The sequence below is a fragment of the Aestuariivirga sp. genome (assembly GCF_037139295.1).
Lineage (GTDB): Bacteria > Pseudomonadota > Alphaproteobacteria > Rhizobiales > Aestuariivirgaceae > Aestuariivirga.
Map to the genome: position 1 here is coordinate 1 of NZ_JBAXGR010000020.1, position 49,656 is coordinate 49,656.

The 49,656-nt window shown below is 62.8% G+C and carries 45 protein-coding genes, 1 tRNA gene and 2 pseudogenes; 24 read left to right on the plus strand and 24 right to left on the minus strand.

The window, feature by feature from the left end; all coding sequences use genetic code 11:
• Positions 1 to 76, minus strand: a tRNA-Thr gene (locus tag WCJ41_RS07720).
• Between the two features lie 155 nt (positions 77 to 231).
• Between WCJ41_RS07720 and WCJ41_RS07725 the strand changes: the two genes are divergently transcribed.
• Positions 232 to 705, plus strand: coding sequence for a cache domain-containing protein (locus WCJ41_RS07725; protein ID WP_336905269.1), 474 nt, complete (start codon positions 232 to 234; stop codon positions 703 to 705).
• 108 nt (positions 706 to 813) lie between these two features.
• Here the strand turns inward: WCJ41_RS07725 and rlmB are convergent, their stop codons facing one another.
• Positions 814 to 1,518 carry a 23S rRNA (guanosine(2251)-2'-O)-methyltransferase RlmB gene (gene rlmB / locus WCJ41_RS07730; RefSeq protein WP_336905270.1) on the minus strand — a complete coding sequence of 235 codons (705 nt, stop codon included), beginning with the start codon at positions 1,516 to 1,518 and terminating at the stop codon, positions 814 to 816.
• A 129-nt stretch (positions 1,519 to 1,647) separates the two neighbouring features.
• On the opposite strand from rlmB, the gene WCJ41_RS07735 reads away from it, so the two are divergent.
• Both WCJ41_RS07735 and WCJ41_RS07740 read left to right on the plus strand, forming a co-directional pair.
• Positions 1,648 to 3,618, plus strand: coding sequence for an acetyl/propionyl/methylcrotonyl-CoA carboxylase subunit alpha (locus tag WCJ41_RS07735; RefSeq protein WP_336905271.1), 1,971 nt, complete (start codon positions 1,648 to 1,650; stop codon positions 3,616 to 3,618).
• Positions 3,615 to 3,895: pseudogene (locus tag WCJ41_RS07740) on the plus strand (acylphosphatase). Before WCJ41_RS07735 ends, WCJ41_RS07740 begins: the two are co-directional and overlap by 4 nt.
• A 126-nt stretch (positions 3,896 to 4,021) precedes the next feature.
• Here WCJ41_RS07740 and gstA read toward each other — a convergent pair.
• Positions 4,022 to 4,627, minus strand: a complete 606-nt coding sequence (gene gstA, locus WCJ41_RS07745) for a glutathione transferase GstA (protein ID WP_336905272.1) — start codon at positions 4,625 to 4,627, stop codon at positions 4,022 to 4,024.
• 142 nt (positions 4,628 to 4,769) lie between these two features.
• Here gstA and WCJ41_RS07750 point away from each other — a divergent pair, with 142 nt between their 5' ends.
• On the plus strand, positions 4,770 to 5,234 hold the full coding sequence (locus WCJ41_RS07750; RefSeq protein ID WP_336905273.1) for a hypothetical protein: 465 nt from the start codon (positions 4,770 to 4,772) through the stop codon (positions 5,232 to 5,234).
• Positions 5,235 to 5,243: 9 nt separating this feature from the next.
• Here WCJ41_RS07750 and lipB read toward each other — a convergent pair whose 3' ends face one another.
• Positions 5,244 to 5,909: a lipoyl(octanoyl) transferase LipB gene (gene lipB, locus WCJ41_RS07755; protein ID WP_336905274.1), complete on the minus strand. Its 666-nt coding sequence runs from the start codon at positions 5,907 to 5,909 to the stop codon at positions 5,244 to 5,246.
• Positions 5,910 to 5,984: 75 nt separating this feature from the next.
• On the opposite strand from lipB, the gene WCJ41_RS07760 reads away from it, so the two are divergent.
• The 11 genes and pseudogenes from WCJ41_RS07760 to fabZ all read left to right on the plus strand — a co-directional run bounded on the left by WCJ41_RS07760 (position 5,985) and on the right by fabZ (position 17,212).
• Positions 5,985 to 6,641: a class I SAM-dependent methyltransferase gene (locus WCJ41_RS07760; protein WP_336905275.1), complete on the plus strand. Its 657-nt coding sequence runs from the start codon at positions 5,985 to 5,987 to the stop codon at positions 6,639 to 6,641.
• A gap of 183 nt (positions 6,642 to 6,824) precedes the next feature.
• Positions 6,825 to 7,574 (plus strand): annotated as a pseudogene (gene rpsB / locus WCJ41_RS07765) (30S ribosomal protein S2); the annotation flags it as partial.
• 98 nt (positions 7,575 to 7,672) lie between these two features.
• A complete protein-coding gene (gene tsf, locus WCJ41_RS07770) occupies positions 7,673 to 8,593 on the plus strand; it encodes a translation elongation factor Ts (RefSeq protein ID WP_336905276.1) in 921 nt (306 codons plus the stop codon).
• Positions 8,594 to 8,899: 306 nt separating this feature from the next.
• Positions 8,900 to 9,946 (plus strand): linear amide C-N hydrolase, encoded by a 1,047-nt coding sequence (locus tag WCJ41_RS07775; RefSeq protein ID WP_336905277.1) that lies wholly within the window; start codon positions 8,900 to 8,902, stop codon positions 9,944 to 9,946.
• An 86-nt stretch (positions 9,947 to 10,032) separates the two neighbouring features.
• Positions 10,033 to 10,752, plus strand: a complete 720-nt coding sequence (pyrH, locus tag WCJ41_RS07780; RefSeq protein WP_336905278.1) for a UMP kinase — start codon at positions 10,033 to 10,035, stop codon at positions 10,750 to 10,752.
• A gap of 4 nt (positions 10,753 to 10,756) precedes the next feature.
• The gene (gene frr / locus WCJ41_RS07785) at positions 10,757 to 11,323 is read left to right on the plus strand and encodes a ribosome recycling factor (RefSeq protein ID WP_336905279.1); all 567 of its coding nucleotides are present in this window, start codon (positions 10,757 to 10,759) and stop codon (positions 11,321 to 11,323) included.
• 15 nt (positions 11,324 to 11,338) lie between these two features.
• A complete protein-coding gene (locus WCJ41_RS07790) occupies positions 11,339 to 12,073 on the plus strand; it encodes an isoprenyl transferase (protein WP_336905280.1) in 735 nt (244 codons plus the stop codon).
• Positions 12,073 to 12,918, plus strand: a complete 846-nt coding sequence (locus tag WCJ41_RS07795; RefSeq protein WP_336905281.1) for a phosphatidate cytidylyltransferase — start codon at positions 12,073 to 12,075, stop codon at positions 12,916 to 12,918. The genes WCJ41_RS07790 and WCJ41_RS07795 overlap by 1 nt, the downstream gene beginning before the upstream one ends.
• 109 nt (positions 12,919 to 13,027) lie before the next feature.
• A complete protein-coding gene (rseP, locus tag WCJ41_RS07800) occupies positions 13,028 to 14,176 on the plus strand; it encodes an RIP metalloprotease RseP (protein WP_336905282.1) in 1,149 nt (382 codons plus the stop codon).
• 103 nt (positions 14,177 to 14,279) lie between these two features.
• Positions 14,280 to 16,655 carry an outer membrane protein assembly factor BamA gene (bamA, locus tag WCJ41_RS07805; RefSeq protein ID WP_336905283.1) on the plus strand — a complete coding sequence of 792 codons (2,376 nt, stop codon included), beginning with the start codon at positions 14,280 to 14,282 and terminating at the stop codon, positions 16,653 to 16,655.
• A gap of 80 nt (positions 16,656 to 16,735) precedes the next feature.
• Complete coding sequence (gene fabZ / locus WCJ41_RS07810) at positions 16,736 to 17,212, plus strand: 3-hydroxyacyl-ACP dehydratase FabZ (protein ID WP_336905284.1); 477 nt, start codon at positions 16,736 to 16,738, stop codon at positions 17,210 to 17,212.
• A 77-nt stretch (positions 17,213 to 17,289) separates the two neighbouring features.
• Here the strand turns inward: fabZ and WCJ41_RS07815 are convergent, their stop codons facing one another.
• Positions 17,290 to 17,565 (minus strand): DUF4242 domain-containing protein, encoded by a 276-nt coding sequence (locus tag WCJ41_RS07815; protein ID WP_336905285.1) that lies wholly within the window; start codon positions 17,563 to 17,565, stop codon positions 17,290 to 17,292.
• A gap of 151 nt (positions 17,566 to 17,716) precedes the next feature.
• On the opposite strand from WCJ41_RS07815, the gene WCJ41_RS07820 reads away from it, so the two are divergent.
• A complete protein-coding gene (locus WCJ41_RS07820; RefSeq protein WP_336905286.1) occupies positions 17,717 to 19,429 on the plus strand; it encodes a BTAD domain-containing putative transcriptional regulator in 1,713 nt (570 codons plus the stop codon).
• Between the two features lie 141 nt (positions 19,430 to 19,570).
• Here the strand turns inward: WCJ41_RS07820 and WCJ41_RS07825 are convergent, their stop codons facing one another.
• From WCJ41_RS07825 to gltX, 4 genes are all read right to left on the minus strand, one after another.
• Positions 19,571 to 20,290, minus strand: coding sequence for a hypothetical protein (locus WCJ41_RS07825; protein WP_336905287.1), 720 nt, complete (start codon positions 20,288 to 20,290; stop codon positions 19,571 to 19,573).
• Positions 20,291 to 20,539: 249 nt separating this feature from the next.
• Positions 20,540 to 21,841, minus strand: coding sequence for a lipase family protein (locus WCJ41_RS07830; RefSeq protein WP_336905288.1), 1,302 nt, complete (start codon positions 21,839 to 21,841; stop codon positions 20,540 to 20,542).
• 374 nt (positions 21,842 to 22,215) lie between these two features.
• Positions 22,216 to 23,517 carry a citrate synthase gene (gene gltA / locus WCJ41_RS07835; protein WP_336905289.1) on the minus strand — a complete coding sequence of 434 codons (1,302 nt, stop codon included), beginning with the start codon at positions 23,515 to 23,517 and terminating at the stop codon, positions 22,216 to 22,218.
• Between the two features lie 245 nt (positions 23,518 to 23,762).
• On the minus strand, positions 23,763 to 25,187 hold the full coding sequence (gltX, locus tag WCJ41_RS07840) for a glutamate--tRNA ligase (protein WP_336905290.1): 1,425 nt from the start codon (positions 25,185 to 25,187) through the stop codon (positions 23,763 to 23,765).
• A 97-nt stretch (positions 25,188 to 25,284) separates the two neighbouring features.
• Between gltX and WCJ41_RS07845 the strand changes: the two genes are divergently transcribed.
• The 4 genes from WCJ41_RS07845 to WCJ41_RS07860 all read left to right on the plus strand — a co-directional run bounded on the left by WCJ41_RS07845 (position 25,285) and on the right by WCJ41_RS07860 (position 30,992).
• Positions 25,285 to 27,435: a ComEC/Rec2 family competence protein gene (locus WCJ41_RS07845; RefSeq protein WP_336905291.1), complete on the plus strand. Its 2,151-nt coding sequence runs from the start codon at positions 25,285 to 25,287 to the stop codon at positions 27,433 to 27,435.
• Between the two features lie 32 nt (positions 27,436 to 27,467).
• Positions 27,468 to 27,752 carry a chorismate mutase gene (locus WCJ41_RS07850; RefSeq protein WP_336905292.1) on the plus strand — a complete coding sequence of 95 codons (285 nt, stop codon included), beginning with the start codon at positions 27,468 to 27,470 and terminating at the stop codon, positions 27,750 to 27,752.
• A gap of 39 nt (positions 27,753 to 27,791) precedes the next feature.
• Positions 27,792 to 29,738 carry an FAD-dependent oxidoreductase gene (locus WCJ41_RS07855; RefSeq protein WP_336905293.1) on the plus strand — a complete coding sequence of 649 codons (1,947 nt, stop codon included), beginning with the start codon at positions 27,792 to 27,794 and terminating at the stop codon, positions 29,736 to 29,738.
• A 336-nt stretch (positions 29,739 to 30,074) separates the two neighbouring features.
• The gene (locus WCJ41_RS07860) at positions 30,075 to 30,992 is read left to right on the plus strand and encodes a tetratricopeptide repeat protein (RefSeq protein ID WP_336905294.1); all 918 of its coding nucleotides are present in this window, start codon (positions 30,075 to 30,077) and stop codon (positions 30,990 to 30,992) included.
• Here WCJ41_RS07860 and WCJ41_RS07865 read toward each other — a convergent pair.
• Positions 30,989 to 31,552 carry a hypothetical protein gene (locus tag WCJ41_RS07865; RefSeq protein ID WP_336905295.1) on the minus strand — a complete coding sequence of 188 codons (564 nt, stop codon included), beginning with the start codon at positions 31,550 to 31,552 and terminating at the stop codon, positions 30,989 to 30,991. The two genes, WCJ41_RS07860 and WCJ41_RS07865, sit on opposite strands and share 4 nt — an antisense overlap.
• Positions 31,553 to 31,657: 105 nt before the next feature.
• Positions 31,658 to 32,014 (minus strand): YbaN family protein, encoded by a 357-nt coding sequence (locus WCJ41_RS07870; RefSeq protein WP_336905296.1) that lies wholly within the window; start codon positions 32,012 to 32,014, stop codon positions 31,658 to 31,660.
• Positions 32,015 to 32,125: 111 nt separating this feature from the next.
• Here WCJ41_RS07870 and WCJ41_RS07875 point away from each other — a divergent pair, with 111 nt between their 5' ends.
• Positions 32,126 to 32,821: a DUF502 domain-containing protein gene (locus WCJ41_RS07875; RefSeq protein ID WP_336905297.1), complete on the plus strand. Its 696-nt coding sequence runs from the start codon at positions 32,126 to 32,128 to the stop codon at positions 32,819 to 32,821.
• Here the strand turns inward: WCJ41_RS07875 and recG are convergent.
• On the minus strand, positions 32,799 to 34,916 hold the full coding sequence (gene recG, locus WCJ41_RS07880) for an ATP-dependent DNA helicase RecG (protein WP_336905298.1): 2,118 nt from the start codon (positions 34,914 to 34,916) through the stop codon (positions 32,799 to 32,801). The two genes, WCJ41_RS07875 and recG, sit on opposite strands and share 23 nt — an antisense overlap.
• A 61-nt stretch (positions 34,917 to 34,977) precedes the next feature.
• Here recG and WCJ41_RS07885 point away from each other — a divergent pair, with 61 nt between their 5' ends.
• Positions 34,978 to 35,241, plus strand: coding sequence for a succinate dehydrogenase assembly factor 2 (locus WCJ41_RS07885; RefSeq protein ID WP_336905299.1), 264 nt, complete (start codon positions 34,978 to 34,980; stop codon positions 35,239 to 35,241).
• The gene (gene mfd / locus WCJ41_RS07890) at positions 35,238 to 38,711 is read left to right on the plus strand and encodes a transcription-repair coupling factor (RefSeq protein ID WP_336905300.1); all 3,474 of its coding nucleotides are present in this window, start codon (positions 35,238 to 35,240) and stop codon (positions 38,709 to 38,711) included. Before WCJ41_RS07885 ends, mfd begins: the two co-directional genes overlap by 4 nt.
• A gap of 6 nt (positions 38,712 to 38,717) precedes the next feature.
• Here the strand turns inward: mfd and WCJ41_RS07895 are convergent, their stop codons facing one another.
• The 12 genes from WCJ41_RS07895 to WCJ41_RS07950 form a co-directional block, all read right to left on the minus strand.
• The gene (locus WCJ41_RS07895; protein WP_336905301.1) at positions 38,718 to 39,362 is read right to left on the minus strand and encodes a DsbA family oxidoreductase; all 645 of its coding nucleotides are present in this window, start codon (positions 39,360 to 39,362) and stop codon (positions 38,718 to 38,720) included.
• 3 nt (positions 39,363 to 39,365) lie between these two features.
• Entirely contained in the window at positions 39,366 to 40,184 is an 819-nt protein-coding gene (locus tag WCJ41_RS07900) for a fatty acid--CoA ligase family protein (RefSeq protein WP_336905312.1), read from the minus strand.
• Positions 40,076 to 40,807, minus strand: coding sequence for a class I adenylate-forming enzyme family protein (locus WCJ41_RS07905; protein ID WP_336905302.1), 732 nt, complete (start codon positions 40,805 to 40,807; stop codon positions 40,076 to 40,078). Before WCJ41_RS07905 ends, WCJ41_RS07900 begins: the two co-directional genes overlap by 109 nt.
• Positions 40,804 to 42,588 carry an extracellular solute-binding protein gene (locus tag WCJ41_RS07910; RefSeq protein WP_336905303.1) on the minus strand — a complete coding sequence of 595 codons (1,785 nt, stop codon included), beginning with the start codon at positions 42,586 to 42,588 and terminating at the stop codon, positions 40,804 to 40,806. Before WCJ41_RS07910 ends, WCJ41_RS07905 begins: the two co-directional genes overlap by 4 nt.
• Before the next feature lie 68 nt (positions 42,589 to 42,656).
• Complete coding sequence (locus WCJ41_RS07915) at positions 42,657 to 44,087, minus strand: saccharopine dehydrogenase C-terminal domain-containing protein (RefSeq protein ID WP_336905304.1); 1,431 nt, start codon at positions 44,085 to 44,087, stop codon at positions 42,657 to 42,659.
• A gap of 108 nt (positions 44,088 to 44,195) precedes the next feature.
• On the minus strand, positions 44,196 to 44,495 hold the full coding sequence (locus tag WCJ41_RS07920; protein ID WP_336905313.1) for a hypothetical protein: 300 nt from the start codon (positions 44,493 to 44,495) through the stop codon (positions 44,196 to 44,198).
• Complete coding sequence (locus WCJ41_RS07925; protein WP_336905305.1) at positions 44,495 to 45,166, minus strand: hypothetical protein; 672 nt, start codon at positions 45,164 to 45,166, stop codon at positions 44,495 to 44,497. Before WCJ41_RS07925 ends, WCJ41_RS07920 begins: the two co-directional genes overlap by 1 nt.
• A 68-nt stretch (positions 45,167 to 45,234) precedes the next feature.
• Positions 45,235 to 46,638 (minus strand): amino acid permease, encoded by a 1,404-nt coding sequence (locus tag WCJ41_RS07930; protein WP_336905306.1) that lies wholly within the window; start codon positions 46,636 to 46,638, stop codon positions 45,235 to 45,237.
• A 10-nt stretch (positions 46,639 to 46,648) separates the two neighbouring features.
• Positions 46,649 to 46,810, minus strand: a complete 162-nt coding sequence (locus tag WCJ41_RS07935) for a hypothetical protein (protein ID WP_336905307.1) — start codon at positions 46,808 to 46,810, stop codon at positions 46,649 to 46,651.
• Between the two features lie 10 nt (positions 46,811 to 46,820).
• Positions 46,821 to 47,207: a hypothetical protein gene (locus WCJ41_RS07940; RefSeq protein WP_336905308.1), complete on the minus strand. Its 387-nt coding sequence runs from the start codon at positions 47,205 to 47,207 to the stop codon at positions 46,821 to 46,823.
• A gap of 2 nt (positions 47,208 to 47,209) precedes the next feature.
• The gene (locus WCJ41_RS07945) at positions 47,210 to 47,494 is read right to left on the minus strand and encodes a hypothetical protein (protein WP_336905309.1); all 285 of its coding nucleotides are present in this window, start codon (positions 47,492 to 47,494) and stop codon (positions 47,210 to 47,212) included.
• A 160-nt stretch (positions 47,495 to 47,654) separates the two neighbouring features.
• Positions 47,655 to 48,176, minus strand: coding sequence for a hypothetical protein (locus tag WCJ41_RS07950; RefSeq protein WP_336905310.1), 522 nt, complete (start codon positions 48,174 to 48,176; stop codon positions 47,655 to 47,657).
• A gap of 95 nt (positions 48,177 to 48,271) precedes the next feature.
• Between WCJ41_RS07950 and WCJ41_RS07955 the strand changes: the two genes are divergently transcribed.
• Positions 48,272 to 49,656, plus strand: a 1,385-nt coding sequence (locus WCJ41_RS07955) for an ATP-binding protein (protein ID WP_336905311.1), incomplete at its 3' end; no start/stop codon positions are given.

Here is a 49,656-nt window from a genome sequence, read left to right on the forward strand (position 1 = left end):
TGGTGCCGGCTAAGGGACTCGAACCCCTGACCCCCTGATTACAAATCAGGTGCTCTACCAACTGAGCTAAGCCGGCAACGGTGTTGTGGTTAGAACGCTTCGGGGCCTCATGGCAACAGGGAACATGGCGGCAGGGAATACGGCCGTGCTGCGCGGGATTTACGGAGTGCGGCGCGGGCGCGGGCAGTGGTAAGCAACTGGCATGTTGCTGCAATTCTGGGGGAGATCAGGATGATGAAGTTGAACCGCAGGCAGGTGCTGGCGATTGGTGCCGCCTCCGCCTTGGGCCTGGGCTGGTGCGGTGGTCCGGCCATGGCCGATACCGCGGAGCAGGCCAAGGCGATGGTGGACAAGGCGATCGCGCTTTACGACGAGAAGGGCGAGGCCGCCTTCGCCACCTTCGATGCGGGCAAGGCCTCCGGCTTCCTGGACGGCGAGATCTACATTGTCGTGCAGTCGCGCGGTCCCGAGGGGAAGGTGCTGGCCCATGCCGCGAACCCAAAGCTTGATGGCGTGCTGCTCGACACGATCGCCGATCCCACGGGCAAGAAGTTCGGCGTCATCATGAGCGCCGAGGCGACGGAAGCCGGCGGCTGGTTCGACTATGAATGGCCCGACCCGAGCACCGGCAAGCTGGGCCAAAAGAAGTCCTGGGCCGTGTTGCACAAGGACCTCGTCTTCATCGCAGGCTACTACGTCCGCTAGCTGGTGGCGCGGCGGCCAGCAGCCCGCCGCCGCAGTGATGCCGAAGGTGGCGAAGACGCCGCAGCCGACGATGGCGCCTTACTTGTTCGCGATGGGCAACTCCGGGTCTCAACGCGTCAGGGCGTAGAGCGTGACCGCGCAGGCGTTGGAGACGTTGAGGCTGCGGATCGGGCCGTTCATGTCCAGCCTGACGAGGTGGTCGCAGCTGTCACGCGTCAGCTGGCGCAGACCCTTGCCCTCGGCACCGAGCACGATTGCGACGGGCGGCGCGCGGTCCACGGCCGAGATGTCTTCCGGGGCGTCGCTGTCGAGGCCGAGGATGCGGAAGCCATAATCCTTCAGCTCCGCCATGGCGCGTGAAAGGTTCGTCACCTTCACGAAGTGCACATGCTCGAAGGCGCCCGAGGCAGATTTGAAGAGCACGGCGGAAGCCTCCGGGCTGTGGCGCGAAGTGGCCACAAGTGCCGTCACGTTGAAAGCGGCACAGGTGCGCAGGATGGCGCCCACATTATGGGGGTCGGTCACCTGGTCGAGCAGTACCACGATCCCTGACTTTTCGATCTGGTCGAGGCGCGGCTGGTCGAGCGGCTTTGCCTCCATCAGCAGGCCCTGGTGCACGGCTTCGGCCCCCAGCTTCTTGTCAAGGTCGCGGGGGTGGACGATCTCGGGCACGATGCCGCGCTCGGCGATTTCGGCCGCCAGCCGGTCGGCGGCGTTCTTGGACGCCTTCAGGGAATAGATCTTGCGCCGCTTGTTCTTCAGTGCCTCGGCGACGGGATGGACGCCGTAAATGATGTCATTTGGATCGCTCATTCTGCCGCCTATAGCGCAGGAACCGGGAAAAGGCAGGGAAAGTTTGGGGGCAGGGCTCGCCTTTGGTGTGATTGCCGGGGTGGCCGGTCCGGTCTAGAACCTTGTCCTGAAAAGCCATTTCGGGGTGCCATGTTCAAGAAGATACTCATCGCCAATCGTGGCGAAATCGCCTGCCGCGTCATCAAGACCGCCCGCCGCATGGGCATCAAGACCGTGGCCGTCTATTCCGACGCTGACGCGCGCGCCCTCCATGTGGAAATGGCCGACGAGACGGTCCACATCGGCCCTCCCGCCGCCGCCCAGTCCTACCTGCTGATCGAAAAGATCGTGGAGGCCTGCCAGAAGACGGGCGCCGAGGCCGTCCACCCGGGCTACGGCTTCCTGTCTGAACGCTCCGCCTTCCCCAAGGCGCTGGCCGCTGCCGGCATCACCTTCATCGGCCCCAACCCGGGCGCCATCGACGCGATGGGCGACAAGATCGAGTCCAAGAAGGCCGCCGCCGCAGCCCATGTATCCACCGTGCCCGGCTACATGGGCATCATCGAGGATGCCGACGAAGCGGTGAAGATCGCCGGCGAGATCGGCTACCCCGTCATGATCAAGGCTTCCGCCGGGGGCGGCGGCAAGGGCATGCGCATCGCCTATTCGGAGTCGGAAGTGAAGGAAGGCTTCACCCGCGCCAAGTCCGAGGCCAAGTCATCCTTCGGCGACGACCGCGTGTTCATCGAAAAATTCATCGTCAACCCACGCCACATCGAAATCCAGGTGCTGGGCGACAAGCATGGCAACGTGATCTATCTGGGCGAGCGCGAATGCTCGATCCAGCGGCGGAACCAGAAGGTCATTGAGGAGGCGCCGTCGCCACTCCTTGACGAGAAGACTCGGAAAGCCATGGGCGAGCAGGCCGTGGCACTGGCCAAGGCCGTGAACTATGACTCGGCTGGTACGGTTGAATTCGTGGCAGGCCAGGACCGGTCGTTCTTCTTCCTCGAGATGAACACCCGCCTGCAGGTGGAGCACCCCGTCACCGAACTCATCACCGGCATCGACCTCGTGGAGCAGATGATCCGCGTGGCCGCTGGCGAAGAGCTGAAGATCAAGCAGGCGGACGTCAAGCTGAAGGGCTGGGCCGTCGAGAGCCGCATCTATGCGGAGGACCCGTATCGCAACTTCCTGCCGTCCACGGGCCGCCTCGTGAAATATCGTCCGCCGGCGGAGCACATGGCTGACGGCATCACCGTGCGCAACGACACGGGCGTCTTCGAAGGTGGCGAGATCTCGATCTACTATGATCCGATGATCGCCAAGCTCTGCACCCACGCGCCGACGCGCAGTGCCGCGATCTCGAAGATGGCGGAAGCGCTTGATGCCTTCCACATCGATGGCATCCAGCATAACATTCCCTTCCTCTCGGCCATCATGGAAAATCCGCGCTGGCAGTCGGGTGCACTCTCCACCGGCTTCATCGCCGAGGAATTCCCCGGCGGCTTCACCGGCCATGAGATCACGCCTGACATCAAGTCGACACTGGCCAAGGTTGCCACCGTTCTCGATCACGTCGAGAATCGCAGGAAGCGCCTGATCAACGGGCAAATGCTGAACCACGGCGTCAACCTCGCCACCGCGCGCATCGTGAAGCTGGGTAAGGAATTCATCCCGGTCACCATCTCTGCGGATACTGACAAGCTCGCCGACAGATGCGGCTGGGTGCCCGGCCAACCGGTGTTCTCGGCTGACCTGGGCGACGGCAACGTCACCGTGCAGGTGAAGCGCATCCTCAACGGCTACAAGCTGTCCTATCGCGGCGTTGTGCTCGAAGCCCACGTCTATACCGAGCGCGAGGCGGAGCTTGCAAAGCTCATGCCGGAGAAGGTTGCCGCCGATACTTCGAAGAAGCTTCTCTGCCCGATGCCGGGCCTCGTCATCGCCATTCAGGCGGTGGTGGGCCAGGAGGTGAAGGCGGGTGAGCCTCTGGCCATCGTCGAGGCGATGAAGATGGAAAACATCCTGCGCGCCGAGCGCGACGTCACCATCAAGGCCGTCAACGCCAAGAAGGGCGACAGCCTGCAGGTCGACGCGGTGATCATGGAGTTTGCATGAGCGTCACGGCCCTTCACGTGATCGTTGAGGGCCGGGTGCAGGGCGTGGGCTTCCGTGCCTATCTCGAGCGTGAGGCAAGGAGCGTGGCCTCAGGGGCTGGGTCAGGAACCGCAGCGACGGCTCTGTCGAGGCGGTATTCTGCGGCGAGGAAGAAGACGCCCAGAGCATGATCGTCGCCTGCCACCGCGGCCCCCGCATGTCATTGGTGCGCAATGTGAAGAGTGAACCCTACCCGCCAGGTGACTGGCGCGGCTTTGATGTGTGGCCGACGGTATAGGACAGCCTTCACCGTTTCATCATGCCCGGGTTCGACCCGGGTATCTCATTCGCGGCCACAAAGAGCATCGCCGGGACCTAGCTTGGCGATGATGTGTGTCGTGGAGTGGTGAAGGAGAGAGGCTTCTTACGCCAGCCCTTCCTTCTTCAGTGCCGCCTGCACCGCCGGGCGCTGGCCCACGCGGTCCATGTAGGCCACGATATGCGCATAGGGTGACAGGTCGATGCCCACATGCTTGGTCCAGCCCAGCACCACGAAGGCATAGGCGTCGGCCACGGAATATGTGTCGCCCAGCAGGTAGGGCTTCTTTGCCAGCTGCGCGTCGAGCCAGGTGAAGCGGCGGGTCAGTCGGTCCTTGATGGCGGCCTTGCCGTCTTCCGGCATGGCCGGGTTGAACAACCCGCCAATGCCCTTGTGCAGTTCCGAGGCAACGAAGTTCAGCTGTTCCATGGCGCGGTAGCGGTCCATCGAGCCGAAGGCCGGCAGAAGGTCGGTGTTCTTGGCCTTATCGACCAGGTATTGGAGGATGGTGGACACTTCGGTCAGCACCTCATTGGCGCCGATCTCGAGGGTGGGCACGTAACCCTTGCTGTTGATTGCATTGAAGTCGGCTCCGGTCTCGGTCTTCTTGGCGCCGAGGTCGACCTTCACGATGTCATAGGGCTGGCCGAGCTCGTTCAGCACGATGTGCGGGGCGAGCGAGCAGGCGCCGGGGGCGTAATAAAGCTTCATGTGTCAGTCCTCCTGGGGGTGATGCCGGGGTCGAAGATCTTATGTAACAGACAAAGTTACATATTCAGGCATGGAGTTGGACTTGCAGTTGGACACGGGCCGGGTTTGGGACGTATGAGGCGTCCGACCCATGGAGTATCCGATGCGCCGTTTCGCCCTTGCCGCCCTTGCCGCCCTGTCGCTCACCGTTCCGGCGCGCGCTGATTTCATCAAGAACGCAGCTGAATGGCAGCGCCTCGGGCCGGATGGCCAGGCGGCCTATGCCATGGGCATCTATGATGTCATGACGGTGGTGACCGCCGACAACAAATACACCGCCGCCCGAGCCCTGGGCCTGCGCGCCTGCGGCGTGAGCCTGCAGCTCAAGGGCGCCATGGTGGCCCAGGCCATCAACATCTTCTACCGCGATCATCCGGAACAGCGTGTGGCCACGCCCTTCGTCGCCTTCAATGGCTATTTCGAGCGTGGCGCCTGCAGCCCCTTCATCAACGAGGCCCGCAAGGAAATGGGCCTGCCGCCGATGAAGTCGGCACCCGTGCCGGAGCTGGGCCAGCAGCCCGATGTCCAGCAGCCGGGTCAGAACGAGCAACAGCAGAACATGCAGTAGCCGTCAGGCTCACCCGAAGATCGGCGCGAAGGTCTTCCTCAGTGCCACGTCGAGGTCGGCCATGGTGACAGGCAACCCGAGGTCGACAAGGCTCGTCACCCCATGCTCGCGGATGCCGCAGGGCACGATGCCTTCGAAATGCGAGAGGTCAGGTTCGACGTTGATCGAGATGCCGTGGAACGTCACCCAGTGGCGCACCCGGATGCCGATGGCGGCGATCTTGTCTTCGTTGTCGCCGCGCCGCACCCACACGCCCACCCGGTCCTCGCGCCGCTCACCCTTGACGTTGAACTGCTCCAGCGTGTCGATCACCCACTGCTCGAGAGCCGCCACGAAGGCGCGCACGTCGCCGCCGCGGCGCCTGAGGTCCAGCATCACATAGGCCACGCGCTGGCCGGGGCCGTGGTAGGTATATTGTCCGCCGCGCCCTGTCTTGAACACGGGGAAGCGCTCGCGCTCGACGAGGTCCTCTTCATGCGCGGACGTGCCGGCGGTATAGAGCGGCGGGTGCTCGAGCAGCCAGACCCTTTCTGGCTCCGTGCCCTTTGCGATTGCGTCCACATGCGCATCCATGCGCGCCATGGCCTCCGGATAGGGCAAGAGACCGTCGGACACTTCCCATGTCACGGGGGCGGCCGAAGTCAGCGAAAGGTGGATGTTGTCGCGCAGCGCCATTCCTGCGCTTTACACAGTTTGGGAATTGGCGTGCAACAGCGTAGTTTGCATCTGGACCCTGCAGGAGGACGCTCAATGGGAAAGACCATCGGCCTTACCGGAGCGCTCGAGGCCTATTATGCGGCGCACGCCTGCCGCGAGGCGCCACTGCTTGCCGAACTCCGCGCCGAGACGGCAAAACTCGGCAGCAACGCTGCCATGCAGATCGGGCCGGAGCAGGGCGCCTTCATGGGCCTTCTCGTCAAGCTGATGGGTGCCCGGAGGGTGATCGAGTTCGGCACCTTCACCGGCTATTCCTCCCTCGCCATGGCGCTGGCGGGGGCCACCCGCATCACCTGCGCGGACGTTTCGAAGGACTTCACCGACATAGCCCGGCGTTACTGGGCGAAGGCCGGCGTGGCCGATCGCATCGATCTCCGCCTCGATGGCGGCAGGGCGGTGATCGCGCGCTGCCTCGCGGCGGGCGAGGCGGGGACGTTCGATCTCGCCTTCATCGATGCGGACAAGTCCGGCTATGACGCCTATTACGAGGGTTCGATACAACTTCTGCGGGCCGGGGGCCTCGTGCTGGTCGACAACACCCTGTGGGACGGCGACGTGGCCAACCCGGCGAAGCAGGATGACGATACCCGGGCCATCAGGGCCCTGAACGACAAGTTGGTAAAGGACCCCCGGGTCGAGATCTGCCTTGTGCCGATCTGCGACGGGCTCACCATGGCCCGGAAGCTCTGAGCCGGGGGCCTTGCTTTCCCCCGCCAGCGCGGCTATAGCCCGCCCCGTTAACGACCAACTCACACGCGGAGACAGGCTCCGGCACGCGAGGTTCGCCTCCACATAGTGCCAGATCCATCCGGTGCCGGGATGTCCCGGTCACTTTCCCCGCGGCGGATCAACCGGAAAAGGACACATAGGCTCATGGCCACTCCTGAATTTACCATGCGTCAGCTCCTGGAAGCTGGCGTTCACTTCGGCCACCAGACCCACCGCTGGAACCCGAAGATGCGCAACTACATCTATGGCAGCCGCAACGGCATCCATATCATCGACCTGTCGCAGACCGTTCCGCTGCTCCACACGGCCCTCGTCGCCGTGGCCGACACGGTCGCCAAGGGCGGCCGCGTGCTGTTCGTCGGCACCAAGCGCTCAGCCTCGGAGCTGGTCGCGGATGCGGCCAAGCGCTCGGCCCAGTATTACGTGAACTCCCGCTGGCTCGGCGGCACGCTCACCAACTGGAAGACGATCTCGCACTCGATCAAGACTCTGCGCACCACCGATGACGTTCTCGGCAAAGAGCAGTCGGGCCTCACCAAGCGCGAAATGCTTGAGCTCACCCGCACCAAGGAAAAGCTCGACAAGTCGCTCGGCGGCATCAAGGACATGGGCGGCGTTCCCGACCTGCTGTTCGTGATCGACACCAACAAGGAACAGATCGCCATCAAGGAAGCCAACCGTCTCGGCATCCCGGTGATCGCCGTTATCGATACCAACTCGGACCCGGCCGGCGTCACCTACCCGATCCCGGGCAATGACGACGCGGGCCGCGCGGTCGCCCTCTACTGCGACCTCATCAGCCGCGCCTGCATCGAAGGCATCTCGCTCGCCCAGTCGGGCTCGGGTGTCGACGTTGGCGCCGCCGAGGAGCCCATGGCCGAGGAACTGCCCGCCGCCGAATAAGCGGGCCCTCGACCGTCACGAAATCGACACGGGGCCTGCCGCATGAACGCGGCGGGCCCCACGCTCTTTCAAATCACATGAGGTAGATCATGGCCGATATCACGGCTGGAATGGTGAAGGACCTGCGCGAGAAGACCGGCGTGGGCATGATGGATTGCAAGGCGGCACTCGCCGCCACCAATGGCGACATGGAGGCCGCCATCGACTGGCTGCGCGCCAAGGGTCTCGCCAAGGCCGCCAAGAAATCGACGCGCGTCGCCGCCGAAGGCCTCGTGGCCGTCGCCGTCGAGGGCACCACGGGTGCCGTCGTCGAAGTGAACTCGGAAACCGACTTCGTGGCCCGCAACGAGAAATTCCAGGCCATGGTCGCCGAGATCTCGAAGCTCGCCCTCAAGGCCAATGGCGATAGCGAGAAACTGAAGACCATGCACATCCCCGGTTCGTCCCACGCGGTGGCCGCGTATGTGGCCGAGATGGTCGCCGCCATCGGCGAGAACATGACGGTGCGCCGCACCGCCGCGCTCTCGGTCAAGGATGGTGTCGTGGGCTCCTACGTCCACAACCAGATCGCTCCCGGCATGGGCAAGATCGGCGTCATCGTGGCGCTCGAGTCGACCGGCAACAAGGCCTCGCTCAACGAATTCGGCCGCATGCTCGCCATGCACGTTGCAGCCACCAACCCGGTGGCGCTGGCGCTCGACCAGGTTCCGGCTGATGTGCTGGCACGTGAGTCCGCGATCCTCGAAGAGAAGAACGCCGGCAAGCCCGCCAACGTGCTGGAGAAGATCGTGGCCTCGGGCCTCAAGACCTTCGCCAAGGAAAACTGCCTGCTCGAGCAAGCCTATGTGCATGACGGTGCGAAGACCGTGACGCAGGCCATCGCCGAAGCCGGCAAGGCCGCTGGCGCTGACGTGAAGCTCACCGGCTTCGTGCGCATGCAACTTGGTGAAGGCATCGAGAAGAAGGAAGACGACTTCGCCGCCGAAGTCGCCAAGATGTCGGGCAACTGAGCCCGGCCACATCCAACGCATTGCGAAAGGCCCCGGAAACGGGGCCTTTTTTTGCATTGACGGTCTGACGTCTTCTCCCGCTTCTTCAGCGGGAGAAGAAGGGACCCGTTGCGGCCCGCAACGGGGAGATGAGGGGAAGCGCGGGCACATATGCGTCGGAGCGCGCTTTCCCTCACCTTCCCCAACTGCGTTGGGTCCCCTTCCTCTCCCGCGCCGCGGGAGAGGACGATTGTCCGTATTGACCGTCGTCAAGGGATTGACGCACACTGCGCGTCAGCTTCTCCCACAACCCAAACGGAGCCCGCCATGCGCAAGACCCTCACCGCCATCCTCGCTCTCGCCACGGCCGCCATCATCGTCCCAGCGGCAGATGCCTGCACCCGCATCGTTTACCAGGGCGCTGGAAGCAGCCACTTCGTCGGCCGCACCATGGACTGGGCGACGGAAACCGGCACGGACCTGTGGGCCTTTCCGGCCGGCCTGAAGCGCGATGGCGGCGTGGGCGAGGCCTCCATCGGCTGGACCTCGAAATACGGCTCGGTCATCTCCGGCTTCTACAACATCGCGACGGTTGATGGCGTCAACGATGCCGGGCTTGCCGGCAACGTGCTCTACCTCGCCGAGAGCGACTATGGTGACTACAAGACAGCCGGCAAGCCGCTGCTCTCGGTCGGCGCCTGGCTGCAATATGTGCTCGACAATTATTCAACCGTCGCCGAAGCCGTCGATGCGCTTTCGCAGGAACCCTTCGCCCTGGTGGCACCGGTGCTGCCCGATGGCCATGCCGCGACGGGCCATCTGGCGCTCGCCGACAAGACGGGTGACTCGGCGATCTTCGAATACATCGGCGGCAAGCTCACCATCCATCACGGCAAGCAATACAACGTGATGACCAATTCGCCGCCCTTCGACCAGCAGCTGGCGATCTCCACCTACTGGGACAGCGTCGGCGGGGCCAACTTCCTGCCGGGAACCAGCCGCGCCGCAGACCGCTTCGCGCGCATGAGCTGGATGCTCAATGCCGTTCCTCCGGGCCAGGCGGAGGATGCCGCGGTCGCGGAAGTCATGTCGCTGATCCGCGCCATCTCCGTGCCGCTGGGCATCCAGGACCCGAAGGCCCCCAACATCGCGTCCACTCGCTGGCGTACTGCGGCAGATCTCGATGCCGGGCGCTATTTCTTCGAAAGCGTCCACACCCCTGCGGTGTTCTGGGTCGATCTCGGCAAGCTCGACCTGAAGCCCGGCGCGCCATCGCTGAAGCTGGACCTGCAGGCAAAGCCGATCCTCGCGGGTGAAGTCTCCAAGGAGTTCAAGCCCGCAGAGCCCTTCAAGTTCCTGGCTCCGGCGTCCTGATCAGGCTGGGGAGGAGGGCTGCTGCCTTGTGACGAATCGGTCCCGGTCTTCTAGACTGGGGTTCCACAAAAGCGGGCCGCAGCAGCATGTCCTCCCCCAAATACAAGCGCATCCTCCTCAAGCTCTCGGGCGAGGTCCTGATGGGCAACCAGCCCTATGGCATCGACCTTGATACGGTGAGCCGCCTCGCCGACGAGGTGCTGGGGGTTGCCGCCACCGGCGTGCAACTGGCGCTTGTGATCGGCGGGGGCAACATCTTCCGCGGCCTTGCCGGCGCGGCCAAGGGCATGGACCGGGTCTCGGCCGACCACATGGGCATCATGGCCACCGTCATGAATGCGCTGGCCATGCAGGGGGTTCTCACCCACAAGGGCATGGATGCCCGGGTGCTTTCGGCCATCGCCATGCCCACCGTCTGCGAGACCTATTCCCGCGCCAAGGGCATCCACCACCTCGAGGCGGGCCGCATCATCATCTGCGCCGCGGGCACCGGCCTGCCCTTTTTCACGACCGATACGGGGGCAGCCCTCCGGGCGGCGGAGCTCAGCTGCGACGCGCTGTTCAAGGGCACATCCGTCGACGGCGTCTATTCGGCCGATCCCAAGACCGATCCCAACGCCCGCCGCTACGACAGGATCACCTTCGGTGAGATGCTGTCGAAGGATCTCCGCATCATGGACCCGGCCGCCATTGCCCTTGCGCGGGACAATGGGATTCCGGTAGTTGTCTTCTCCATCAGAAAGCCCGGAGCCATCCTTGAAGTGGTCAATGGCGGCGGGCTGTTTACCACCGTGACGAAGGATTGATTTTATGGCCCAGCCCCAGAATTTCGACGCGCAGGACATCAAGCGCCGCATGACGGGCGCGATTGACGCGCTGAAGCATGATTTCGGCGGCCTGCGCACCGGCCGCGCCTCCTCGAGCCTGCTCGACCCGATCCAGGTCGATGCCTATGGCGCCAACATGCCGCTGGCCCAGGTTGCTTCCGTGTCGGTTCCCGAGCCCCGCCTGCTGCAGATCAGCGTGTGGGACCGTGGCCTCGTCATTGCGGTTGAAAAGGCCATCCGCGCCTCCAACCTCGGCCTCAACCCGCAGACCGAGGGCCAGGTCATCCGCCTGCGCATGCCGGACCTGACGCAGGACCGCCGCAAGGAACTCGTCAAGGTCGCCCACCAATATGCCGAGAAGGCCCGCATCGCCGTGCGCAACGTGCGCCGCGACGGCATGGACCTGCTGAAGCAGCTCGAGAAGGCTCACCTCATGAGCGAGGACGAGCAGAAGAAGAAGGCCGACGACGTTCAGAAGATGACCGATGACACCATCAAGGACATCGAGCAGGTTCTGAAGCACAAAGAACAAGAGATCATGCAGGTTTGAGGACCTGTTGCCTTCATGTCAGTGAGCGCAGCACCCGATTGCCCACCCAGCCACGTTGCCATCATCATGGATGGCAACGGTCGCTGGGCCACGCAGCGCGGGCTGCCGCGCTCGGCTGGCCACCGCCAGGGTGTCGAGGCGTTGCGCCGCACGGTGCGCGCCGCCGCCGACATGGGCATTTCGGTCCTCACGCTCTATTCATTCAGCACCGAGAACTGGGCCAGGCCGCAGGCCGAGGTGCGTTTTCTGCTCGAACTGCTGCGGCGCTTTATCCGCACCGATGTGGCCGATCTCCACAAGTCCAACGTGCGCATCATGATCATCGGTGACCGCGACGGGCTGGAGCCCTCCTTGCGCAAGATGTTCGAGGAAGCGGAAGCACTGACGCGTGAGAACACCGCACTCAGGCTGGTCATCGCCTTCAACTACGGCAGCCGCCAGGAAATCACCCGCGCCGTGCAGGTGCTGGCCCGGAAGGTGGCCGAAGGCAGGATCGCACCGGAGGACATCACCCCCGCCGTCATCGGCAACCATCTGGATACGGCGGGCCTGCCGGAGCCAGATCTGCTGATCCGCACTGGCGGCGAGCAACGCATCTCCAACTATCTCCTCTGGCAATGCGCCTATACCGAGTTCGTGTTCCTGCCCGAGTTCTGGCCGGAGTTCGATGCCGCAGCACTCGCCCGCGCCATCGACATCTTCCGCGCGCGTGACCGGCGGTTCGGCGGCCTCAAGGCGCAGACCGCCTGATGAGCGGAGAGCCAGCTTCCAGCGCAAAATGGGGTGATCTGGGCATCAGGGCGGCATCTGCTGCCGTGCTCATCCCCGCTGTTCTTGCCGATGTCTGGATGGGTGGTATCTGGTTTCACCTCTTCGTGGCGCTGATCGGCATCCTGATGGCGCAGGAATGGGTGAACATCGTCCACAAGGACAATCCCCTGCAGTTCGCGCTGCATGCCGCAGGCGCCATGTGTGGCGCGCTTCTGCCACTCGATATCGGGCTCGCCGGCGGCCTTGTGACCATCGGTGTGCTGACGGTCCTGTCTGCCGCAGCGGCGCTGCGTGAGGCGCCCGGTGGCCCGGCCTGGCGCTTTCTGGGCGTACCCTATGTTTCGCTGCCGCCCATCGCACTCATCGTGCTGCGCGACGATCCGGCCTACGGCATTGCTTCCATCGTGCTGGTGATGCTGATGGTCTGGGCGGCTGATACGCTGGCCTATTTCGCTGGTCGCATCATCGGCGGGCCGAAACTGGCGCCCCGCATCTCGCCGAAGAAGACCTGGGCCGGCATGGGCGGTGCCATGGCGGGCAGTGCCATCGCCGCCCTTGGCGTCGGGATGGCGCTCGGCGTGCCGTCGCTGTGGATGCTGCTTCTTGTCGCGGCCCTGCTGGCGGTGGTGGAGCAGGGGGGTGACCTGTTCAAGTCGGCCATGAAGCGCCACTACGGCGTCAAGGACTCCGGCCGCCTGATTCCGGGTCATGGCGGCATCATCGACCGGGTGGATGGCCTGGTCGCGGTGGCCACCGCCGCCGCCCTGATCGGCGCGTTCCGCGCCGGGATCGAGCATGCCGGGGCCGGAATCCTCATCTGGTGACCAGCTTTGGCCGAAATCTGGCCTCAATTTTCACGTCGTTTAGACGGCAGGGACGTGAAGGCGTGACCGTTGATAAAAACGGCCCCTTGGCGGGCCGGGGAAGTGTGGAATGAACCTAACTGACGCCTTGCACCTGCCGCTGAGCACGGGTGTGTTCTATGCGCTGCCTTTTTTGGTGGCGTTGACCGTCATCGTGTTCATTCACGAGCTCGGCCATTTCCTCGTGGCGCGCTGGTGCGGCGTTGATATCGAGGCCTTTTCCATCGGCTTCGGACGCGAAATCTTCGGCTGGAATGACAAGCACGGCACGCGCTGGAAGGTGGCGTGGCTGCCGCTGGGCGGCTATGTCCGCTTCCGCGGCGATGCCAACGCCGCCAGCATGCCCGATGCCGAGGCCTTGGCCCGGGCCAAGAATGACCAGGGCAATTTCCACGGCAAGCCGCTGTGGCAGCGCGCTGCGGTGGTTGCCGCTGGCCCCATTGCCAATTTCATCCTGGCCATCGCCATCTTTGCCGGCGCCTTCATGATCGTCGGCCGCCCCATGATCGAGCCCCGCGTCGACGAGGTCGTGGCCGGCAGTGCCGCCGAGGTCGCCGGCATTCGCAAGGGTGACCTGGTCGTCTCAGTCGACGGAGCCGAGATCAGTGATTTCGCCGGCCTCCAGCAAGCGGTGATGACCCGCGCCGGCGAACCGCTGGCGCTCGTCATTGACCGGAACGGCGAGAAGATCAACCTTACCGTTACTCCGGAGCTCCGCGAGGAGCCGGACAATTTCGGCGGCAAGATCAGGCTGGGCCTCCTCGGCGTGAAGCGCGACCCGATGGGTCCCGTCCGTTATGAGCGCATGGGCCCGGTGCAGGCGCTGGAAGCCGGCGTCGACCGCACATGGTTCATCGTCTCCTCGACCTTCCGCTATTTGGGCAAGATGGTCACCGGCCGCGAGAGCGCCGACCAGCTGGGCGGCCCGATCGCCATGGCCAAGGCCGCCGGCGATGCCGCCTCCATGGGTTTCTCGCAATTCGTTGCGGTGATTGCCTTTTTGTCAGTGAGTATCGGTCTCCTTAACCTTTTTCCAATCCCTATGCTCGATGGTGGACACTTGGTTTACTACGCCATCGAGGCGGTGCGTGGCAGGCCGCTCGGCGAAGGCGCCCAGGAGTGGGGATTCCGAATCGGGTTTTCGCTGGTGGTCATGCTGATGTTGGTCGGCACCTGGAACGACCTCGTTCGGGTGGCAACAGTGTTGTTTGGTGGGTGAGTTCGTGGGGAAGTTTCAATTGCAATGTGACGCAGGGCAGGTAAAACCCTTCCCGGCGACACAGATTCTGACGGGGCGGCTAGCGAGTAGAAATGGCCAATTGATGCGTTATAAGTTTGTTTTTGTTGCTTTTTTGGCCCTTGTTCTGAGTGTTCTCGCGCCGGTTGCCGCGCCGTGTCTCGCCGTCACATCCGCCTACGCCGCCACCGTGTCCTCGATCATCGTCGAGGGTAACCAGCGTATCGAGAACGAGTCCATCGTCACCTACGTCCAGGTGTCGCCCGGCCAGAACGCCACGCCCGAAAAGATCGACGCCTCGGTGAAGGCGCTGTTCCAGACCGGCCTCTTCTCTGACGTCCAGATCATCCAGCGTGGCAGCACGCTCGTGGTGAAGGTCGAAGAGAACCCGATGATCAATCAGGTGAACTTCGAAGGCAACACCAACGTCAAGGATACTGACCTCGCCAAGGAGACCGAGCTGAGGGAGCGCATGATGTTCACGCGCGCCAAGGTCCTGAGCGACGTCAACCGCATCATCGCCGTCTATCGCCGCGCCGGCTATTACTCGGTGCAGGTGTCGCCCAAGATCATCCGCCTGCCGGAGAACCGCATCGATCTCGTCTTCGAGATCAACGAAGGCGGCGAGACCAAGGTCAAGCAGATCAATTTCGTCGGCAACAACGCCTTCAGCGCCGGGCAGCTCAAGAGCGTCATCGGCACCCAGCAATACTCGTGGTGGCGGTTCTTCAACCGCAATGACAACTACGATGCCGACCGGCTCGAATACGACAAGGAGCTGCTGCGCCGCTATTACCTGCGCAACGGCTTCGCCGACATTCAGGTCATCTCCGCCGATGCCGTGATGAACGAGAAGGGCGACGGCTTCATCGTCACCTATACGCTCGACGAAGGCCCGCGCTACAAGATCGCCGACGTGGCGGTCAATGTCGGCGCCGCGCAACTCGACTCCGCGGACCTCATTCCCCAGGTCAGGACGGGTGTCGGCGACTACTACGACGCCACCAAGGTCGACAAGTCTGTCGAGCGGCTGACGCTCGAGGCCGCCCGCCAGGGCTTCGTCTTCGCGCGCGTCAACCCCGATGTGGTGCGCGATGCAGACAACAAGACGCTCAACATCACCTACAACATCGTCGAGGGTCCGCGCACCTACATCGAGCGCATCGACATCGTCGGCAACTTCCGCACCGAGGATGAGGTCATCCGCCGCGAACTCAATCTCTATGAGGGCGACGCCTTCAACCGCGTGGTGATCGAACGTGCCCGCCGCAGGCTGACCGCGCTCGACTTCTTCGAGAAGATTGACTTCCTCGAACAGGAGGGGTCTGCCCCCGATCGCGTCGTCCTTGTCGTGCAGGTGCAGGAAAAGTCGACAGGCTCGATCAATTTCTCGATCGGTTACTCCACCTCGGAAGTGATCGTTGGCTCGGTCTCGCTGCAGGAGCGCAACTTCCTCGGCAAGGGCTACAACGTGGCTGTTGACACCTCGGCGAGCTGGTATCGCCAGAACGTCAACTTCAGCTTCACCAACCCCTATTTCATGGGCATGCCTATCTCTGCCGGATTTGACGTGTTCGGCACGCTCACCAACAACCAGGAACAGTCGAACTACAGCAGCGAGGCCGCCGGCTTCGCCCTGCGCGCGGGCTTCCGCCTCGACGAGTACAGCGGCCTTATGTTCAAGTATGGCCTCACCTGGATGAATGTGAACAACATCGACAAGAACAGTGCTTCACCCGCCGTCATCGAGACCGAGGGTTCGACGCTCAAGTCCTTCGTCAACGCCTCCTATACCTGGGACAACCTCGACAACCCGATCCGTCCGACCAATGGTTTCCGCGGCCAGCTTGAGGGTCAGATTGCAGGTCTGGGTGGCGACGTGCACTACGCCAGGGTCGAAGCCCACGCCTGGTACTTCATGCCGGTCTATGAGGACGCCGTGGTGCTCAAGCTCGAAGGCAACGCCGGGCAGGAATTCTCGCTGGATGGCAGCGACGTTCCGTTGCAGGACCGCTTCTTCAGGGGTGCTGACTCCTTCCGTGGCTTTGCTACCGCAGGCGTCGGCCCGCGCCAGCGCGGCAACGACGGCGACACCGATGCCGTCGGCGGCAAGACCTATGCCATCGGCACGGTGGAGTTGACCTTCCCGATCGGTCTGCCGGAGCAGTGGGGCATCACCGGTGAAGTGTTCAGCGATTTCGGTACGGTGTTCGACTCGGGCGTCGACACGGTGCTGGCCGGCACGGGTAACTGTTCCTATGGACAGAACACCCCGCCGCTCGGTGAAAACGCGCAGAATTGCACCAGCTACGACACGGCTGCCTTCCGCATGTCGGTTGGCGCAGGCGTGGTCTGGTCTTCGCCCTTCGGCCCGCTCCGCTTCGAGGCAGCCTATCCGCTGCTGAAGGCCAGCTACGACAAGACCGAATGGTTCCGCTTCTCGGTCGGCACCGCCTTCTAGACGGACGCCGGACACAGGCTTAAGAAACAGGCGGACGGCCCTCGTGGCCGTCCGCCATTATTTTGGGAGGCATTTGAACAATGACCGAAGCCACGGCAGCGCCGGAACTGAAGACCGCAGACATCGCGCGGATCATGAAGCTGCTTCCGCATCGTTATCCGTTCCTGCTCATCGACCGCATGTATGACATCAACGGCGAGGAGAGCGGCGTTGCCCTCAAGAACGTCACCATCAACGAGCCGTTCTTCCAGGGCCACTTCCCCGGCCGCCCGGTGATGCCGGGCGTGCTGTTGGTCGAAGCCATGGCCCAGACCGCCGGTGCCCTTGTGCTCAATAGCCTCGGCGACGAGCACGCCGGCAAGCTGGTGTTCTTCATGTCGATCGACAAGGCCCGCTTCCGCAAGCCCGTGGTGCCGGGCGACACCGTGCACTTCCATGTAAAGCTGTCGAACAAGCGCCCGCCGGTTTGGAAGTATTGGGCCGAGGCCATGGTCGACGGCAAGAAGGTGGCCGAGGCCGAAATCGGCGCCATGCTGATGAACGAACGCGGCGTCTGATCCGTTCATCGAAGCTCCGAATGCAGAACGGCCCATGGCGTGATTCATGGGCCGTTCGCTTGGCGATTGCTCGTTCCTCAGCCCTGTCCGGTTGCGGGACTGATGACGGAGGCCACCTCCGTGATGCTGCTGAACGGAAAGCCGCCCAACTCGCCGTGGCGGCGCACGGTGTCGGGGCTGGTGGTCTCATGAACGCAGTAGATCTTGTCACCGGCCACATAGCTGGTGATCCAGCGATAGGGCACGCCGAGACCGGCGACGACTTCGTTGGATTTGGCGGAGATTTCGCGCAATTCGGCGGATGACAGCATGCTGGCGCCCGGCAGGTCGCGTTCAATCAGATAAATTGCCATTTTCAGTTCTCCTTTGTTAAGTGACCATCGCACCATGCAGCATGGCCGTTGGTGCGCGCGTGGGAGCGGTGTACGACGATGCTCACGTGCGTTACACGTTTCGTCCAACGGTCGAATGCCAGCCTTCTTCTCGGGAACATGGATCGGGGCGGTGGAGAAATCACGGCGGATAAGGCTTCTGGGCACGCCTGCGATCCTTGATGGAACGGGGCAGGTCTGCGAGTTGCGCGGGCACCAGGCCTGGGCGGTGCTGGCCCGGGTCCTGCTTGCGGGAAGGCCGCTTGACCGGCGCCATCTCGCTGGCGAACTCTTCGCCGAAACGGCAGACCCGCTCGGCACTCTGCGCTGGTGCCTTGCGGCCTTGCGAAGGGCGTTGGACGCGCCAACCGTGCTGAGGGGGGACCCGATCCTCGCCGATCTTCCCGGCCATTTTTGTATTGACGTTCGGGACCTCGAGAATGGCCGTTGCGACTGGAGCGATTGCGGTGAGCTGTTGGAGGGGGTCGACATCCGCGCCGGCCTCTCCTTTTCCACGTGGTTGCTGGTGGAGCGGCAGCGCCTTGCAGTGCTTCATGAGGAGCAGTTGCGGCGTGATTGCCTGAGTGCGCTGGCCAGGGGTGATATTGTGCTCGCCGCGGGTCTTGCGGAGCGCGGTGTTCGCCGCAGCGAGTACGATGAGGCAATGCATGTCCTTCTGGTGAAGAGCCTCGTGGCCGCGGGTCGCTTCGATGCAGCACTCGCCCATGTCGAGGCAACGGAGCGCAGTTTCCAGTCGGAGCTTGGCGTGTTGCCATCGCCCGCGCTGCGCAGCGCCGCCCGCCGCTCGGTGGTGGCGCCTGCTGCGGGCGTTTCTCCACGGGCGCATACCCGCTCGTTGCTGGAAGCCGGAAAAGCGGCACTCGGTGCAGGCGCAGCCGATGCCGGAATCGAAACGTTGCGACGTGCGGCGAGCGAAGCGTCGGAGCTGAACGAGGCAAGCCTCGAGGCTGAGGTTCTGCTGGAACTCGGCACGGCCCTCGTCCACGCCGTGCGTGGCTATGACGAGGAGGGCGCCATCCTGCTGCGCCAGTCTGCCCAGCTTGCCACTGACACAAACCTGCCTGAGATTGCCGCGGGCGCGCTGCGCGAGCTTGGCTATGTCGAGGCCATGGCCGGCCGCCGTCCATCTTCCGCCGCCTATCTGACGGAGGCCATCGCGCTGGCAGAGAGCCCCGAGAGGAGAGCCGGCATCCAGAGTGTCGTTGGCTTCAACCTCGTCGACTGGGGCAGGCTGGAGGAGGGTATCTCTGCATTTCGGAGTGCCATCGACCTTGCACGGTCGGCTGGAAATCGCCGGCGTTGGTGCCTAGGCATCGGCGCGCGCGGGCTCCTTGCAGCACAGTCTCCCGATGAGGCGCTCGCGTGGCTTGAAGAGTGTCGGCGCGTGGTGGACGAGCTGCGCTGGGTGTCGTTCCGTCCCTGGTGCATCGCGTTGCGGGCCGAGGCGCTGCTGGCGCTCGGAAGCGATCCGGCGTCGCTGCGGCCTGATCTTGATGAAGCCTTCGCCATGAGTTGCGAGTTGAAGGATCCCTGCTGGGAGGGCGCGACCGGTCGCGCCATTGCAAGCACCTACGAGGCGGAGGGCAATTTGCACGATGCAATGCGCTGGCTTGGCGAGGCTCTGGGCCGCATGCGGTGCGACGTGGACCGGTTCACGGCCCAGCAGGTTGATATCCTCGAGGATCAGTCCCGCGTCCGGCGAAAGATGGGGCACCATGCCGAGGCTTCGCACACCGCGCAGGAATGGATCGCCCTCGCCGCAAGAGCCCACATGGACGCCTCCATCAGGCGCGCGACCAGCTTCATAACGAGCGCCGAGAGGTGATCTGCCGGGACACCAGCTGCGCCTTTGTCAACGCGCCCCAGTGTGATCGCATGCCAGAGAGGGATGACTGGCTGTCGCTCGCAGGTCTGCGTCAATGGCAATGCGCACAGGTGCTGCACTGGGCGACCCGGGCACGGTGGTTCAAAGATATTTGAACCCTCGCCAGAGCGTGGTCGTCTGCGGAAAACGCCGTTCCGCGAAGCGATAGATTTGACGATAGTGGCGAGCGATCTTCTCGTAGACAGCGTCACTCAGCGGGGAGGCTATTTCGCTCACATTGAGCTTCTTCTGCGTATGGGAGGGTCGGAACGGAACACGACAGAATTCCGAAAGCTTGCCGAGGGGTTCCGGGTCAAACATGTCTTCGTAAATGCCGAAGTGAATGTGGCCTGGCTGGAAGACGGCCTCGGCTTCCTGAACCGTCACATCATAACGTGTGCGCAGTTCCGACATGCCCGAGAGCGCACGGGCGATGACTTCGTCCTCATCCACCCGCGTATGCCCGAGCTTGTTCCGACTATCCATGCGAGCGGCACTCCAGCACCTCTCGACTGGATCACGCATCAGAAATACCGCCTTGGTGAGGATGCTGCGCTGGGCGAAGCCCCGCTGGATTTGGTCTAGCACGCGGCGATCCAGTGCGGAATAAAGGGGGGTGATGTCGCAGGTAATGCTCTTCGCCTGCTTGTTCAGCATGTAGGCAAAATAGGTGAAGTAGTTCTCGGGTGACTGCTGCATGAAATACCGAACCCGGTTCTCGAAATCGAGTTCGCTGTCTTCCTGGCGCACAATCAGGCCATCCACACCCTGAACATGAAGGGCATCCCAGATGTGGTATTCCTTGATGATCTGCGTCGCCACCAGTCCTGATGCCGCGAGATAGTCATAGAGCCAGCTTGTGCCGGCCTTCTGCGCGCCAAGACCGAGGATGAATGTCTTCTGGCTTGTGGGAGGGGGAGGCATTGTCAAATTCCTCTCATGCGCCGGCGCATCTCAGAACATCAGGCAGCGGCTTGGTCTCCGATCCCTGCTCTTGGATGAGCACGGAGATCGGTTGCAGATGTGCTGCAGGCATCGTCCTGTCGGGGCACCGGGTGGAGGGCAAATCTCTCACGGTTTGGGGCAGCCGTTCTCCGCAGGCTTCCCCGCGAAGCGATCCGCGATCCATGGCACGTAAAGAGGCTGCGATACCGGCGGTGTGGTGAAATGGTTCTGGTCGCCCGGCAGCTGTACGCGCGCAACGTTGCCGCCGATGGCGCATTTCTGCGCCTGGTAGAGTTGGCCCATGACCGGTGGGTTGGTCACGTCCTTGTTGCCAAAGTAAATCACCACGGGCGCGATGGGTGGTTCCTTGCTGACACTCGCGTCGCCCAACCGCTTCACCCAGGCCTGGGCGTTGCTGGCCTGCGGTTTCGCCATGGTCTTGTATGTGTCGCCGAAGTTGAAGCTCAGCGTGTCGGCGCCGGCATGCATGCATTTCTTGCTGAAGATTTCGGTGAGGGTCTTGGCGCCATCCTCGGTGAAGAGGTCGGTGAGCTGGAGTTCAGGGTAGGCCGCCGGCATCGCCCACATGGCCATGACGTAATGCGCGAAGTTGAAGACGTTGTCAGAGAAGGTCTGCGCCAGTCCGGCAATCATTGTTTCGGCGGCGGCCTCGTCGCTGTCCGCTCCGGCGGGTATCAGCACCTCGATGTCCTGGGGGGCAAGCGCCACGAAGCCCACGAAATCGACGCCATCAAAGGCCGTGCCCTTGGCTGCGATGTAGTCCTTCAGGCTCGCAGCGGCGATCACCGCGCCGCCGCCCTGCGACCAGCCGTTGGCGACCACCTTCCTGTTGCTGCCCGACAGGCCCATGCTGCCCACGGCGCGTGCCGCGTTAATGAGGTCGCGGGCATTGGTGGCGGCGTTGGCGTACTGGTGGATGCCGCCGGCGCCGAGTCCCTGGTAGTCGGTGCCGATCAGAACATAGCCGTCCTGGATGAACTGGGTTGCCGCGGGAATGCCGAAGTCCGTCCACGAGGTGCCGCCGATCAGGTTGTACTCGTTCAGGTCCTGCGCCGGGTCGAAGACCTGCGAGGGGCCGCAGTTCTGAGCGATCCCGGTGGTGCCATGCGCCCAGGTGACGATGGGCCGCCCGCTAGCTGGCATGGCAGCCGTCGGAGCGATCACCAGCGCGGAGGACAGAGTCTTCCGCTCCATTGCGTCGGATGAGACATAGGCGATGCGCCAGGCTTGTGCCCCCGGGATCTGCGTGGCCACCGCTTCCTTCGCCACCACCGTGCCCAGCGGCTGCTCGGCTGAGATGGCTGCAAGCCCCTGATAGAAGGGCGGCAAAGCCACATCTGCCGCCTGTGCGGCGCATGTGCTCGCAAGCAGTGAAATTGCAGCGATCAGAACGCGCGAGGTTTTCATGGCGAACTCCTTGAAACAGGTTTCAATCTCGCGATCAGTATACAACTGGCTGCTTTGCCGGGCCAGACCGTGAAAAATCAGGTCTTGTGGGCGTCCTCTGCTGAACAAGCCCCCCAATCATTGCCGTCATCCCGGCGAAAACCGGAAGCCAGCTTTTTGTCATGATAAAATTCTCGAAAACTCACCTCCCCCGGGCCTGACCCGGGGGTCTTTTTGCGCGCCGGCAAAAGGGATGCGCGGATCAAGTCCGGGCAAGGTGTTGGAGAACAGGAATACGCCTCTCTCCAGACTGAACTCTGGCCATTGCGGCGCCCTGCCAAACAAAAATGCCCGGCCTCTCGGCCGGGCATTCTGAAGTCTTGGAACGCGAAGCGTTACTTGCCGCGCATCGTCGGCGGCACGTAATCGCGCTTCGGCGAGCCGGTGTAGAGCTGCCGCGGGCGGCCGATCTTCTGGCCCGGGTCCTCGATCATTTCCTTCCACTGCGAGATCCAGCCCACGGTGCGGGCGAGTGCGAACAGCACGGTGAACATCGATGTGGGGAAGCCAAGTGCCCGCAGGATGATGCCGGAATAGAAGTCGACGTTCGGGTAGAGCTTGCGCTCGATGAAGTAGGGGTCCGAAAGGGCGGCCTGCTCAAGCACGCGCGCCACTTCCAGCAGCGGGTCGTCCTTGATGCCGAGTTCGGTCAGCACCTCGTGCGCCGTCTTCTGCATGATCTTGGCGCGCGGGTCATAGTTCTTGTACACGCGGTGGCCGAAGCCCATGAGGCGGATGTGGGACGTCTTGTCCTTCACCTTGGCGATGAAGTCCGGAACCTTGGCCGGGTCGCCGATTTCCGTCAACATCTGCAGCGCCGCCTCATTGGCGCCACCATGCGCCGGGCCCCACAGGCAGGCGATGCCCGCCGCGATGCAGGCGAAAGGGTTGGCGCCCGAGGAGCCGGCAAGCCGCACCGTCGAGGTCGAGGCGTTCTGCTCATGGTCGGCGTGCAGGATGAAGATGCGGTCCATGGCGCGCGCCAGGATCGGGTTCACCACATATTCCTCGCACGGCACGGCAAAGCACATGCGCAAGAAGTTTGCCGCATAGGAGAGGCTGTTCTGCGGGTAAACGAAGGGCTGGCCGATGTGATACTTGTAGGCCATCGCCGCGATCGTCGGCAGCTTGGCGATCATCCGGTGCGAGGCGATCTCGCGCTGGCGCGGGTCGTTGATGTCGGTCGAGTCGTGGTAGAAGGCCGACATGGCGCCGACCACCGCCACCATCACCGCCATCGGGTGCGCGTCGCGGCGGAAGCCCTGGTAGAACCGGGTCATCTGCTCGTGCACCATGGTGTGGTAGGTGATGTTCTTGTCGAATTCCTTGCGCTGCGAGGGGGTGGGGAGTTCCCCATAATAGAGCAGGTAGCAGGTTTCCAGGAAGTCGCCGTGCTCGGCCAGCTGCTCGATCGGGTAGCCGCGATACAGCAGCACGCCTTCGTCGCCGTCGATGTAAGTGATCTTGGATTCGCACGCGGCGGTCGAGGTGAAGCCGGGGTCAAAGGTGAAGGCCCCGGTCTGGGCATAGAGCTTGGTGATGTCCACCACGTCGGGCCCGATGGTGCCGGATTTCACCGGCATCTCGACCTTGTTTCCAGCGAGTTCGAGCACTGCCTTCTTCGGATCGTCAGCCATTGTGGGCTCCCATCTCTGTCTTTTTCTCGTTACGAACTATTGCACCGCACCACAGAAAGGTCAACGACACTGACCTGATGCTTTGGTCGATCCGCCTGGCAGACAGGTGGAAGCTGCCATGCTCATCATGCACCAACCGTAGCTGACATGTTGGCATCCGGCGTGCAACGAAATGACAACATTCGGCGACCGGAACGCAACGATTTCGCGTCCGGCAGCAACCATTCTGCGCCCGTCAAGTTACGTCAGGAGTGCGACTGGTCGCGCAACCGTGCCAGCGACTCGTCACGACCCAGCACCGCGAGCACGTCAAAGATGCCGGGCGACGTCGAGGTGCCGGTCAGCGCGGCGCGCAGTGGCTGCGCCACCTTGCCGAGCTTCAGGCCCTGTGCTTCGGCATGCAATTTCACAGCACTTTCAATGTCCTGCGCCTGCCAGTTCGTAACCTGCTCAAGCACGGGAATGACGCCGGCCAGCACCGGTTTGCCGCCGTCGCGGATGATCTGCTGCGCCTTGTCGTCCATCGGCAGGGGCCGCTCAGCGAACAGAAACTGCGCGCCATTCTTCAATTCTACCAGTGTCTTAGCGCGCTCCTTTAATCCAGGAAGTGCACGCAGCAGCTTGGCCATCATGGCATCGTCGATCTTGTCCTTCATCGCTTTGCCGCCCTCGGCATGCGGAAGGAAATCAACGAATGCCATCAACAGCTTATCATCCGCCATGTGGCGGATGTAATGGCCGTTCAGGTTCTCCAGCTTGGCAAAGTCGAACCGCGCCGCCGACTTGCCGATGGCGTCGAGGTCGAACCACTCCACCATCTGCTCTGTCGAAAAGATCTCCTCGTCACCATGGCTCCAGCTCAGGCGGGCGAGGTAATTCCTCATCGCTTCAGGGAGATAGCCCATGGCGCGATAGGCTTCGACGCCGAGAGCCCCATGCCGCTTGGAAAGCTTTGCACCGTCCGGTCCGTGGATCAGCGGAATGTGTGACATGTGCGGCACCCGCCAGCCCATCGCCATGTAGATCTGCGACTGCCGGGCGGCGTTGGTCAGGTGGTCCACGCCGCGGATGATGTGGGTGACGCCCATGTCATGGTCGTCCACCACCACCGACAGATTGTAGGTCGGATTGCCATCCGAACGCAGGATGATCAGATCGTCCAAGTCCTTGTTCGGAATGACGACTCTGCCCTGGACCGCATCCTCGATCACGGTCTCGCCCTCCTGCGGGGCCTTGAAGCGGATGGCCGGCTTCACGCCCGCCGGGGCCTCCGAGGGGTCGCGGTCGCGCCACGTACCGTCATAGCGGATCGGCCGCTTCTCGGCCTCTGCCTTCGCCCGCATTTCCTCGAGGTCCTGCGGGGTGCAATAGCAGCGATAGGCCTTGCCCTGCGCCAGCAGCTCCTCCGCCACCTGCCGGTGCCGGTCGGCGCGGCCGAACTGCGACACGGGCTCTCCCGCCCAGTCGAGCCCGAGCCAGGTGAGGCCCTCGATAATCGCGTCAATGGCATCGGCCGTTGAGCGTTCGCGGTCGGTATCCTCAATGCGCAGCAGCATTTTTCCGCCGGTGTGCTTGGCATAGGCCCAGTTGAACAGCGCCGTGCGTCCACCGCCGATATGCAGGTAGCCGGTGGGCGAGGGGGCGAAGCGCGTGACGACTGGCGATGACATGGACGCCGTTCTCCGTATTGACTGACGTAGGGGAAGGTGATTGCGTTGTGCGAGCCGCCGCTTAGCACACTGCCGCGCGGCCCGTAAGGGGAGTGCCATGTCCATCGCCATGCTGGACCACGCGGAAGGGAGCGAAGCTCCCCGCGCGGCGTGGCTCGCAAGGGCTTTGCGGCAGGCTGTGGAGGCCCAGCAGGGCCGCAGCTTCCTGTGGTGCGCCCCGGCACTGGCCTCTGGAATCGGCACATATTTCGCGCTTCCCGCCGAACCTGGCATCCTCGTCCTGCTGACAATCGCCGCCGGCGGCACTCTGTCGATGTGGTTGGGCCGTTCGGCGCAGCTCATGCTGCTGGCTGGCGTTATCCTGTGGGGCTTTGCTCTGGCGGGCTTGCAGGCGTGGCAGGTATCGTCTCCGTTGCTGGCCGCGACAACCGGCGAAGTGAATGTCACCGGGCGCGTCATTTCCGTTGATCACAATTCGCGTAAGCGACTGGTGATGATCTTCGAACCGGAGCAGATCGAGGGCGTCGATCAGGCGCGGTTACCCAAGCGTCTCCGTCTGTCGCTACCTGACAAGGCAGGCGTCACGCCAACCGGCGCGCGCGTCACCTTCAAGGCCCGGCTTTCACCGCTGCCGTCGCCGGTGGCGCCGGGTGCCTTCGACTATGGGCGTAGCCTGTGGCTGGATGGCATCGGCGGCACCGGTCGGGTGACGTCCGAAGCCATCACCTTGCTTGACGGTCCAACACTGTCAGCGCCGCTCGAAACCTGGCTTGCCTCGCTCCGCGCCACGATGGGTGCGCGCATTCATGCGTCGCTTGCCGAGCCCTATGCCTCTTTCGCCGAAGCGTTGATCACCGGTGAGCGCAGCAGCATTCCGCCGGAGATCAACAGAAGCCTTTTGATATCGGGACTCTTTCACATCCTCTCGATCTCGGGCCTGCACATGTGGCTGGTGGCGGGTGGGGTGTTCTGGGCGGCGCGTGCGGCGCTGGCATTGGTGCCGGGCCTCGCCCTGCGCTTTCCCATCCGCAAGTGGGCCGCATGTGCCGCGCTGCTGATGGGGCTCTTCTACATGCTGCTGGCGGAGGGCGGCGTGGCCACGGCCCGCTCCTTCATCATGGTGGCCATCGTGTTCTTCGCCGTCATTGTCGACCGTCCGGCACTCTCCGCTCGCAACCTTGCGCTGGCCGCCGTGGTGATCCTCGTGCTCGATCCTGAGGCCGCCGTCGAGGCGGGTTTCCAGATGTCTTTCCTGGCGGTTCTGGGTCTCGTCGCCTTCTATGAGTTCTGGGCACGCTACAAGGCTGAACGTGGCAGGCCGGAGCCGCCGCACCGGCACTGGGCCATCCGGCTTGCTGCATGGGGCATCACGGCCTTCATCGCGAGCCTCGTCACGTCGCTGATCGCCGGATTTTCATCCTCGGTTCCGGCGGCCTTTCACTTCGGACGCATTTCGCCTTATGGCGTGGTGGCCAATGGCCTCGCCATTCCTGTTGTCGGTGTTCTTGTGATGCCGTTCGCATTGCTGGCGGCGCTGCTGATGCCATTTGGGCTGGAGCAGTTGCCGCTGATCGTGATGGGCAAGGGGCTTGAACTGGTGATCATGATTTCCAACGGCGTGGCCGGATTGCCCGGGGCGAACGAGGTCATCGCACGCCCGCCGCCGCTGGCGATGGTGTTGGTCGTTTCCGGCATGCTGGTCCTCTGCCTGCTGGCTGGGCCATTACGGCTTGCGGGCCTCGGCGTCATTGCGGCAGGTGGCCTCTTGATCCTTGCTGCGCCGCCGCCTGCGGACCTGTTGATCGAAGCCACAGGCCAGAACGTCGCGTTACGTGATGGGGCCGGCCACCTGGTGCCCGCTCAGGCCCGCCGTGCCCGCTTCGCAGTCGAGAAGTGGCTTCAGGCCAATGGCGAGGAAGCGACCCTGGGTGAAGCTGCCAGACGCCCGGGCTGGCATTGCGCTAATGGTCGCTGCACAGCCGAAGTGCAGGGCAGGGCGGTGGTCTATGTTACGGGCGGGGAGGGCAAGCCGCTGGACTGCAGGAGCGCCGATATCCTGATTGCCGATTTCCCGCTGCGGGGGGCTTGCCGCAACGTACCGTTGCGCATCGACCGCTTCGACCTGTGGCGCTCTGGGGCTCATGCGGTCTCGCTGTCCGGACCCGCGCCAGTGGTGAGCACGGCCCGCGGCGACCAGGGACGGCGGCCCTGGGTGGTGGTGCCTGAACCCCGGCGCGCCGCCGATTGACGGAACCGTCGGTTGGGAGCAAGACGCTGCGAATGAGCAAGTCCACACACCTGACCATGAGCGAGATCCGCAAGGAAATCGACCGGATCGACGAGACCCTCATCAAGACCCTCGCGGAGCGCCAGCGCTGGGTGGAGAAGGCGGTCGTGGTCAAGAAGCGTGTCGGGCTCCCCGCCCGAGACGATGCCCGCCTGCGCCAGGTGATTGACCATATCCGGGTTCTGGCGCGTGCCCACAATGTGGACCCGGCGCTGGTTGAAGCCATGTGGACCGAAATGCTCGAGTGGTTCATCGCATATGAGGAACGCTCCATCTGAGGGTCGACGGTGGCACATTGCTATGGCTAGACTGCCGCCATGCGCTTTCCCCTTCTCTTCTCACCCTTCACCCTGAAATCCACCGAGATCCGCAATCGCATCTTCTCGACGGGTCATGACACCTACCTGCCCCAAGGCGGACTTCCGTCGGATTCACTGATCGCCTATCAGCGCGCCCGGGCAAGGGGTGGGGCAGGCCTGATCGTGATCCAGGTGGTGGGTGTGCACGAGACATCGCGATACACCGAGGCTTTGTTGATGGGCACCTCGGACGATTGCATCAAACCGTTCACCCGGTTGGTGGATGCCATCCACAAGGAAGGCACCAAGGTCTTCATCCAGTTGTTTCACCCCGGCCGCGAGCTTCTCGGGCGGCCGTTCGGCGTCATCCAGCCGGCCTTCGCGCCATCGCATTCACCGTCTGAACGCTTCAAGGTCGTGCCCCGGGAGATGTCCCAGTCGATGATCGGCGAGATCGTCGATGGCTTCGCCCAGGCCGCCCGCCGCATGGCAGAGGCGGGGGCGGATGGCGTTGAGATCGTCGCAAGCCACGGCTACCTGCCGGCCCAGTTCATGAACCCCAGGGTCAACCGCCGCGAGGACCAGTATGGCGGCTCTTTCGAAAACCGCATGCGCTTCACCCGTGAGACGATTGCCTCTATCCGGTCTCAGGTGCCGGGCGAGTTCATCGTCGGCATGCGCATGTCCGGCGACGAGCACGACGAAGACGGCATGGTGGAGGACGACTCGGTCGCAGTCGCCCGCGCGCTCGCTCCGGATCTCGATTACCTGAATGTGATCGCCGGTACCTCAGCGACGGCTTCGGGGGCCACGCACATTGTACCTTCCATGGCAAATTCAACAGCTTATGTTGCGCCTTTCGCGCAAAAAGTGAAGCAGGCGACGGGCAAGGCGGTGTTCGTCGCGGGCCGTATCAACCAGCCCCAGATAGCCGAGCAGGTGCTGGCGACGGGCTCGGCCGACATGTGCGGCATGACCCGCGCCATGATCGCCGACCCGGAGATGGCCAACAAGGCGAAGGCGGGTAAGACCGATGATATCCGCGCCTGCATTGGCTGCAACCAGGCCTGCATCGGTCATTTCCAGCTGGGCCTTTCCATTTCCTGCATCCAGCACCCGGAAACAGGGCGCGAACTGGAATATGCCGAGAAGCCGCTTGCGGCAGTTCGCAAGAAAATCATCGTGGTGGGAGGCGGTCCGGCCGGGTTGAAAGCCGCCGCGGTGGCGGCCGAGCGGGGGCACGAGGTGCACCTGCATGAGCGCGAAGCCCAGACGGGCGGCCAGACGCGGCTCGCCCAGCTCCTGCCAAGGCGGGCGGAGTTCGGCGGTATCGCCACAAACCTGACCGCCGAGGCCGAGCGCCATGGCGCCATCATCCACCGCCGAAGCGAGATGACGCGTGAGATGCTGGTGGCCGAAAGACCGGACGTGGTCATCCTGGCCACCGGCTCCAGGCCGCATGCGCCGCCATTCGAGGGCGAGGCAGCGCAGATCGTACATGTGGCGGACATTCTGGCCGGTCGTGCCACAACCGGCCAGAAGGTGGTGGTCTATGACTGGATGGGCGACTGGGGCGGCTCCGGCATCGCCGAGAAGCTGGCAGCGGAGGGGGCCAACGTCCGCCTGGCCATCAACCATCACTGCGCCTCCGCCTCGATTCAGACCTATGTCCGCTTCGAGCAGGTGGCGCGGCTTCATAAGTTGGGTGTCGAGGTCCACCCATGGCTGAGGCTCTATGGCGGCGATGGGCGGACGGCCTATTTCATCCACACGCCGTCGCGAGAGGCGGTGGTGATGGAGGATGTCGACACGATCGTGCTCAACACCCCCAACATTCAGGATGACGGGCTGGTGCAGGTGCTGGAGGAACTCGGCATCCCGTATGAGCTTGCGGGCGATGCGCTCAGCCCGCGCACTGCGGAAGAGGCCGTATATGAAGGAATGCTCGCCGGACTGGCAGTTTAAGTCGTCCCCTGTGGCGCGGATGCAACAGCGGTCCGATTTGTGATCGCTGTCCAATTCCGCCAGAATCTCAACCTTTTATCCGCCCAAATTGGATCCTAGCGTGCGCGTTGCTCAGGGGAAGAGATTCCGCTGGGCAGCCGAGAGGGGCTCAGGGCAGGAGCGACGCATCACCATCGCGCGGGCATTGGCCGTGCGAGGAAGCGTTCTGCGTTCACGGGCTCCTCGGCGTGTCCGCGTAAAGTTGAAGAGAAAGTGGCGTCGTCGATCATGGGTCATCCCGTTCACACATTAAACTTCGCAACCGCGAAGCTTGGCTGGGAGGCCTAGGACATCGTGATGTGGCTGGTTGCTCTGTGCGGGAAGGGTGTGGTGCGGTTCGCCTTCCGCCTTGTCGCCATTGCCGCCTGTGCCATCGGCCTCATGCTCTCTCCCGCCGCCGCTGCTGACGATGACGAGAAGGGCCCGCTCTCCGAATTCTATTCCTACCTTCCCGCCGCGCCCGACATTCGCCTTCCCGAATTCTCAATCCCGTTCTGGACGGACGACCTGAAGAAGGCGAAGCGCGCCTACAAGAGCGGCGACTATGACCGTGCCCTGAAGCTGTTCCGCAAGGCGTCGGACGACGGCAACATCGTGGCCGACTGGTACCTCGCGCACATGTACAGCCAGGGTGTTGGCGTGGCCCGCGACGATGCGATGGCCTACAGCTACTACACGCGCGTCGCGGAGCATTATGATCCGGAGGAGACGGATGCGAACCGTCTCAAGATCACCGTCGATTCCATGGTGCGGCTTGCCGACTACCAGCGCAACGGCGCCGTCAATGCGGGCATCAAGCCGGACCCGAGGGCAGCCGCACAGAGCTATCTGAAGATTGCCACGACATATGGTCACCCCGCCGCGCAATATGCGTTGGGGGTGATGAGCATCAAGGGCGAGGGCGTGAAGAAGAATCCGAGCCAGGGCCTGAAATGGCTTATGGCCGCCGCCCGCAAGCGATATGCCCCAGCCGAAGCCTATCTCGGCGACCTCTACTGGTCCGGCCAGATCGTCAACGCCGACCGCACCCGTGCGGTCATGTGGTATATCCTCGCCCGTGAATCCGCGCGCCCCGAGGAAGACCCCGAGATCTTCGCGCGCGCCCGGCAGATCGAAGCAAGCGTCGGCGAGGACGAGCGCATCGAAGCCGAAGCACGCGCCCGCGTGTGGGAAGAGAGATATCCAGCCGAAAAGGTTCGGGCTGCGGGCGACTAACCGGCTGTGCTCGGCGCCGCATTCACGCACGGCGCCATAAAGTCCGGGACTGACATGTTCACCCCTGGCAGCGAATACCACGAGGCGGAGCCGGGGCGTGTCTGCAGCATGTAGGCCCAATGGCCGATCTGCAGGGATGATGAGCCTGTCGACATCTGGTTGGCCATTGTCCACTGGTTGCCCTTGCGCACCATGCCGCCGATACCGACCGTGGGCATCACACCCTCCGTGTAGGGAAAGTCTGTGAAGGTCAGGTAGATCTGGCCCTCAGGCGTGACGGAACCGACGAGTGACTTGCAGGTGACGGCGGCGTCACCGAGTTTCGTGGCCGTGCGCCCCCAGAAATAGCCGTTGCGATAGCCGGTGATGTTATAGACGGTTTGGTCCTGGAGTGCAGTCAACTGGTTTTGCGATGGCGTGTAGGCATAGGCCGGAAGGCCATTGGTCGGCACATACCAGGTCGTTCCATTCAGCCAGCTCCAGTCACGTACAGTGGCGGCGGATGCAGGAAGGGAAGCTGTTGCTGCAGCGAGCGCAGCCGCCAGGAAAATCGCTTTCATTGAACTGTCCTCCAATGGGCTGCTTCTGTTTGTCATAGCGGAAAGGCGCCTTCCGGCATACCAACCGCAAGACGGTATCTAGGACCTTGGTAAACGGACCAGTGATCAGGTAGATCGCCGGCCCGGGCGCGACAGCACGAAGGCGGCCACCCCCGCCATGATGAGTGCTGTGCCGATTTCCATCCAGGCTGGAGCATCGGCGCCGAAATGGAGATAGCCAAACATCGCCGTCATCATCACCACGGTGATGACCTTGGCGCCCGTCGGGATGACGCCTTGGTCTTCCCAGTCGCGGACATATTTGCCGGCGTGGCGGTGGGAGCGGATCTTCTCAGCCATTTCGGGCGAGGACCGCGAGAAGGCCCATACGGCGACCAGCAGGAAGGGGGTCGTCGGAAACAGCGGCAGGATGATCCCCACGATTCCGAGCGCCACGCATAGCCAACCGGTTCCGAGCAGCACGGGCCGCTTCAGGGCCTTCACACTGTACCGCCCGCCGGGCTTGTGATCCCGGTCCGATTCATGTCTATAAGGCCCATGCCTGATCCCATTGATCCCCGCCCTGAAGTGAAGATGGCTGACGTCGAAATCAAGGCGCACAGCTCCGTTTTCAGCAAGCTCCGCGCCTATTTCTTCACCGGATTGGTGATTACCGCGCCCATCGCCATTACGATTTGGGCCACCTACTGGTTCGTCACGCTGTTCGACTCCTGGATCAAGCCGTTCCTGCCGGCGTCCTACAACCCGGACACGTATCTGCCGATCAAGGTGCCGGGATTTGGATTGATCTTTGCGTTGCTCGCAATCACGCTCATTGGCTTCATGGCTGCGAATCTCGCCGGTCGCACGATGATCGCCATCTGGGACAAGATCCTCAATTCCACGCCGGTGGTGAGATCGATCTACAAGGGCTCGAAGCAGATCTTCGAGACGCTGTTCTCGCAGAAGGGGGCATCCTTTCGTTATGTCTGCCTGGTCGAGTGGCCGCGACGTGGCACCTGGTCCATCGCCTTCATCTCGCGCGAGGTGGATGGCGGGCAGATCGGGCTCGATCCGGGCCGCGCCATGTATGCGGTCTACATGTCCACGACGCCCAACCCGACGTCGGGCTATGTGTTCTTTGTTGACGTGGAAGACGTGAAGATCATCGACATGAGCGTCGAGGATGGCTTGAAGCTGGTCATCTCCATGGGCCTCGTCTTCCCCGACAAGCCGCTGCCGCCGGACAAGGAAACGGCCGCCGCCGTCAACCTGCCGACAGAAGCCTGATCGCCTCGTCCCGTTCGAAGAGGTAAAGCAGCACGCGCAGCACCTCGCCGCGTGGCCCGGTGAGCTTCGGATCCTTGTTCAGGATGAGCTGAGAGTCGTCCCGCGCCGCCTGCAGCAGGTCGCCGTCGGTGGAGAGGTCCGCCATGCGGAACAGCGGCAGGCCGGATTGGCGCGTGCCCAGCATTTCGCCCGCACCGCGCAAGCGCAGATCTTCCTCGGCGATGCGGAAGCCATCCTCCGTCTCGCGCATGATTGAGAGACGCGCCTTGGCCGTTTCCCCGAGAGGGTCCTGGTAGAGTAGCAGGCAGGAGGACTTGCCCGAGCCGCGCCCCACGCGACCGCGCAACTGGTGGAGTTGCGCTAGCCCGAAGCGCTCGGCGTTCTCGATGACGATGGCCGTAGCTTCGGGTACGTCGACGCCGACTTCGATGACGGTTGTGGAAACGAGAAGCGATAGCGTGCCGTCCTTGAACTCTTGCATCGCCCGGTCCTTGTCCGCTCCCTTCATGCGGCCATGGACGAGGCCAACCTTGCCCGAGAACCGGGCAGCGAGCTGCAGGAAGCGATCCTCGGCCGCGGCGAGGTCCAGCTGCTCGCTCTCTTCGACCAGCGGGCAGACCCAGTAGGCGCGGTTACCCCGTGCCACGGATCGCTCCAGGCCATTGATCACGTCGTCCATGCGTGCCAAGGGAATGACGCGGGTATCGATTGGCAAGCGGCCCGCCGGCTTTTCCATGAGCTTCGACACGTCCATGTCGCCATAAACGGTGAGTGCCAGGGTGCGCGGAATGGGCGTTGCCGTCATCACGAGGAGGTCGGTAGCCCCGCCGGCCTTGGCCTGCAGCGCAAGGCGCTGGTGAACACCGAAGCGGTGTTGCTCGTCGATGACCACCAGCCCCAGATCCTTGAACACCACATGCTCCTGAAACAGCGCATGGGTGCCGACGACAAGTGATGTTTCACCCGCCGCGATGCGTTCCAGGATTTCGTCTCGCGTCTTGCCCTTCTCGCGGCCTGTCAGGAGCGTTACCGAGATGCCCGCAGCCTTGCAGAGTTTCGAGAGAGTGGCGTAGTGCTGGCGAGCGAGGATTTCAGTGGGCACCATGAGTACGCCCTGTGCGCCGCTTTCGATGGCCGCCGCCAGTGCCAGCAACGCCACCACGGTCTTGCCGGAGCCCACGTCACCCTGAAGGAGCCGCAGCATGCGATCGCTTGAGGCCATGTCGCGCAGGATGTCCTGCACCGCTTCGACCTGTGCATTGGTCAGGCTGTAGGGCAGGGCCTTGATGAGCCTTGCCCGCAGCTCTCCTGTGCCGGGTTGCATGCGCCCCTGCGCCCGCTTCATGTTGACGCGGACAAGCGACAGTGCCAGCTGGTTGGCCAGAAGTTCGTCATAGGCCAACCTTCGCCGAGCGGGGCTCTCGAGGCCGATTGAGGAGGGTGCCTCCGGATGATGCAGCGTGCGGAGAGCATTGGCGAAGGAGGGCCAGCCATGGCGCTGCAGGAAGGGCAGATCCTGCCACTCGGCAAGCTCGGGCAGTTTTTCCAGCGCCTGTGCGATGGCCTTGGTCAGTACCTTGGGCGACAACCCCTCGGTCAGTGGGTAAACCGGCTCTATCAGCGTCATGCGATCGAATTCATCCGCCGAGACGACATGGTCCGGATGCGCCATCTGCGGCTCGTCATTGAACCAGTCGATCTTGCCGGAGATGAAACGCGTCTCGCCCTCGGGCAAGGCCCGGCGGATCGAGTCCGCGTAGGCGTGGAAAAACACCAGGGTCAGCGGGCCCGTGCCATCCGAGACATCCACCCGGTAGGGCACCCGCTTGTTGCCGGGGGGCGGCGGGCGGTGGCGCATGATGGTCGCCTCCACGGTCACCACGCCGTCGCGCGGCAGGCTGTTGATCCTGGGGCGGTAGCGACGGTCCACGATGCCGGATGGGAGGTGGAACAGCAGGTCAACGATACGGGTGGTTTCCCCCGGGTTGCCGTGCGCCGGCCGCAGGAAGGATGCCAGCAACTTGTCCAGCTTGGCGCCGATGCCCTTGAGGCCGGCGGCACCGGCGAACAGCGGATTGAGGAGCGGTGGGCGCATGGGTCTATTTCACCGGGAACCGGTTGCGGCGCAAGTGCGCTTGGGGCATGAGACCGGGGTGATGATCCTCCAGCCAGAGACCGAAATCCGCCGCAAGCGCCTCCTGTGGCGTGCCACCCACCGTGGCATCAAGGAAATGGACCTGATCCTCGGCGGATTCGTGGCCCGGAACCTGGACGCATTTTCGGAGGTTGAGATCATCGACCTAGAGCGGATCATGGATATTCCCGACCAGGAGATGCTGGCCTGGGCAACGAAGCAGGAAGAGGTGCCGCCGCAGCATGCCTCACCGCTGTTGGCCCGCATCCTCGCCTACACGCCATGATCGATCTTTCGAAGCTGTTGTCACGGCTTTCCCAGCCCGGCCGGACCGCCGTATCGGGCGTGCCGCAGGGGCTCGACGCCATGCTGCTTCCCGAGATTGCCAAGGCAGCGGGCAAGCGCGTTGTGGGCCACGTGGCGGTGGATGACCAGCGCGCTGCCGTACTGGCGGACCAACTCGCCTATTTCGCGCCGAAGCTCGAGGTGCTGCGCTTCCCCGCCTGGGATTGCCTGCCCTATGACCGCGTGTCGCCAGTGGCTGATATTGTGGCCCGTCGCCTCGCCACGCTTGCACGACTGCTGGAACCGATCACCAAGCCCACAGTGCTGCTCACCACAGTGCCCGCCATCCTGCAGCGGGTGGTACCACGCTCGCTGATCGAGGGGCAGAGCTTCTCGGCGGCTCCCGGCAATCGGGTCAACTCCGACCAGCTTATCTCCTTCCTTGCGGAAAACGGCTTCTCGCGCACAGGCACGGTGGTGGACCCCGGTGACTTCGCGGTGCGTGGCGGAATCGTTGATATCTTCCCGCCGGGTTCTGAAGCACCCGTGCGCCTCGATTTCTTCGGCGATACGCTGGAGTCGATCAGAAGCTTTGACCCAGAGTCGCAGCGTACCACCTCGACGTTGAAGCGCTTCACCCTCAATCCCGCCAACGAGGTGCTGCTGAACGAGACGTCGATCGGCAAGTTCCGCGTCAACTATGCCGGTGCCTTTGGTGGCATCGATATCAACGATCCGCTCTACGAGAGCGTCACCGCTGGACGAAAATACCAGGGCATGGAGCACTGGTTGCCGCTGTTCCATGACGAGCTCTCGACGCTGTTTGACTATCTCGATGACCCCATCGTCACGCTGGACCATTCGGCGGATGAGGCAGCCACGGCCCGACAGGAGCAGGTCGCCGAGTTCTACAACGCCCGTCGGGAGGCCCTCGACAAGAAGGAAACCTACGGTGCTGCGCCCTACAAGCCGGTGAAGCCCACGACGCTCTACCTCACCGAGGCGCAGTGGTCCGAGGCACAGACCAACTACACGGTGCTCGCCTTCTCGCCCTTCGAGAGCCCCAATGCCATTTCATTTGGAGGTCGCAGGGGCCGCAGCTTCGCCGCCGAGCGCGCACAGGCAGGCGGCAACGTCTACGAGGCGGTGAAGGCCCATGCCGACGATATTCGCCGTGGCGGGCGTCGCGTTGCCATCGCCTCGTGGACCGAAGGCTCGCGCGAGCGGATGGAGACGATCCTCAAGGACCATGAGGTCGCGCCGCTGGCAGCCGCCAAGGACTGGCCGGAGTTCGTCTCGTGGGACAAGGCCATCGCAGGCCTCATCGTTCTTGGGCTTGAAGAGGGTTTCGAGATCAACGATTTTGCGATTATCTCCGAGCAGGACATCCTTGGCGACCGCATGGTGCGTCGCGGGCGACGCAACAAGAAGGCTTCTGATTTCATCAGCGAGCTCTCGGCGCTGGCGCCGGGTGACCTCGTTGTGCATGTTGACCACGGGATCGGACGCTTTGAGGGCCTGAAAACCATCGAGGTGCAGGGCGCGCCGCACGACTGCCTGTTCCTGTCCTATGCCGGTGGTGACCGGTTGTTCCTGCCCGTCGAGAATATCGAACTCCTGTCTCGCTACGGCTCGGACGAGCAGGGTGCACAGTTGGACAGGCTGGGCGGAGGCGCCTGGCAAGCCAAGAAGGCCAAGCTCAAGGAGCGCATTCTCAAGATCGCGGAGGGGCTCATCCGCACCGCTGCGGCGCGCGAGTTGAAGCCCGGTGATGTGCTGCCGCCGCCGGAAGGGGCATACGAGGAATTCGCTGCTCGCTTCCCCTATGAGGAGACGGAGGACCAGCTCACGGCGATTGATGCTGTCATCGAGGATTTCCAGAAGGGCCGCCCCATGGACCGGCTTGTCTGCGGCGATGTGGGCTTCGGCAAGACAGAGGTCGCCCTGCGTTCCGCCTTTGTCGCGGCGATGAATGGCAAGCAGGTGGCCGTGGTTGTGCCCACCACGCTGCTCGCGCGTCAGCACTTCGCCACTTTCCAGGCGCGCTTCAAAGGATTGCCTGTGAACATCGCCCAGGCTTCTCGCATGGTTCCGAAGAAGGAGCTCGACGCGGTGAAGGCTGGCATCGCCTCCGGGGACGTCGACATCGTGGTTGGTACGCACGCCCTGTTGGCGGAGTCGATCAAGTTCCGTGATCTCGGCCTGATGATCATCGATGAGGAGCAGCATTTCGGCGTGAAACACAAGGAGCGCCTGAAGGAAATGCGCACAAACGTTCACGTCCTGACGCTGACCGCCACGCCGATCCCGCGCACCTTGCAGCTGGCACTCTCCGGCGTGCGTGAACTCTCCCTCATCACCACGCCACCGCTCGACCGCTTGGCGGTCCGCACCTACATCACCCCCTTCGACCCCGTGATCATCCGTGAAAGCCTTTTGCGCGAGCATTTCCGGGGCGGGCAGAGCTTCTACGTGGTGCCGCGCGTCACCGACCTCGACGAGATTGCAGCTTTCCTGCGGGAAACGGTGCCGGAGGTGAAGTTCCGCATGGCACATGGCCGCATGCCGCCAACCGAGCTCGAAGACATCATGACCGGCTTCTATGACCGGAAGTTCGACGTTCTGCTCTCCACTACGATCGTGGAATCCGGTCTCGACATTTCGACTGCCAACACGTTGATCATCCATCGCGCTGACATGTTTGGCCTCGCGCAGCTTTACCAGTTGCGCGGCCGGGTTGGGCGTTCCAAGCAGCGCGCCTATGCGATCTTCACGACACCGGCCAACAAGACGCTTACGCAGACGGCTGACAAGCGTCTGAAAGTTCTGCAGTCGCTCGATTCACTGGGTGCGGGCTTCACGCTGGCGAGTCATGACCTTGACCTGCGTGGCGCTGGCAACCTTTTGGGTGACGAACAATCTGGTCACATCAAGGAAGTGGGCTACGAGCTCTACCAGCAGATGATCGAAGAGGCCGTGGTCAAGCTCCGCACCGGCGAGGACACGCTCGAGGGTGACAGCCAGTGGTCACCCCAGATCAATATCGGCACCTCTGTGCTGATCCCGGAGACCTATGTCGAGGACCTGCAGGTTCGTCTCGGCCTCTACCGCCGCCTCGCCGATCTCCACGACCAGCAAGCCGTCGATGGTTTCGGCGCCGAATTGCGGGACCGCTTTGGTCCTGTTCCCGAGGAGGTCAATCACCTGCTTGCTGTGGTGTCAATCAAGCTTCTGTGCCGCACCGCCAACGTGCAGAGCGTGGATGCCGGGCCCAAGGGTGCCGTCATCGGGTTCCGAGGCGATGCCTTCGCGAACCCAGGAGCACTGGTTCAGTGGATCACCGGGCAGGGCAACAAGGCCAAGCTGCGGCCCGACATGAAACTCGTGGTCATGCGAGACTGGGAAACGCCGGAAGAACGCCTCAAGGGCACCCGGCAACTGATGCAGACCCTGGTGAAACTCGCAGCGTAGTGGGCGTCAGGCGTCGCCCACTACCCTGGCCACACGGTTGATCGCGTCGATCAAAACCTCCGGCGACTGAGCCCCGACTAGCGCATAGCTCTGGGCGAGGATGTAAGTCGGTACACCCGTCACGCCAATGTTTGTCGCGTGTTCGATTTCTGCCTTCGTCTCGGCGACGTCCTGATCTGTGTCGAGCAGTTCTCTGATCTGCTGCGCGTTGATGCCGGCTTCACCGGCGCACTGCGCAAGCACGTCACGGTTGCCGATATCCCTGCCCTCGCTCCAATAGGCCATGAACAGGCGCTCGACCATTTCGTTCTGGCGCTCGACCGTGTGTGCCCAGCGGATCAGGCGGTGGGCATCCAGGGTGTTGGGGGTGCGGGTGATAAGGTCGAAGTGATAGGGAACGTCGAGTCCCCTGCCGGCGTCGATGAGGGGATCGTGAATGGTCTTGATGCGCTCCGGGCCAAATTTGTTGAGCATGTATTCATTGCGATCAAGGCCCTCCGGCGGAATGGTGGGATCCAGCATGTAGGGTCGCCATCGGATGAACACATCCATGTCGAGTGCCCCGAGAGCAGCGTCGAGGCGGCGCTTGCCGAGGAAGCACCAAGGGCAGATGGCGTCCGAGACGACGTCGATGGTGAACCGTTCAGCCATGGCTCAGGGTCTCTCCAGCGCTTTCCGATTGAGCTTGCCGTTTGGGGTTCGCGGGAGCGCGGGCACGAACCAGATCTGCTTTGGACACTTATAGGCGGCCAGCCTGTCCTTGATAAAGGCCAGAACCGCGTCTTCGTTAACGCTGGCACCGACCCGTGGGACAACGAATGCGGCGATGATCGAGGCCGTCTCGGAAACGCGCCATTCGCGCACGCCGGCCTCGGCAATGTCCGGGTGAAGCAGCAGCACTTTTTCCACCTCCAGCGGCGAGACGCGGAAGCCACCGGCATTCATCATGTCGTCGATGCGGCCATGGCACCAGACATAGCCATCAGCGTCGATATCAGCAGTGTCACCCGTGGCGAACCACTCGCTATTAAACCGGTCCTCTCCCCAGTATCCAAGGAAAAGCCCCGGATCGGAGCGGTGAACGGCGATCTCGCCATTCTCCAATATCCGCACCGAACGCCCCTTCTGAGGCTTGCCCGGTGATCCGGGCCGAACCGGTACGGAGGGCGCGGAGGAAATGTAGGTCGAGATTTCGCTCATCCCGAGAGCCTCGTAGAGTTCGCGCCCCGTCTGTTCCCGCCAGACCTCGAGGAGGGGCCGCGCCAGGGGCTCGCCCGCCGTCAGGCCATGGCGAAGCGTGGAGGACGGGCGGAATCCGGTGCGGAGCAGGTGGCGGTAGATGCCCGGAACGGACGCCATGATTGTCACACCGTGTTCGGCAATGAGACGTTCCCAAATGTGGTCATCTTTCTCGCCCGCGTAGACAACCGAGGTGCAGCCATTGGCAAAGGGATCGAACAGGCCCGTGCCCAGCGTATAGGTCCAGTTGAAGGCGCCGGTGTGGAGCACGACGTCCGAGGCGCCGATGCCGTACCATCCCTCATACATTGGCCGCCGCCCCAAATGGCGCGCTGCGCATGGAGCACGCCCTTGGGCGTTCCGGATGTGCCGGAGGTGAAGATCATGTAGCCGGGATCGTCGGCGCCCGTATCAGCGTAGCTTCCGGCGGGGGTCCCTTTTAGGCGACCTATGGTTTCCGGCGTCAGAATGGAGACGCCCTCCATCTCGGGCAGGGTCAGCAGGCCGTCCCACGCCATCAGGCGTGCACCACTGAAGGTGATGAGGGCTGCCACCTCGCGCGGCGTGAGCATCGGCGATGCGGCGATTGGCACCGCACCAATGGCGTTTGCCGCAAAGAACATCAGAGCGTAATCGAGGGAATTACCCATCCGGATGAACAGCCGGGCGCCGGGTTCAAGGCCCTCGCGACGCAGGCCTTCGGCCAGTCGCAGCACGACGTCTTCCAGCCCCGCATAGGACCAGCGTTGCGTCGCCGCTCCCGCGACGATCAAGGCCGTCTTCTCAGCGGGCTTTCCGGATAGGCAGTAGCGCGCAAGGTTCAGGCGCACCGGCGGTCGGGCGCCGGCAAAGGTCATTTGTTATGCCAGAGCGTCGTCGCCTCGAAGCCGGGCAGCGGTTGAGTCTCGGGGCGACCTGTGGTGTTCCATCTTGCCACCCACTGGCCGCCGGCATCGAAGAACGGCACCATATAGAAGCCAGAGACGAGCAGTCGGTCCTCGGCATGAACGGCAGCCACGAATTCCTCGCGCGTCTTGGCGTCGAGCATGGACTGGATGGCGTGGTCAACTGCGGGGTCCGCGACCCCGGGATAGTTGCGCGTGCCCTGCACCGTGCGGCCATCGGATCCATAATAGAGAACCTGTTCGTTGCCAGGTGACAGCGAGTTGAACCAGGTTCCCGGGATCATGTCATAGTCATAGGTGTTTTGAAGCGACGTGAACTGTGCCGCATCGATGATGCGGACGTTCACAGTGATGCCAATGGCCTGCAGCGTGCGCTGGTAATGCAGGGCAATCTTTTCCTGGTCGCGGTCCTTGACGAGGATGGTGAAGGTGAAGGGTTCGCCCTTGGCGTTGACCAAGCCCTTGTCACCCATCGTCCATCCCGCCTCGGCGAGGAGTCCAACGGCCTTTCGCAGCAGCTTGCGGTCCCGCCCCGATCCGTCGCTGACCGGAAGCTTGTAGCTCCCATCGACGAAGTCCGGGCGCAGTTTTGCCAGCGCATCGCCCAATACAGCTTTCTCGGCATCGTCCACAGGCTTTCCTTCGGACGAGAGTTCGGAGCCGGCGTAGTAGCCGTAAGTGCGGCGATAGGCATTGTTGAAGAGGTTTGTGTTGGCCCATTCGAAATCGAAGGCCATGACCAGAGCCTCGCGCACACGGGGGTCTTCGAAAATCGGGCGGCGGGTGTTGAAGATGAAGCCCGAGGCCGGGGCGGGTGTTCTTTGTTCCACCTTCTCCAGCGTGATCTTGCCATCCTTCACGGCGGGAAAGTCATATCCGGTATTCCAGCGGCCTGGGTCGGTCTCGATCCGCACGTCCGCAAGGCCGGACTTGAAGGCCTCGAAGGCGGCGTTGGCATCTCGGTAGTAGTCGAAGCGCACCGTATCAAAGTTCCACAGGCCCTTGCCGATCGGAAGGTCTTTGCCCCAGTAGCTCGGGTTCTTCTTGAAGGTGATTGTCTCGCCCGCCTTGATTTTGTCCATCACATAGGGGCCGGATCCCACCATGGGGCCGAGCGTCGTTTGCGCGAAGTCCTTATCCTGCCATTGCGCCTTGGGGACGATCGGCATTAGGCCGACGATCATCGGCAGTTCACGGTCACCAGACTCCTGATGAAAGGTGACGGTGTGATCGTCCGGTGTTTCGACCTTGGTGATCTTTGAGTAAGAGTTCTTGAAGTTGGGCCGTCCCTTGTCGCGCAGCGTCTCCATCGAGAACACGACATCCGCCGCGGTGACGGGCGTACCGTCTGAGAACTTGGCCTCCGGCCTGATCTTGAAGGTGAAGGTCTGGCGGTCGTCCGATACGTCTATGGTCTCTGCCACGAGGCCGTAGAGCGAGAAGGGCTCGTTCCAGTTCCGGCCCAACATGCTCTCGAACACATAGGTTCGCGTTCCTGTAACGGGTTGACCCTTCACGATGAACGGGTTCACGCTGTCAAAGGAACCGGTGACGGCCTGGCGCAACTCACCGCCTTGGGGAGCATCGGGGTTGGCGTAAGGCAAGCTCTTGAAGTCGGGCGGCAGTGCGGGGTCACCAAGCATGGCGATGCCGGGCTTGGGCTCGGCCATGGCGAGAGATGTGAAGGCCAGGAAAGCCGTGGCGAGCAAGGTGGTGCGGCGGAGGTTTGTCATGGTCCCTCGATTGCAATGCGAATCGGGAAATATCATGGCCGGGCAAGCCCGGCCATGAAAGTAGGTGTTTAACGCACCAGGATATTCTGGAACTGCCAGGGATCCTTGCGGTCCAAATCGGTGGCGAAGAGCTCGATCACCGAGTCGAGTGGAGTCCAGTCGGTGTAGACCCCGCGCATGGGTCCAAGATAGGGAGACTGGATTGCGAGGCAGCGCTTGTAGTCCATTTCGTCAGTCTCGACGATACCGGCCATCGGATTCTCGATAGCCCAGATCATGCCGGAGAGCACGGCGGAGGACACCTGCATGCCCGTGGCGCTGTTGTTCGGGGCGAGCTTGCGCGCCTCCTCGATCGACAGCTGCGAGCCATACCAGTAGGCGTTCTTCTTGTGGCCATAAAGCAGTACGCCCAGTTCATCCCGGCCGTCGGCGATCTGGTTCTCGTCGAGGACATAGAAATCCTTGGGGTGCTTGCCGCCATTGCCCAGCATCTCCACCCACGAAAGCACAGCGTCGTTCGACGGGTGATAGGCATAATGACAGGTCGGCCGATAGGTAACCTTGCGGCCTGATCGGACAGTGAAATAGTCCGAGATCGAGATCGCCTCGTTGTGGGTGACGAGGAAGCCGAAGTGCGGCCCCTCGGTCGGCGTCCAGGTGCGCACGCGGGTGTCAGCACCCGGGGTCTCGATGTAGATCGCTGCGCCGCAACCCGTCTTGTGGCGCTTGCCCTTCGGCGGCAACTTCTTCTCATGCGTGCCCCAGCCGAGCTCCGCTGGCTGCAGGCCTTCGGAGATGAAGCCTTCGACCGACCAGGTGTTGACGAAGGTGCCGAAGGGCTTCGACTCCTTGGTGCGCTGCGTGTCGCGCTCGGCGACGTGGATGCCCTTGACGCCCAGTTTCTTCATCAGCTTGGCCCAGCCGTCGCGCGTGGTGGGCTCGGCAACCTTGGTCTTGGTGGCCTTGGCGATGTCCATCAGCGCCTGCTTCACGAACCACGACACCATGCCGGGGTTGGCGCCGCAGCAGGAAACGGCAGTAGGACCGGGCCCAAGGGCCTTCTTCAGCGCCAGCATGTGCTCGCGCATGGCATAATTGGTGCGCTCGCCCTGCGGCAACTTGGTGTTGTAGTAGAAGCCCGGCCACGGCTCTATAACCGTGTCGATGTAGAGCGCATGGGTTTCGCGCGCGAGACGCATGATATCGAGGCTCGCGACGTCGACGGAGAGATTGACGATGAAGGCGGGGCCCGGACCAGCCGTGAGCAAGGGCTTCAGCACCTGCCGGTAGTTCTTCCGGGTGAGCGCCGCCTTGATGTAGGAGGCGCCCTGCTTTTCAACCAGCTGGCTCCTGGACGCGTCGGGGTCGATGACCGTGATCTGTTTGGGATCGCATTTGATGTGGCGGAGGATCAGCGGCAGGGTTCCCCTGCCGATCGAGCCGAAGCCGATCATCACGATGGGGCCATTCCACGCGGCGTGCACGGGCCAATTGGTCATTTCATCGAAACTCCTGTGTATGAGGGATTAAAGCGCCTATAGCGCCTTGAACCGTCATTCAAAAGAGAAATGTGCGATTGCAACGTGGCCGGTCTGTGGTCGCGCCGATCAGGCTTCGCCTGGAGGATGTGCCTTGGTCTTGCGGTTGGAGTACTTCGCCAATTCCCAGTTGATACGTGCTGTCTTGTAGGCATCGATGACCGAGAAGCCGTAGATCAGGATACCGCCTGCATGACGCGAGAAGAAACTTGCTGTCTCCGGGGTGAGACGCAGGCTCACCCATCCGAGAATGACGGTGAAAAACAAAAACATCAGTCCGCGCTGCGTCTTGCCGAGCAGCACATGCCCGGCGCCGGGCAGGATGACGGCGGCAGCGAGAACGGCATAGGGGTTCACCGGCTTTTCGATCATGAGGATGGCGTCTCCCGCATTTCGATGTTGTGGCGCAAGGCTATCATCAGATCGAGACTATCGGTTACCATCTGCGGATCGATTGTGACGTCTCCGAAGTCGGCCTGGCGGAACACGCCATAGCGTGCCCGGTCTGCCTCCCCTGCCAGTAACACGATGCGCAGACCCTTGGGCGTAATCAGGAGTTCCTTACCGTATCGACTGTGAATGAGTGCAAGATGGCGGGAGATGATCATTGGGTTGAGCATGCGCGCTGCGTCATCGGTGCGGATGACCGCGTCCCGCGGGAAGCCTTGCGGGTTGGGCACGGTTACTGGCAGATCATCGAAGTTCGAGAAGCTGGAGGCTCCGCCCGGGCGCATCATCAAGTCCAGGGTTGCCCCCACGGGCAGTGGTCCCGGCATCGTGACCATCAACCACAGGCTGGGCAGCTTGCGCACCGCCAGTGTGTCGGCCACCACCTTCACCTCGGCCACGCGCCCCTTGTAGCGCCCGGTCAGAATATAGGTGCCTGCCGTCATGCCCGCGTTGATGCGGGGGTCTTCCAGCACGGCGGCTGCCGCAGAAAGCAAACGGTCCGGCTCGGCCTTGCGTCGCCGAGCAGTCGAGATCACATGGCGCGCGAGAAGTGCTGCGAGCGCTACGGCCAGAGCCGTTCCGATGATCATTTGCCACATGCAGGCTGCCAGAATTTATGAGGCCCGCCTCGAAAGGCGGGCCTGGTTGCTGTTGAGGTTCAGTAGCCCAATGGCTTGGGCCACGGCATGGTGAACTGGTCGCCGCGCTTCACATAACGGTAGCGGTAGAAGTGGAACCACAGCGACATGATGACGTAGAACACCACCATGGCCGTGAGCTGGGCACCATAGCCAAGGAAGATGGCGAAGTAGGTTACCACGCACAGCGCCAGCAGCACGATCGCCGGCAGCGGGTGGAAGGGATGCGTGTATCCGCGCTGGATCGTGCCGAGCGGCCACTTGTTCCGGAACATCATGATGTTGATGCTCATGAACGTGTAGTGGAGCACACCCGAGAGGATCGAGAACGTGATCGCCTGCCCAAGGTTTGCGATGAAGGCGAAGGCCAGCGCGATCGGCACCAGGAAGATGATGGACCGGTAGGGTGTCCGGTACACGGGGTGCACGGCGGAGAACCACGGCGGCAGGTAACGGTCGCGGCCGAGCGAGAACCAAGCCCGGGCGGCATCGTTGATGCAGCCGTTGGCCGAGGCCAGCGCGGCGAGGATGGTGGCCGTGAACATCATGGTTTCCAGCAACTTGCTGCCGGTCAGCTTGCCGGCATCGAGAAGCGGGTAGTAGGTGAAGCCCAGATACTGCCAGGGCATCAGCGAAGCGCAGATGTACCAGGTCAGCGAGGCACCGATGAGCAGCGTAATCATGCCGGCCATGGTGCCATAGGGCAGCGAACGGGCCGGCGAGCGGACTTCTTCTGCGGCCTGTGTCGTTCCCTCGATGCCGAGGTAGTACCAGATGCCCCAGTGGAAGGCGGCGATGACGCCGATCCAGCCATATGGCAGGGCATTCTTCGGCGTCACCATTTCGTTCAGCTTCAGGATCGTTCCCTGGCTCCACGGCTGGACCGAGAAGAACAGGACGATGATGGCCAGGTAGGCAATGGCCGTGATCACGAAGTTGACGTTCAGCGTCATCAGCACACCGCGGTAGTTCAACGCGGCGAGCCCGACGATGACGATGGCGATGATGCCCTTATAGTGCCAGTCAGTGAAACCATCACCGGCATAGGATTTCACCGTGTCGGCGATGAGGATGGCGTTGGACACCTCGAGCATGGTGTAGGCAAATACGAGGTAGAGTGCCACATTGAAGGCCATCAGCGGGCCGACGATGTGCTTGGCCTGCGCATATTGACCGCCGGCTGCGGCGACGGTCGAGGTCACCTCGGAATCGATCATGGCGACGGAGGTGTAGAGAAGACCGATCACCCAGCAGATGATCAGCGCGGCGAGCGTGCCGCCCTTGTCGGCGGCAAAGTTCCAGCCGGTGTATTCGCCGACCAGAACGATGCCGACACCCAGCGCCCAGACATGGCCCGGGCCGAGGATGCGCAGCAGTGAAACTCTTTTCACCGTATCTGCAGCAGAAGCAGTTGCGTTTGACATCTGTCGCCCCTCAGACCTTGTGGGATTCTTGGACAGCCTCGATCTCGCCTTCGCGAGACGAGGTCAGGGTTGCCTCGGAATAGGTCGTATCGACGCGGAACCAGTCATAGAGCATCCAGAGGAAGAGGGCGGCGGCCAGAACCCAGCCGGCATTTGCGATCATGATCCACATGGCTGTACCCTCACTTTTTCTTGTCGTCGAATTTTTCCGCGATCACCTCACGATATTCCTTGTCGGAAGCGCGGAAGAGAAAGATGAAGTAGCCGGCGATCACCGCCGCAAGGAGGAAGAGCTGCACCCAGTCGATCGAATAGTCGAATTTGTTCTGGATGATGTCATGCGCGGCTGCCGCGTCGGCGAAGCCGAGCTTGACCCACTGCTCGACCTGCGCCGGGGTCTGGCCAAGTGCTTCCCATGTCGGGTTCTCGATTTTCACGATCGAGCGGGAGACACCCGCCCAGCCCGCCTGCAGCGGAAGCCACAAGGCGAGGAAAATGGCGGCGACAACAAATATGATGTCGACCCATTGCATGAAACGGCTTTGTTCGGGAGGGGTGTAGCGGGCCATGGTCAGCGTCCCTTCCTCATCTCATCGAGATGCTTGATGTCGAGAGAATAGATGAATTTCTTGTCCTCTGCGTAGTGGCGCAGCATGGCGCTCACTGACGCCGTGTTGAAGATGAGCAGCGCGACAGCCGCGATCAGCACCACGACCCTCACCCCGGTGTCCGGGATGTAGGGCCACGACATAACGAGGACGAAGATGATGGTAACCCAAAGTGCCAGCACGAATAGCCATGCACCACGGCGATCGCCCTGGTACATCGCCTCAATGCGTTGATTGAGGTCAGACATGCGTTTCTCCCATTGACCAGCCATTATCCTCGCAGCGGGCTGGGCCAATCCCCTTGGTGTGAGTCGATTGCTGCGAAGCAATTTTGTTATCTGCGAGGAAACTCCCGCTTGAAGCCGATGTCAAGTAATCCCGACGCGCTTTGCCTGTGGAACGTCGTTTTCAGCCCTCGGATGCTTTGAACGATGACATCCGCTCGCCGATGTCATGGGCAGAGAGGCCGGTGCCCAATGACGCCACGTTGAATTCCGGTTGCCGCAGCATTCGGCTGAACAGGCCAAGCGCGCGGGCCGGCCACGCGATCTCCGCTGCGCTTCGGGCAGGCTCTGACACGTCCATTTGCACAGCGTATGATCGTCCGTTGAAGATCACCTTCCATGAAATGGCGTCCCACGGGAGGGGATGGGCGGACAGGCGTCGGTCCAAAAGCCCAGCGTCGGTCAATTCGATCGCGTTCCCGGCGAGCCTGGCGATCCGCCAGCAATGACCAACCATGATGATGCCTGAGAGCGTCAGCAACAGCCCCATCAGCATCAGCACTGCCGCGCCACCGTTTTCGCTTGGCCCCAGAACCTCATAGCCTGCAGCGACAAAAAACAACCCAACGGCAATCTCTGCTACCCAGAACAGCAGCAACAGACGTGGCAGCGTCGGACGGTTGGCAATGAGCACAGGCGCGGGCATGCGCCAAGAAGGCCCGGGACCACCCACCCAAGTCAAGTGTTGCAAGCGACCCCCATGAGAGGATACTCACCGCCTGAAACGATTCAGGAACAAGAATGGCCAAGCCCGCCAACTCCAGCTCACTGTTCGACGATTTGCCCGCCGCGCCCAAGCCATCTGCCAACAGGGGGCCAGCAAAGTCGCGCGGTGAGGAGAGCTATACCGCTGCAGACATCGAGGTGCTGGAGGGGCTTGAGCCCGTCCGCCGCCGCCCCGGCATGTACATCGGCGGCACCGACGAAAGGGCGCTGCACCATCTTTTTGCGGAAGTTCTCGACAACGCGATGGACGAGGCGGTGGCCGGACATGCCACATGGATCGACGTCAGCTATACCGAGGACGGGTATCTCTCCGTTATCGACAACGGTCGCGGCATCCCCGTCGATCCGCATCCGAAGTTCAAGGACAAGTCCGCCCTCGAAGTCATCATGACCACGCTGCATGCGGGCGGCAAATTCGACTCAGGCGCTTATGAAACCTCGGGCGGCCTGCACGGCGTCGGCGTCTCCGTGGTCAACGCACTGTCCGACCATGTGATCGTTGAGGTGGCGCGCGGCCAGCAGCTCTATCGTCAGGAATTCCGCCGCGGCAAGCCCACAGGTCCCATTGAGAACCTTGGCAAGGTGTCGGGTCGCCGCGGCACCAAGGTGTCGTTCCACCCGGACGAGCAGATCTTCGGCAAGGGCAACACCACCTTCCTTGCGGCGCGGCTGTACAAGATGTCGCGGTCCAAATCCTATCTCTTCGGCGGCGTCGAGATCCGCTGGTCCTGCGATGCCTCGCTCATCAAGGACAAGGAGACGCCTGACAAGGCAGTGCTCCACTTCCCCGGCGGGTTGAAGGACTTCCTGGCCGAGCGCATCGAAGGCAAGCACCGCGTGGCAGATGAGATCTTTGCCGGTCGTGTTGAAAAGGAAGGAAGCCACGGTACGGTCGAATGGGCAGTGGCCTGGTTCGGCGGCGACGATGGCTTCTCGTCCTCCTACTGCAATACCATTCCCACGCCCGAGGGCGGTACGCATGAGCAGGGGCTTCGTACCGCGCTCACGAAGTCGATCCGCAACTATGCGGACATGACCCAGAACAAGCGTGCCTCGGTGATCACTGCCGACGACGTGATGACCTCGTCAGGCGCGCTTCTTTCTGTCTTTATCCGTGAGCCCGAGTTCCAGGGCCAGACCAAGGACAAGCTCGCCACGGTCGAAGCGATGCGCATCGTCGAAAACGCGGTGCGGGATCATTTTGACCATTGGCTCACGGGGCATCCGGCCCAGGCCGACCGTCTGCTCAACTTCATCATCGACCGCGCCGAAGAGCGGATCAAGCGCCGCCAGGAGAAAGACGTCTCACGCAAGACGGCCGTTCGCAAGCTGCGCCTTCCCGGCAAGCTGGCCGATTGTTCGGCCACGCAGAAGGATGGCTCGGAACTCTTCATCGTCGA

Excerpts from the sequence above, each read along its gene's own strand:
- WCJ41_RS07725 (WP_336905269.1), top strand. The coding sequence starts at position 232 with ATGATGAAGTTGAACCGCAGGCAGGTGCTGGCGATTGGTGCCGCCTCC.
- rlmB (WP_336905270.1), bottom strand. The coding sequence starts at position 1,518 with ATGAGCGATCCAAATGACATCATTTACGGCGTCCATCCCGTCGCCGAG.
- WCJ41_RS07735 (WP_336905271.1), top strand. The coding sequence starts at position 1,648 with ATGTTCAAGAAGATACTCATCGCCAATCGTGGCGAAATCGCCTGCCGC.
- gstA (WP_336905272.1), bottom strand. The coding sequence starts at position 4,627 with ATGAAGCTTTATTACGCCCCCGGCGCCTGCTCGCTCGCCCCGCACATC.
- WCJ41_RS07750 (WP_336905273.1), top strand. The coding sequence starts at position 4,770 with ATGCGCCGTTTCGCCCTTGCCGCCCTTGCCGCCCTGTCGCTCACCGTT.
- lipB (WP_336905274.1), bottom strand. The coding sequence starts at position 5,909 with ATGGCGCTGCGCGACAACATCCACCTTTCGCTGACTTCGGCCGCCCCC.
- WCJ41_RS07760 (WP_336905275.1), top strand. The coding sequence starts at position 5,985 with ATGGGAAAGACCATCGGCCTTACCGGAGCGCTCGAGGCCTATTATGCG.
- tsf (WP_336905276.1), top strand. The coding sequence starts at position 7,673 with ATGGCCGATATCACGGCTGGAATGGTGAAGGACCTGCGCGAGAAGACC.
- WCJ41_RS07775 (WP_336905277.1), top strand. The coding sequence starts at position 8,900 with ATGCGCAAGACCCTCACCGCCATCCTCGCTCTCGCCACGGCCGCCATC.
- pyrH (WP_336905278.1), top strand. The coding sequence starts at position 10,033 with ATGTCCTCCCCCAAATACAAGCGCATCCTCCTCAAGCTCTCGGGCGAG.
- frr (WP_336905279.1), top strand. The coding sequence starts at position 10,757 with ATGGCCCAGCCCCAGAATTTCGACGCGCAGGACATCAAGCGCCGCATG.
- WCJ41_RS07790 (WP_336905280.1), top strand. The coding sequence starts at position 11,339 with ATGTCAGTGAGCGCAGCACCCGATTGCCCACCCAGCCACGTTGCCATC.
- WCJ41_RS07795 (WP_336905281.1), top strand. The coding sequence starts at position 12,073 with ATGAGCGGAGAGCCAGCTTCCAGCGCAAAATGGGGTGATCTGGGCATC.
- rseP (WP_336905282.1), top strand. The coding sequence starts at position 13,028 with ATGAACCTAACTGACGCCTTGCACCTGCCGCTGAGCACGGGTGTGTTC.
- bamA (WP_336905283.1), top strand. The coding sequence starts at position 14,280 with ATGCGTTATAAGTTTGTTTTTGTTGCTTTTTTGGCCCTTGTTCTGAGT.
- fabZ (WP_336905284.1), top strand. The coding sequence starts at position 16,736 with ATGACCGAAGCCACGGCAGCGCCGGAACTGAAGACCGCAGACATCGCG.
- WCJ41_RS07815 (WP_336905285.1), bottom strand. The coding sequence starts at position 17,565 with ATGGCAATTTATCTGATTGAACGCGACCTGCCGGGCGCCAGCATGCTG.
- WCJ41_RS07830 (WP_336905288.1), bottom strand. The coding sequence starts at position 21,841 with ATGAAAACCTCGCGCGTTCTGATCGCTGCAATTTCACTGCTTGCGAGC.
- gltA (WP_336905289.1), bottom strand. The coding sequence starts at position 23,517 with ATGGCTGACGATCCGAAGAAGGCAGTGCTCGAACTCGCTGGAAACAAG.
- gltX (WP_336905290.1), bottom strand. The coding sequence starts at position 25,187 with ATGTCATCGCCAGTCGTCACGCGCTTCGCCCCCTCGCCCACCGGCTAC.
- WCJ41_RS07845 (WP_336905291.1), top strand. The coding sequence starts at position 25,285 with ATGTCCATCGCCATGCTGGACCACGCGGAAGGGAGCGAAGCTCCCCGC.
- WCJ41_RS07850 (WP_336905292.1), top strand. The coding sequence starts at position 27,468 with ATGAGCAAGTCCACACACCTGACCATGAGCGAGATCCGCAAGGAAATC.
- WCJ41_RS07855 (WP_336905293.1), top strand. The coding sequence starts at position 27,792 with ATGCGCTTTCCCCTTCTCTTCTCACCCTTCACCCTGAAATCCACCGAG.
- WCJ41_RS07860 (WP_336905294.1), top strand. The coding sequence starts at position 30,075 with ATGTGGCTGGTTGCTCTGTGCGGGAAGGGTGTGGTGCGGTTCGCCTTC.
- WCJ41_RS07865 (WP_336905295.1), bottom strand. The coding sequence starts at position 31,552 with ATGAAAGCGATTTTCCTGGCGGCTGCGCTCGCTGCAGCAACAGCTTCC.
- WCJ41_RS07875 (WP_336905297.1), top strand. The coding sequence starts at position 32,126 with ATGGCTGACGTCGAAATCAAGGCGCACAGCTCCGTTTTCAGCAAGCTC.
- recG (WP_336905298.1), bottom strand. The coding sequence starts at position 34,916 with ATGCGCCCACCGCTCCTCAATCCGCTGTTCGCCGGTGCCGCCGGCCTC.
- WCJ41_RS07885 (WP_336905299.1), top strand. The coding sequence starts at position 34,978 with ATGATCCTCCAGCCAGAGACCGAAATCCGCCGCAAGCGCCTCCTGTGG.
- mfd (WP_336905300.1), top strand. The coding sequence starts at position 35,238 with ATGATCGATCTTTCGAAGCTGTTGTCACGGCTTTCCCAGCCCGGCCGG.
- WCJ41_RS07895 (WP_336905301.1), bottom strand. The coding sequence starts at position 39,362 with ATGGCTGAACGGTTCACCATCGACGTCGTCTCGGACGCCATCTGCCCT.
- WCJ41_RS07905 (WP_336905302.1), bottom strand. The coding sequence starts at position 40,807 with ATGACCTTTGCCGGCGCCCGACCGCCGGTGCGCCTGAACCTTGCGCGC.
- WCJ41_RS07910 (WP_336905303.1), bottom strand. The coding sequence starts at position 42,588 with ATGACAAACCTCCGCCGCACCACCTTGCTCGCCACGGCTTTCCTGGCC.
- WCJ41_RS07915 (WP_336905304.1), bottom strand. The coding sequence starts at position 44,087 with ATGACCAATTGGCCCGTGCACGCCGCGTGGAATGGCCCCATCGTGATG.
- WCJ41_RS07925 (WP_336905305.1), bottom strand. The coding sequence starts at position 45,166 with ATGATCATCGGAACGGCTCTGGCCGTAGCGCTCGCAGCACTTCTCGCG.
- WCJ41_RS07930 (WP_336905306.1), bottom strand. The coding sequence starts at position 46,638 with ATGTCAAACGCAACTGCTTCTGCTGCAGATACGGTGAAAAGAGTTTCA.
- WCJ41_RS07935 (WP_336905307.1), bottom strand. The coding sequence starts at position 46,810 with ATGTGGATCATGATCGCAAATGCCGGCTGGGTTCTGGCCGCCGCCCTC.
- WCJ41_RS07940 (WP_336905308.1), bottom strand. The coding sequence starts at position 47,207 with ATGGCCCGCTACACCCCTCCCGAACAAAGCCGTTTCATGCAATGGGTC.
- WCJ41_RS07945 (WP_336905309.1), bottom strand. The coding sequence starts at position 47,494 with ATGTCTGACCTCAATCAACGCATTGAGGCGATGTACCAGGGCGATCGC.
- WCJ41_RS07950 (WP_336905310.1), bottom strand. The coding sequence starts at position 48,176 with ATGCCCGCGCCTGTGCTCATTGCCAACCGTCCGACGCTGCCACGTCTG.